The sequence below is a fragment of the Terasakiella sediminum genome, assembly GCF_033100395.1.
Taxonomy (GTDB): domain Bacteria; phylum Pseudomonadota; class Alphaproteobacteria; order Rhodospirillales; family Terasakiellaceae; genus Terasakiella.
The window spans coordinates 56,608-100,933 of record NZ_JAWLVJ010000017.1 but is presented as its reverse complement, the minus strand read 5'-3'; the positions used below and the strand labels follow the sequence as shown (position 1 = coordinate 100,933).

Annotated in this window: 32 protein-coding genes (1 of these 32 cut by a window edge); 14 read left to right on the top strand and 18 right to left on the bottom strand. The window is 49.5% G+C overall.

The window, feature by feature from the left end:
* Window positions 1-160: 160 nt before the first annotated feature.
* On the bottom strand, window positions 161-454 hold the full coding sequence (gene rpmB / locus RYZ26_RS13940) for a 50S ribosomal protein L28 (RefSeq protein ID WP_317683837.1): 294 nt from the start codon (window positions 452-454) through the stop codon (window positions 161-163).
* Between the two features lie 787 nt (window positions 455-1,241).
* On the opposite strand from rpmB, the gene RYZ26_RS13935 reads away from it, so the two are divergent.
* Complete coding sequence (locus RYZ26_RS13935; protein ID WP_317683836.1) at window positions 1,242-3,005, top strand: alpha/beta fold hydrolase; 1,764 nt, start codon at window positions 1,242-1,244, stop codon at window positions 3,003-3,005.
* Between the two features lie 74 nt (window positions 3,006-3,079).
* On the opposite strand, the gene RYZ26_RS13930 is transcribed toward RYZ26_RS13935, so the two are convergent.
* A complete protein-coding gene (locus RYZ26_RS13930; protein WP_317683835.1) occupies window positions 3,080-3,946 on the bottom strand; it encodes a DMT family transporter in 867 nt (288 codons plus the stop codon).
* A 36-nt stretch (window positions 3,947-3,982) separates the two neighbouring features.
* A complete protein-coding gene (locus RYZ26_RS13925) occupies window positions 3,983-4,852 on the bottom strand; it encodes an NmrA family NAD(P)-binding protein (RefSeq protein ID WP_317683834.1) in 870 nt (289 codons plus the stop codon).
* A 107-nt stretch (window positions 4,853-4,959) separates the two neighbouring features.
* Here RYZ26_RS13925 and RYZ26_RS13920 point away from each other — a divergent pair, with 107 nt between their 5' ends.
* Together RYZ26_RS13920 and RYZ26_RS13915 are read left to right on the top strand one after the other, a co-directional pair.
* Window positions 4,960-5,868, top strand: coding sequence for a LysR family transcriptional regulator (locus tag RYZ26_RS13920; RefSeq protein ID WP_317683833.1), 909 nt, complete (start codon window positions 4,960-4,962; stop codon window positions 5,866-5,868).
* A 90-nt stretch (window positions 5,869-5,958) separates the two neighbouring features.
* Entirely contained in the window at window positions 5,959-6,201 is a 243-nt protein-coding gene (locus RYZ26_RS13915; RefSeq protein WP_317683832.1) for a hypothetical protein, read from the top strand.
* A 59-nt stretch (window positions 6,202-6,260) separates the two neighbouring features.
* Here RYZ26_RS13915 and RYZ26_RS13910 read toward each other — a convergent pair whose 3' ends face one another.
* The gene (locus RYZ26_RS13910; RefSeq protein WP_317683831.1) at window positions 6,261-6,713 is read right to left on the bottom strand and encodes a winged helix-turn-helix transcriptional regulator; all 453 of its coding nucleotides are present in this window, start codon (window positions 6,711-6,713) and stop codon (window positions 6,261-6,263) included.
* A gap of 72 nt (window positions 6,714-6,785) precedes the next feature.
* Between RYZ26_RS13910 and RYZ26_RS13905 the strand changes: the two genes are divergently transcribed.
* The 6 genes from RYZ26_RS13905 to RYZ26_RS13880 all read left to right on the top strand — a co-directional run bounded on the left by RYZ26_RS13905 (window position 6,786) and on the right by RYZ26_RS13880 (window position 19,628).
* The gene (locus RYZ26_RS13905) at window positions 6,786-7,184 is read left to right on the top strand and encodes a hypothetical protein (protein WP_317683830.1); all 399 of its coding nucleotides are present in this window, start codon (window positions 6,786-6,788) and stop codon (window positions 7,182-7,184) included.
* Entirely contained in the window at window positions 7,181-7,483 is a 303-nt protein-coding gene (locus RYZ26_RS13900) for a hypothetical protein (protein WP_317683829.1), read from the top strand. Before RYZ26_RS13905 ends, RYZ26_RS13900 begins: the two co-directional genes overlap by 4 nt.
* 183 nt (window positions 7,484-7,666) lie before the next feature.
* Window positions 7,667-10,603 (top strand): FecR domain-containing protein, encoded by a 2,937-nt coding sequence (locus RYZ26_RS13895; RefSeq protein ID WP_317683828.1) that lies wholly within the window; start codon window positions 7,667-7,669, stop codon window positions 10,601-10,603.
* A 319-nt stretch (window positions 10,604-10,922) separates the two neighbouring features.
* A complete protein-coding gene (locus RYZ26_RS13890) occupies window positions 10,923-13,112 on the top strand; it encodes an NADP-dependent isocitrate dehydrogenase (RefSeq protein ID WP_317683827.1) in 2,190 nt (729 codons plus the stop codon).
* A 357-nt stretch (window positions 13,113-13,469) separates the two neighbouring features.
* Window positions 13,470-17,108 (top strand): cadherin-like domain-containing protein, encoded by a 3,639-nt coding sequence (locus RYZ26_RS13885; protein ID WP_317683826.1) that lies wholly within the window; start codon window positions 13,470-13,472, stop codon window positions 17,106-17,108.
* Between the two features lie 222 nt (window positions 17,109-17,330).
* The gene (locus RYZ26_RS13880; RefSeq protein WP_317683825.1) at window positions 17,331-19,628 is read left to right on the top strand and encodes a tetratricopeptide repeat protein; all 2,298 of its coding nucleotides are present in this window, start codon (window positions 17,331-17,333) and stop codon (window positions 19,626-19,628) included.
* 345 nt (window positions 19,629-19,973) lie between these two features.
* On the opposite strand, the gene RYZ26_RS13875 is transcribed toward RYZ26_RS13880, so the two are convergent.
* From RYZ26_RS13875 to RYZ26_RS13855, 5 genes are all read right to left on the bottom strand, one after another.
* Entirely contained in the window at window positions 19,974-20,753 is a 780-nt protein-coding gene (locus RYZ26_RS13875; RefSeq protein ID WP_317683824.1) for an ABC transporter ATP-binding protein, read from the bottom strand.
* On the bottom strand, window positions 20,750-21,526 hold the full coding sequence (locus tag RYZ26_RS13870; protein WP_317683823.1) for an ABC transporter ATP-binding protein: 777 nt from the start codon (window positions 21,524-21,526) through the stop codon (window positions 20,750-20,752). The genes RYZ26_RS13875 and RYZ26_RS13870 overlap by 4 nt, the downstream gene beginning before the upstream one ends.
* Window positions 21,526-22,635 carry a branched-chain amino acid ABC transporter permease gene (locus tag RYZ26_RS13865; RefSeq protein ID WP_317683822.1) on the bottom strand — a complete coding sequence of 370 codons (1,110 nt, stop codon included), beginning with the start codon at window positions 22,633-22,635 and terminating at the stop codon, window positions 21,526-21,528. The genes RYZ26_RS13870 and RYZ26_RS13865 overlap by 1 nt, the downstream gene beginning before the upstream one ends.
* A gap of 10 nt (window positions 22,636-22,645) precedes the next feature.
* Window positions 22,646-23,662 carry a branched-chain amino acid ABC transporter permease gene (locus tag RYZ26_RS13860; RefSeq protein ID WP_317683821.1) on the bottom strand — a complete coding sequence of 339 codons (1,017 nt, stop codon included), beginning with the start codon at window positions 23,660-23,662 and terminating at the stop codon, window positions 22,646-22,648.
* Between the two features lie 87 nt (window positions 23,663-23,749).
* The gene (locus tag RYZ26_RS13855; RefSeq protein ID WP_317683820.1) at window positions 23,750-25,078 is read right to left on the bottom strand and encodes a substrate-binding protein; all 1,329 of its coding nucleotides are present in this window, start codon (window positions 25,076-25,078) and stop codon (window positions 23,750-23,752) included.
* Between the two features lie 271 nt (window positions 25,079-25,349).
* On the opposite strand from RYZ26_RS13855, the gene RYZ26_RS13850 reads away from it, so the two are divergent.
* Complete coding sequence (locus RYZ26_RS13850) at window positions 25,350-26,921, top strand: helix-turn-helix domain-containing protein (protein WP_317683819.1); 1,572 nt, start codon at window positions 25,350-25,352, stop codon at window positions 26,919-26,921.
* Window positions 26,922-26,996: 75 nt separating this feature from the next.
* On the top strand, window positions 26,997-27,548 hold the full coding sequence (locus RYZ26_RS13845) for an SLOG family protein (RefSeq protein ID WP_317683818.1): 552 nt from the start codon (window positions 26,997-26,999) through the stop codon (window positions 27,546-27,548).
* A gap of 93 nt (window positions 27,549-27,641) precedes the next feature.
* Here RYZ26_RS13845 and RYZ26_RS13840 read toward each other — a convergent pair whose 3' ends face one another.
* From RYZ26_RS13840 to RYZ26_RS13805, 8 genes are all read right to left on the bottom strand, one after another.
* Window positions 27,642-29,783, bottom strand: a complete 2,142-nt coding sequence (locus RYZ26_RS13840; RefSeq protein WP_317683817.1) for a methyl-accepting chemotaxis protein — start codon at window positions 29,781-29,783, stop codon at window positions 27,642-27,644.
* Window positions 29,780-30,352, bottom strand: a complete 573-nt coding sequence (locus RYZ26_RS13835; protein WP_317683816.1) for a PAS domain-containing protein — start codon at window positions 30,350-30,352, stop codon at window positions 29,780-29,782. Before RYZ26_RS13835 ends, RYZ26_RS13840 begins: the two co-directional genes overlap by 4 nt.
* Before the next feature lie 114 nt (window positions 30,353-30,466).
* A complete protein-coding gene (locus tag RYZ26_RS13830; RefSeq protein WP_317683815.1) occupies window positions 30,467-31,003 on the bottom strand; it encodes a PhnA domain-containing protein in 537 nt (178 codons plus the stop codon).
* A gap of 69 nt (window positions 31,004-31,072) precedes the next feature.
* A complete protein-coding gene (locus tag RYZ26_RS13825; protein ID WP_317683814.1) occupies window positions 31,073-36,451 on the bottom strand; it encodes a beta strand repeat-containing protein in 5,379 nt (1,792 codons plus the stop codon).
* 22 nt (window positions 36,452-36,473) lie between these two features.
* Complete coding sequence (locus RYZ26_RS13820; RefSeq protein WP_317683813.1) at window positions 36,474-38,021, bottom strand: FecR family protein; 1,548 nt, start codon at window positions 38,019-38,021, stop codon at window positions 36,474-36,476.
* 213 nt (window positions 38,022-38,234) lie between these two features.
* Complete coding sequence (locus RYZ26_RS13815) at window positions 38,235-39,257, bottom strand: amino acid ABC transporter substrate-binding protein (protein ID WP_317683812.1); 1,023 nt, start codon at window positions 39,255-39,257, stop codon at window positions 38,235-38,237.
* A 51-nt stretch (window positions 39,258-39,308) separates the two neighbouring features.
* Window positions 39,309-40,241, bottom strand: a complete 933-nt coding sequence (gene ctlX, locus RYZ26_RS13810) for a citrulline utilization hydrolase CtlX (RefSeq protein ID WP_317683811.1) — start codon at window positions 40,239-40,241, stop codon at window positions 39,309-39,311.
* Window positions 40,231-41,298, bottom strand: a complete 1,068-nt coding sequence (locus tag RYZ26_RS13805) for an ornithine cyclodeaminase (RefSeq protein WP_317683810.1) — start codon at window positions 41,296-41,298, stop codon at window positions 40,231-40,233. Before RYZ26_RS13805 ends, ctlX begins: the two co-directional genes overlap by 11 nt.
* Before the next feature lie 178 nt (window positions 41,299-41,476).
* On the opposite strand from RYZ26_RS13805, the gene RYZ26_RS13800 reads away from it, so the two are divergent.
* From RYZ26_RS13800 to RYZ26_RS13790, 3 genes are all read left to right on the top strand, one after another.
* Window positions 41,477-41,914 (top strand): Lrp/AsnC family transcriptional regulator, encoded by a 438-nt coding sequence (locus RYZ26_RS13800; RefSeq protein WP_317683809.1) that lies wholly within the window; start codon window positions 41,477-41,479, stop codon window positions 41,912-41,914.
* Between the two features lie 101 nt (window positions 41,915-42,015).
* Window positions 42,016-43,662, top strand: a complete 1,647-nt coding sequence (locus tag RYZ26_RS13795) for a sensor domain-containing phosphodiesterase (protein ID WP_317683808.1) — start codon at window positions 42,016-42,018, stop codon at window positions 43,660-43,662.
* 26 nt (window positions 43,663-43,688) lie between these two features.
* Window positions 43,689-44,123, top strand: a complete 435-nt coding sequence (locus tag RYZ26_RS13790) for a Crp/Fnr family transcriptional regulator (protein ID WP_317683807.1) — start codon at window positions 43,689-43,691, stop codon at window positions 44,121-44,123.
* On the opposite strand, the gene RYZ26_RS13785 is transcribed toward RYZ26_RS13790, so the two are convergent.
* Window positions 44,107-44,326, bottom strand: partial view of a CobW family GTP-binding protein gene (locus RYZ26_RS13785; RefSeq protein WP_317683806.1) — the final stretch only. It continues 812 nt past the right edge of the window; the window shows 220 of its 1,032 coding nt (coding positions 813-1,032); the start codon falls outside the window, past its right edge — the gene reads right to left on this strand; its stop codon occupies window positions 44,107-44,109. The genes RYZ26_RS13790 and RYZ26_RS13785 overlap by 17 nt on opposite strands.

Here is a 44,326-nt window from a genome sequence, read left to right as displayed (position 1 = left end):
GGATAATCACGCTGTGTGCGCTTAACCCGCTTGTTTTCTTTGTTTCCCATAATAAGTCTCCAATCTGTCAACTTATTTCAGGACGGGTCAGCACAAATAAAAAAGCCCACTCTAAACAAGAGCAGGCTTTCTTAATCTTTAAAGCGGTTAAAAAGGCTGATTAAGCAGCTTTCTTAGCTTGAGCTTTTTTAACGCGGCTTTTCAAACGGCGTGCTTCGCGTGGCAGTTTGTCAGCTGCTGTATCCAAAAGATACGCATCCAGACCACCTTTATGTTCAATGGTGCGAAGTGCAGAAGTGCTAACGCGCAGGCTAACAGAAACGCCCAGAGCGTCGCTTACCAAAGTTACATCTTGCAGGTTCGGCAAGAAACGACGACGAGTGCGGTTTTTAGCGTGGCTTACATTGTTGCCAGTTTGAACGCCTTTACCAGTAAGTGAGCAGCGACGTGCCATAATACAAATCCTTAATCTCATAAACACTGAAGGTGGGGCCAGACATAGTCCCGCCCTCAAGAGAGACCCGCCTTTTACGGAAAAGGTTTACCCGCGTCAAGGTGAATCTGACTCTTTTATGAATAAAATTGAGTTTTCTATATATGTGTCACTTTTTTCATCCTCTCATGGTCATGTTGCAGGCGCGAATACGTCTTTGGGATGCTACTTAAACTTTAGAAGTATTCATATAGTATAGTATAAGTAATTTTTGGCGGTTTTATGTATTCATATGCCATATTTGCGTGATTTTTCACATTTTTGTAAAAAAAATCCCGATTCTCATTCTAAATACCGCGACAAATGGTTGTTTTGAAAACAGAAAGTCTACCCTAAGGGAAAAACTGCACACCTTTACACGCATCAAATACAATCTTTGCATGCTTAAGTGAGTCTGTTTGTGCAATATAATTGAAGTATAAACTATTAAGTGTTATATCCGGGCACAACTTTTGGAAATCAATTGTAAGTTTTGTTTCAAAATCAACCAAAGCGAGATTTTTGTTTTGGGGTGGGAGATTTCAACCTAATTTTCAGTTGTGACAAAAGATTAGCGGGAGAGTTCATAAAGGCTCTTCGAATTATGTAAAGTAAAAAATATAACAATAACAATATCTTGAAGGATAAACCAATGTGGAACTACCGACCTCTTAAGGCTGAATCTAAAGATCGTGCTTTTCTGTCCCCTTTCTTTTCTATGAACAATGCAAATGTATTATCACCGTATCTGGATACGATGAAACATATTGTGTCAGCATCAAAAGTTGCATCAAATGCATCTGAAGATGTTCAGGAAAACACTGTTTCAACCCCTGACGGTAAGTGTGATATTAAATCTCAGGTTGAGAAAAGGCTGCCAAAATCAGAAGAAAAAATTAAACTTTCGTCACCTTTTGTCGGTGGTGCAACGCCGAAAGAAATGTTTACAGTATTCGGTAAGGTTGGAGAGCAAGTAATAAGTAAACCTAATGTTGTTTTGGAAGAAACGGCAGAGTTGGCAAAGAATTTAAGTGCCGTTGTTACCCGCAAGGAAGAAATTGCACCAGAAAAAGGCGATCGCCGCTTCAAGGACAGTGCCTGGCATCGCAGCCCCATGCACCAGATGGCCATGCACGGCTATCTCGCCTGGTCAAAATCCGTAAACAACATTATCGAAAATGTTGGCCTGGATGCGAAAGATAAAGAGCGCATGCGCTACATCGCTTCATTGATGACAGACGCCATGTCGCCTTCTAACAACCTGATGACCAATCCGGCTGCTTTGAAAGAAGCGCAGGAAACGGGTGGCAAAAGCCTGGTTGAAGGGTTCCAGAATCTGCTGGACGATATGGCAAGTAACAATGGCATGCCGTCGCAGGTTGATAAATCCGCCTTTGAAGTGGGTGGCAACCTGGCCGCGACTTCTGGTGCGGTTGTATACAAGAACGAACTGTTCGAGCTGATCCAGTACACCCCCAAAACAGACATGGTTCACGAACGTCCAATGATGTTCATCCCCCCTGTTGTGAACAAATATTATTTGCTGGACCTGGCACCGGGCAAAAGTGCGGTTGAATATCTGGTAGAGCAAGGTTTCCAGACATATATGGTCAGCTGGCGCAACCCAAGCCGTGAACATGCGCACTGGGGGCTGGATGAATATGTTGCAGCTATGGTTGAAGGCATTGAAGCCATTCGCGAAATTACTGGTTCCGATCAAATCAACCTCTATGCCGCCTGCACAGGTGCGATCCCAATGAGCGCGCTTTTGGGGTACATGGCTGCCAAAGGTAAGAACTATGTTAAGTCTGCTTCCATGGTTGTGGCTGTTCTGGACAGCAACGACAACAAGTCGCTCGGTTTGTTTGCCAATGAAGAAACTATCGCCCAAGCCAAGATGAAGTCCAAATCCAAAGGTGTGCTGGATGGTAAGGAAATCGGTCAGGTCTTTACCTGGATGCGTCCAAACGATCTGGTCTGGAACTATTGGGTCAATAACTACCTGATGGGCAAAAAGCCACCAGCATTCGACATCCTGTACTGGAACAACGATGCAACACGTGTGACAGCCAAATTGCATGAAGAACTGTTGGATGTATTTTCACTGGATTTGCTGCGTAAACCGGGTGGCCTGACCATCATGGGGGAACCGATTGATCTGTCTAAAGTTGACTGTGACATCTATATGGTTGGTGGTGAAACAGATCACATCAGCATGTGGAAAGGCTGTTTCAATTCTTCCAAATTCTTCGGTGGCGAGTCAGAATTCGTCTTGTTTAACTCTGGTCACGTACAGTCAATTATTTGTCCGACAACCAACCCAAAAGCCAAGTACCACCATAATTCCAAAGGCGCGCAAACGGCAGAAGAATGGTATGAAGGTGCAACAGAAGCATCCGGTTCCTGGTGGGAACACTGGAAAATGTGGCTGGCACAACGTTCTGGCAAAAACAAAATTGCCCCGAAAGCATTTGGTAGCGAAACGCACCGCCCAATCATTGCCGCACCCGGCATCTATGTGATGGAAAAATAATCCAGCCACAGAAATAAAAAGAATCCTTCACTTGGGTCAGACATTATTGTTTTGAGCCTGGGCCGCAATCTAGACTAGGTTGCGGCCTTTTTTTTGAGGGCGGCTTCGCGTCTGACAATATAAAGAGTAGAGCTGAAAATGATGCCTGCCCCGATCCAGGTATAAAGATCGATGGATTCTGCAAAGAAGAAGTAAGCGATGGCCGATGCAAAAATCATATGGGTAAAGCTAAAGGGCATGGAAACAGAGGCATCCGCGCAAGACATTGCTTTTGCCATGGCAAAATGACCAACAGCCGCACTAAAACCCATGCCGATCAGCCAGACATAATGGCTTGGTTCCGGCCAGACCCAGACGGGCGCGGCTCCAACCAGAGACATGGGCGTCATAAAAAGTCCCATATAGAAGACAATGGTTGCCGGATGATCCGTGCTGGACAGACGCTTCACGGTCAAAAATGTGCAGGACATAAAGATGGAAGAAGCGAGGATCAGAATCGTGCCCAGCTGAACTTCCTGCATGCCCGGTCGTACGATAACCAATGTCCCCGCAAATCCGATGCAAAGGGCAATCCAGCGATGGGATTTGACTTTCTCCCCCAAAAACAAAGCTGCCCCCAATGTGGTAAACAGCGGCACAGTAAAATTAAGTGCAGTTGCTTCGGAAATCGGGATCAGGGTCAGCCCCATAAACCAGCAAGACATGGCCAATGTACCGAAAATTGCGCGCAGGATATGGGCTTTGGTGCGGGTGGTCTTTAAGGTTTTCCAACCTGCATGGGCGACCATGGGCATCATGAAAAACCAGCTGAACAGATTTCGAAAGAAGACCATTTCCAATGCCGGGATGACACCGGACATGTAGCGGATCATGCCCGACAGACATGCGATCGAGGCACAAAAAAACACCATCCAAAGGGCGGCACGGGTCGTATTTGACATGCTTTCCATGGATGGTGTTTAGCGTCTTAAGGCGATTTAGGCAACAAACCGTTTGATGAAATCATCCAGTTCGGTCTGGCCTTTCGCCGCATTTTCCTGTGTAAAGTCGATGAAACCGGAATTGATGTTTTGGTACATCTCAACAAACAGGTCAGCGGTTGATTGCGGGAAACCGGCCTGCACCAGACCCGGTGCCCAGCCTTCTTCCGGCACTTCGATGGGGGTGATGTCTTTGTTCAACGCTTTTGAGAAAGCCTGCGCCACATCACGCGGGGAATACTGCGCAGCGCCTTTCAGTTCCTGAACGCGGTGAGCATCATCACCTGGATTTAACAGGCTGTCTGCGATTTTCTTGCCGATATCCTGTGTGGCGATCATATCGATCTTCATATCCAGTGGCTGTAGGAAGCTTGGCAGCACACCATCGTTCAAGACAGGTTGCAGAACTGCGCCCCAGTTTTCAAGGAAGTAGCCGGGACGAATGGCGGTGGTTTTGATCGGGCTTTTTTCAAAGAGGCGTTCGAAATAGGCAAGTGTGCGGATGGGGCCTGTTTTATCGTCGTGGGAGTGTTGCGCTCCGACGGAAGACAGGAAGACCACATGTGGAACGTTTGCATCTTCTGCTGCCTTGACCAGAATTTCGGCAAGTTCCATACGGCTGCCGAGGAAATCTGTGCTGGCGTAATCCGGTGGCAGCATCAGATAGGTGGCCTCTGCACCTTCAAGGGCTTTGGTTACAGCGGCGCCGTCGAAAAGATCAGCCACCACAACCTCGGCACCTTTGTCTTTCCAGACGAGGCCTTTTTCTTCGGAACGCACAATGACGCGTACGTCCTTGCCTGCATCCAAAAGGGCTTGTGCGGTGGCGGAACCAGTATTGCCTGTAACACCTGTAATAACGAACATGGGGGGATACTCCTGATAAACTTTGTTTGTGTGTTTGAACTGAAGACAGAATATCCGGATCATTTGCATAACTCTAATGCATGGTTTATATAAAATACATGCATGAAGTGAATATTAGAAATCTTGATCTGAATTTGCTGGTTCAGCTGGAAGCTTTGCTAAATGAAGCGAGCGTGACGAAAGCTGCAGCTTCCATTAACCTCAGTCAACCCGCGATGAGCCGGGCACTGGATCGTTTGCGTCATATGTTAAAAGACCCGCTGTTGGTTCGTTCGGGTCGCGGGATGGTGCTGACACCACGGGCAGAAGCCTTGCGCAGCCCTTTGCAGAATGCGCTGGAACGGGTGCGTACCGTGCTTGCACCTAACGAATTTAATCCAGCCACATCCCAAGCGCATTTTCGGATCATCGGGGTGGATTATTTCAGCCATGTGATGATGCCTGCGGTGCTGGAACGATTGTACCGTGAGGCCCCCAATATTCAGGTCTCCATCGAAAATATGTCTGCTGGCGGGATTGAAGCCTTGAAAGCCGGGGAGATTGATCTGGGCATCGGTGTGATCGGGGATGGGCCGAAGTTGGAGACCAGCTATCATCAGAAACTGTTTGATGATGACTTTATCTGTGTGATGCGCAAAGGCCATGTATTGGCGAATGCGCCTTTGGATCTAAACGGATATTGTGCTGCGGATCATGCTTTGCTGAGTGTGACGGGCAAAGGCGGTGGGGCGATTGACGGTCTGCTTGAGAATATTGGCCGTACCCGTAAAATCTCTTTGCGCTTGCCACACTTCCTCGCCATTCCTTCTGTCGTTTCCAGAACCGACCTGATCACGACTATCCCCAGAAAACTCGCCATGCTGTTTCAAGGTCAGGGCGTGGCGATGTGTGAACTTCCAGGAGAGCTGGAAAATCCCGGTTTCACCATTTCCCAAATCTGGCATGAACGGTTCCATCATGATCCAGCCCGAAAATGGCTTCGCTCCATTGTGAAAGAGCTTAGTCGAAGAATTTGACAAAAAACTCTCAGTTGACCGACGTCATTTAATGACACGCATCTGATTTGATAGAAATGTCTTCAGCAACACAAATCAGGAGCATCACTTATGACGACTTTTCGCCTTTCCGTTTCAGCTGATAATAAAATCTCAGGCATTGCGTCTGATATTGAGTTAGGCCCACAGCCGGATGGAAGTGCTGTTCATGAGATTTTCAATTGTCCCCCCGAAGCACAATTGGAAGATGCGACCTACCTGCTTGCCAAAGGTCCGTTAAAAACTGACAGCTATCGACATAGCTTTGCAGACTTGGCATCTGGTGGTTCTTCCTGCTGTGGTGCTTGTAGTTAAACTCCTTTTCGAAATGATCAACCTCCCTCCTTAAACCCCGCAAATTAGCCCTTGCGGGGTTATTTTTGTCGATCAGGCAGATTTTCGTCTTCCCAAACTTTAAGATTATCCAGCGTTACGCGCTTGAAACCGTCCGGGTCTGCTTCCAGCAGCTTTTGTTTTTCGGGTGGTATATCCAGATAGTCGCTGAGGTGTGTCTGCGCCCACAGGACCATATCTGTCATCATATCGATCAAATCCTTGCCCATGGGCAAAAGGTAATAAAGCTTTCTGCGCTTGCTGTCGGGATGGGGGATAGCGGCGATCAAACCAGCTTCTTCCAGCTTTTTAAGGCGAATCGTCAGGATGTTGCTGGAGATTTGTTCTTCGGCTTCCAGCATATCTTTGAATTCTCGGCGGCCAATGAACATCAGGTTTCTGATAACTAGCAAAGTCCAGTGATCCCCAATGATATCAAGGGAACAGGCGATGGGGCATCCGGTGCGATTGCGGTGTTGAATTTTGGCGACCATAAATATTACTTGCATAATAGAAGTGAAAGTGACTTAATAATTCTATTATAGAAGTGTTATTGGAGTCGGTAAATGAAAAAGCTTATCCTGTTTGTCACAGCCTTCTTTGTTTTGACCATGTCCTGGGCGTACCCGTGGCATGTGATCTGGTTTCATGATCTCTATCAAAGCTGGGGTGCGATGGGCCGGGAGCATCCGCTGATGGAATTTGGTATGCTGGCTATACTGATCCAAGGCACAGTGATCGGCATTCTTTATCCCTATTATTATCAGGGCGTTGGGCATCCGATTGTGAAAGGGGTCAAGTTTAGTTTGATGATGGGGTTGATGGTTTATTCTGTCATGGGATTTGCTAATGTGGCCAAGCTGAATATTAATCCCGTTGGCGATTATCTGATCTATCATACCGTCTTTCAGACCATTCAGTTTGCTGTCGTCGGTGTGGCCCTTGGATGGATTTATCGAAAATGAGTGCATATGAAAAAGCCGTTGAAGCCTTGTTGAAAGAAGATGGCGTTGAACTTTCCACCATGATGAAAACCCCCTGCCTGCGTTATCGAGGGAATTTTCTGGGGATGATGTTCGATAAGGAAGACGCGCTCATCATTAAAGTGTCGCCCGAACGGGTCCTGGAATTGATGGATCAGGGTGTGGGGCGGGAATTTAATTTCACAAAAAAAAGGTTCAAGGAATGGGTCCTGATTGGGGCTGAATTTCAGGAAGATTATGAGGGTTATTTACGCGAAGCGCTGGCATATTCACGTCTTTAATGTGATTTTTTTATATGCGCGTTTTCTTAAGGAATGTTGTATAACCCTTTGATAAACTTAAGTTATATAACTAAGGTTTATCGGAATATATCCAAGGTTTATGGACGCAATTCACTAAGTCCGATACTCCAATGTTCATCACAACCGCATTTGTGCCCCTTGCATTGAATCTTGGAATTGAACATGGTTTTTTCTGCCCATTCCCAGCCTTCATTTTCTGACTTTGATATGGTCCTGAAATCCGTTTTCGGGGAAGCCGTATCCCTGCCTGCAAATTTTTCGATTGCTAAAGGCGGATACGAAAATCTGGGCAATGACCTGTTGCTGACAAGTGAGAGCGGCGAAACAATTCTGATTGAGAATTATTTCGCCATCTCCCCCACAGGGATCGAAGCCGGGCAGGGTTTTATCCCGTTTGATCTGACACAGAAATTGGCGGGCAGTCAGACACCCTTGCAATATGCACAAGTAGGCGCGACGGACAGCTTGGGTGCGATCGGTCAGATTGAAACGGCAGAAGGAACAGTGACTGTCCTGCGTGCAGATGGGTCCAGTGCAACGTTGGAACTGGGTGACGCTTTGTATCAAGGTGATGTGATCCGCACAGCAAAGGGGGCCAGCGTCGGGATCACTTTTGAAGATGAAACCACTTTTTCTCTGGGCGAAGAGGGCGAGATGGTTCTGGATGAGATGGTCTATGACCCAGATACTTCCAGCGGGTCCATTTCAGCGTCCTTGACCAGCGGGGTCTTTTCCTTTGTTTCCGGTCAAATCGCCAAAACAAATCCAGATGCCATGGTGTTGAGCACCCCGGTTGCGACCATCGGTATTCGCGGCACCCAAGGGGTGATCAAACAGGAAAATTCTGGCCCCATGCAGGCAGTGCTGATGGAAGAACCAGGTGGGTTCACGGGGGAATTGATCCTGACCAACGCGGCGGGCACGGTGACGCTTAACCAGGCAAATGCTTTTTCCTCTGTCTCTTCTTTCAATGCAAGCCCGGTTCAGCCGATTACCATCAATTCGGTTCAGCTGGTCAGTGCTTTTGGCGGACGGACCTTGCAGGTGTTGAACAGCACACGCAGTGCCGCAACCCAACGCCGTGCCCAGCAAAAACAACAGGAAGCCGAAGCCGAACAACAAGCCGCCCAAGAAGCCGAAGCTCAGTTAAATGAAGCGCAGGCAGAAGCGGAAGCTGCCCAGTTGGCAGCCGAAGAAGCGCAGGCCGCTGCCGCTTTGGCCGAAGGCGCCGAAGCAGAGGCCCTGTTGGCTGAAGCAGAAGCTTTGTTGGCAGAGGCAGCCGCTGCAGAAGCCGCATTGCTGGAAGCCCAGGCACAGGCGGAATTACTGTCTTTGCAAGCAGCACAGTCCGCAGAACTCGCCACCCTCATTTCACAAGAAGCAGCACTTCTGGCGTCCGTAGAGGCTGATTTTGATTCGCAACTGACGCAGATTGAGGCGGATATCAACAACCTGATTGATCAGGGGATCAACCCGATTGCTGGGTTGATCGGGGGTCCCGGTGGTGATTTTGGCCCTGCACCCTTTGATGTTTTCATCGATCCGGGTGCGGAAGTGACGCTGGATAGCGCAGACGCAGATTTCGCTTTTTTCCAGGAGATTTTGGAAGAGATTGCAGCAGAGGAAGCTTTCTTTGAAGAAGCCTTTTTGGCATTTGAGCCTCCGGTTGATCTGCCGCCAGAAGAGTTGGTCTTTGTCCCAACTGTTGCAAATGATCCTGAATTTGCGGATTTTGAAGATAACCCGAATACCGAGGCGACCTATACCGCAGGGGACGAACCGGTTGATTTCTTCCTGAGTGATGATGCGAATTATGATACCTTTATCGGCAGTGCAAACGGTGCGGATTATATCTATCTCACCAAATTCCCGACCACTGCAATCACGATCAATCTGACGTCTGCAACTGGCGGAACGGTCAACTATACAAACGGCTTTTATGATACCTACAGCAGTGTTGAAAAAATCTTCCTGAGCAACGTCAGTAATGTGGTCAACGTCCATGACATGAATGCCTTGGATGGATTTTTTGGGACACATCTGCAAGGGGGGGCAAATGCTTCAAACAACACGTTGGCTATTAAAGCAACGGGGAATGTCAGCCTCGATCTTTCCTATAATACGACTGAATTGACCCAGTTCTCTCAATTGGATGTGTCCGATACGGCTTCTAATGTCTCACTTACGCTGGATGAGTCGGGTGTGAACCAGTTTACCAGCGGGAACACCCTGACAGTTGATGGCGATGCTGCAGATAGCATTCAGTTGCATGGCTATGATTTTATCGGGTCCTATGATGCCACTTATAACCAGTATGTTGGCTCGACGAACGGTCATGTTATGCATATCAACAAAGCTGTGACCAATTTTTCTGGCAGCCTGAGTTTCCGCGATACGACGAACTCAGCAGATACCTTTACGGGCTCCAGTTCAGCCTATAATAACACGTTCAAGGCAACGGCAGATGTGGGCTTTAGTGATACGTTCAACGGTGTTTCCGGTGGGTCGGATACATTGGATTTAAATACATATATTTCATCAGACCTGATTGTTGATATCACGCAATCCGGTGGCGGCACAGTCGCTTATGCGGGTGGTGGGCAGTCAGACAGCTTTACAGCGATGGAAACCCTGCAACTCAGCAACCAGACAAATACGGTCAATGTGTCTGATGCCAATTTCTTCTCCGCCCTGACGATTGGGACCAGCGGATCATCCGGCACCACCAATGTGTATTTGAAAAATACGGCTGCCCAGACGATCAATGCCAGTAATACCGTGCAGGGCCATATGGCATCCTTTGATATTACGGGCAATGCGGCAGGCATTGATAATATCCTACAGATCACATCACTGGATGTGAATAACCTGGCGAGTGCGTCGGTCTATGATAATTCGACAGGGAAAACAGCGTCATCTCTGATTATAGGTGGGGACAGTGGGGATGTTTTGCAGTTGAATAAAAATGAAGCCTGGGTTCAACAGCCTGTAAATCTAGGGGACACACATGTGAATTGGACTTTTGATGACGGTTTTGACAGCTATACAGTTTCTGTAGCAAATGCGGTTCAGGTCGATCACACCCAATATGCGGTTTAAGTCTGTAAAGTTTTATGACAATGGTATGACCAAAGGCGCAGATTTCCTGACCTTGAGGGGGATTTGAGAGAATCGGAAACGGTTTTTTGCACGGTGCGGCCCGAAATTATACTTTAGGAGGTGTTATTACCCCTAAAAAACGAAGGGGCCTTGGGGCTCTAGCTCTATGTTTTATAAGCTAGAAACGGGCTAAGTGATTGGTAATACCGAAAAAATTCCTAAATGTCGTTGCCTGAAAGCGGTCCAAAGACTACAAATACGCCCAGAAAATTTTGTAGTCGCCTTATCAAATTTAAGGCATTTGGGAGTTTTGAAACAAATGACTGATATCATTTATACAATCGTTGATGAAGCACCGGAACTGGCAAGCGGCTCTTTCCTGCCGATCATCCAGAAGTTTGCTGGCGCTGCTGGTATCGAAGTTGGCACCAAGGATATCTCGGTTGCCGCACGTATCCTTGCGTTGTTCGATCTGCATTCTGACGATTTGGCTGAGTTGGGCGATCTGGTGAAAACACCGGAAGCCAACGTAATTAAACTTCCTAACGTTTCTGCGTCTGTACCGCAGCTGGTTGCGGCGATCAAAGAACTGCAGGATCACGGTTTTGACATTCCTGATTATGTTGAAAACCCACAAACGGATGCTGAAAAAGAAGCCCGTGCGAAATACGACACGGTTAAAGGTTCTGCTGTAAACCCTGTGCTGCGTGAAGGTAACTCTGATCGTCGCGCGCCATTTGCGGTTAAAGAATTTGCCAAGAAAAACCCGCACCGTATGGGTAAATGGACAAAAGACAGCAAGACACACGTTTCCACGATGGGCAAAGATGACTTCTTCTCAAATGAAAAGTCCACAACACTGGCGGCTGCAACAACTGCGAAAATCGAATTCGTTGGTAAATACGGTTCCAAGCAGACCTTGAAAGACAGCCTGCCCCTGCAAGCTGGCGAAGTTCTGGATGCGACATTTATGTCTGTTAAAGCGCTGCGCACTTTCCTGGCTGAACAAATCGCCGAGACAAAAGAGCAAGGCATCCTGTTCTCGCTGCACATGAAAGCGACAATGATGAAGGTCTCTGACCCGATCATCTTCGGTCACTGTGTTGAAGTCTTCTATAAAGACCTGTTCGAAAAGCACGCAGATACTTTCGCTGAACTGGGCGTGGACGTAAACAACGGTTTTGGTGACGTTGAAGCTAAAATCGCTTCTCTGCCAGCTGACAAAAAGGCAGAGATCGAAGCGGACATCAAAGCTGTTTATGAAGCACAGCCTGACATGTATATGGTGAATTCCGACAAAGGCATCACCAACCTGCACGTCCCATCTGACGTGATCATCGATGCATCCATGCCTGCTGTTATTAAAGCTGGTGGTATCGGTTGGGGCCCTGATGGCAACGAAGGCGACACAAAATGTGTGATCCCTGACAGCTCTTACGCTGGAGTTTACGACGCGGTTATCGAATTCTGTAAAGAAAACGGCGAATTCAACCCGGCAACAATGGGTTCCGTTCCAAACGTTGGTCTGATGGCGCAGAAAGCGGAAGAATACGGTTCTCACCCACAAACATTTACAGCACCTGCTGACGGTACAATCCAGATCGTTGATGCAGACGGTAATGTTCTGCTGTCACACGACGTTGAAGGTGGTGACATCTGGCGTGCATGTATGGCCAAAGACGCCCCAATTCAAGACTGGGTGAAACTGGCTGTATCTCGCGCACGTGCAACAGGTTCTACAGCAATCTTCTGGCTGAACGAAAACCGTGCACACGATGCAGAGCTGATCAAAAAGGTAAATACTTACCTGCCAAACCACGACACCTCTGGTCTGGACATCAAGATTATGGCACCTGCTGATGCAGCGAAACTGTCTTGTGAAATGATTGCTCGTGGCGAAGATGCGATCTCTGTAACCGGTAACGTACTGCGTGATTACAACACTGACCTCTTCCCGATCCTGGAAGTTGGTACATCTGCGAAAATGCTGTCTATCGTTCCTCTGATGAACGGTGGCGGTCTGTTTGAAACAGGCGCTGGTGGTTCTGCACCAAAGCACGTTCAGCAAATGGTTGAAGAAGGTCACCTGCGTTGGGACTCTCTTGGTGAGTTCTGTGCATTGGGTGCGTCTTTCGAACACCTTGCAAATGTGAAGAACAACCCATCTGCGGCCCTGCTGGGTAAGACACTGGATGAAGCAACGGCGAAACTGCTGGACAAAAACGAGTCTCCTTCTCGTAAAGTAAACGAGCATGACAACCGTGGTTCTCACTTCTGTATTGCGCTTTACTGGGCAGAAGCTCTGGCGGCACAGGACGAAGATGCGAAACTGAAAGAGTTCTTTGCCCCAATCGCGAAAGCGCTGGCTGAAAACGAAGACAAGATCCGTGCTGAGCTGATCGAATGTCAGGGTTCACCCGTTGATCTGGGCGGTTACTACCACCAGGATCAGGCAAAACGCATTGCGGCCATGCGCCCATCTGCGACCCTGAACGCGATCATCGACTAATCTTTTTTAGTCACTGATCTATATTCAAAGAAAGGCCTGTCCCTTAACAGGGGCGGGCCATTTTTGTTGTTCAAAAGTTTCCTCAATTATAGATAACAGATTGAAAAAATACCTGATACCTCAATATCCCTGTATTGCTTGTGGATACTTGGGTTGCGCGCTTGAGAATTGCTGTCAGCGTGTAATCTTTTGGTTGATATAGCGTATAGCGGGAAATCTATCCCTTGAACGCCATCTGAAAATATGAGAACAATTTTGCAACTGGCGTCTCGGGAGCAGGTTTCTGGGGCGCGGTTGCATTTCATAAAAATAAAAATCATCACATTTTTATATCGGTTTTTCTAATGGGGATAGATCATGCCTACGAATAATGCGCCAACAATTAATTCAACTTCAGCAGTAAGTAATACACAGGAAGATACAAACATAACGATTACATCTGCTGCTCTGATCGCAACGGGCACAGATGCGGATGGCGATACACTGAACCTTGCCTACGTCTCAAGTGCTCAAAACGGACATGTTGCCATCGTTGATGGGGATGTTGTTTTTACCCCGGATGAAGATTTTCATGGGGAAGCAACATTTGAATATACCTTGGATGACGGCAATGGCGGGTCTGTAACCGGGGTCTATACGATCCATGTCGCATCCGTTAATGACGCACCGACCATTGATCCCTACACTGCGAATGGCACGGTTGATGAAGATACGGATTTGGTTCTCAACGCTGCGGACTTGGTCCAGACCGGCGAAGACGAAGATGATGACCCGCTGACCCTGACAGGTGTCAGCAATCCCAGTAATGGCACGGTTAGCTTTGTTGATGGCGTCGTGACCTTCACGCCTGATGCGAATTTCCATGGCCCGGCAAGTTTTGAATATACATTGGACGACGGAAACGGCGGTACGGTCACGGGTATTTATACGGTCAATGTTGCCCCGGTGAATGATGCCCCCACCATTGATCAAAGTCTGGCCAATGGCAGCGTGAATGAAGGGACAGATCTGATCCTGTCTGCCGCAGATCTTGTTCAGACTGGTGATGATGTAGATGGCGATCAATTAAGTGTCATTCATGTGACCAATCCTCATCATGGCACTGTCAGTTTGGTTGATGGTGTTGTTACTTTCAGCCCGGATGAGAATTATTTTGGTCCGGCAAGTTTTGAATATACGCTCAGTGACGGCAATGGCGCGACGGTGAAGGGCACCTATAATGTTGGTGTAAACCAGATGAATGATGCCCCTGTCGCGATGGATGATGTAGATGTTGATCGATTGGTCGATGTGCAGGAAATTCCATTGATGGATGAAACAACAGCCTTTAATTATTTCACTGACAAAATTGTTGGCACAGCAGGAAGCGACACTCTTTATGGGGATGCGTCTGCCAATGCAATTTTTGGATTAGGTGGTGATGATTATCTGCGCGGCGGCAATGGGGCTGATTTCCTCTATGGTGGGGCTGGCAATGATGATTTGCGTGTAGGCAATAATGATGCGGCCTTGTTTGATGGCGGCACCGGGGTTGATAAGTTAAATGCCTCAACGTCACAGAGCGATACCTTTATTGATCTGAACCATGCCCGCTATCGCAGCATCGAAGTGATACAGGGCAGTGAATTCAACGATATTCTGATCGCAGATGATTTCGGCACGACCATCTTTGGCGGTGCAGGTGCTGATACCATGATCGGTGGCGCAGGTGACGACTTCCTGTCCGGATCCGGCGGGGGAACGGATAATTTCTACGGCCTTGGCGGGAATGACATTATTGACGGGCAATGGTCCGGTGGTGAAATCTGGGGCGGTGATGGTAATGATACGATTTCGTCAGCCAAGCTCAGTGCTGCCTTCATTGATGGCGGGGCTGGCCAGGATACCTTTACCACCAGCAAGGCATCCTGGAACTTTGACTGGACGCAACATACACAGGATGGCTATTCCGGCATTCTGCTGACCAATCGATATGTGGCAGGCGAAGAAGTCTTCTTGACCGGGGTTGAAAAATTATATTTCGATGATGACAATGTCACGGTTGATCTGACCCAGAGTTTCGGCGCACAAGTTGAACGCACCCAACCAACGGATTTTCCTGTGATTGAAGAACCAGCACCGCCATCGGTTAAAATTTTGACGGTTCAGGTTGCGGACCTTCTGGCCAATGACTATGACCCGGATGGGGATGCGATTGCGCTGACAGGTATCAGCAATGTTGTGGGCGGCACGGCTGTTCTTTCCCCAAATAACGACTTTATCGAAATTACGGTTGAGCCGGGATTCGAAGGCAATGTGACCTTTGAATATGAAATCAGCGATGGAGAGTATACCGATACGGCTTCTGCCTCAGTCTTTGCCGGAAATAAACCTCCGCTCGCTCATGGTGACTTTTATCTGCCACGCACGGTTGAACTTCGTGATATTCCATTGATGGATGAGACTACGGCCTTTGATTACTTTGATGGCAAAACTGTAGGGACCAACGGAGACGATACCCTGCAAGGGGATGAGAAGGTGAATATCCTGTTTGGTCTGGACGGGAATGATCACCTGCGTGGCGGAAATGGTGCAGATTTCTTTTATGGTGGGGCAGGCAACGACAACCTGCAGGTCGGGAATAATGATGCTGCCCTGTTTGACGGGGGATCAGGAACGGATACTTTGAATGCCGCAACCTCAGAAAATGACACCTTTATTGACTTAAACCATGTACGCTATCGCAGTATTGAGATTGTGCAGGGCAGTGAATTCAACGATATTCTCATTGCTGATGACAATGGCACGACTATATTTGGTGGTGCTGGCGTGGACACGATGATCGGTGGGGCAGGTGACGACTTCCTGTCCGGATCCGGCGGGGGAGCGGATAATTTCTACGGCCTTGGCGGGAATGACATTATTGACGGGCAATGGTCCGATGGTGAAATCTGGGGCGGTGATGGTAATGATACGATCTCGTCAGCCAAGCTCAGTGCTGCCTTCATTGATGGCGGGGCTGGCCAGGATACTTTTACCACCAGTAAGGCATCCTGGAACTTTGACTGGACGCAACATACACAGGATGGGTATTCCGGCATTTTGCTGACCAACCGATATGTGGCTGGCGAAGCAGTCTTTATGACCGGGGTGGAAACGCTATATTTCGATGATGACAATGTTACGGTTGACCTGACGCAGGTGTTCGGTAGCCAGACAGAACGCGCGCAACCCACTGACTTGCCTGTGATCCCGGAACCGGAGGGACCGAAAGAAAAAGTCCTGACGGTACAGACGGCTGATTTACTGGCCAATGACTTTGATCCGGATGGTGATTTGATTGTGTTTGACAGCATCAGCAATGTGGTCGGGGCGGACTGGCTTGTCTCCGCAGATAAGAGCTTCATTGAATTTTTCGTGCCTGTCGATTTTGACGGGGATGTGACCTTTGATTACACCATTACGGACAGTCAGGGCGCCAGTTCAACCGCATCCGCTCATGTCTATTCAGGCGAGGTTCAGGAGATTTATGGCACTGAGCTTGATGACACGCTGATTGGCGGTAATGGTCGCGACATCCTGTTTGGCCGGGAAGGTGATGATGTGCTGACAGGCGGGGCAGAGGCTGATGTCTTTGTCTTTGCCACCGAAGAAGAAGCCTCAACAGCACTCAGCCATCTGGAACGTGTTTCCACGCTGGGGACAGATACCATCACCGACTTTACGGGCGGTGAAGACATAATCGGCCTGTCTGGTGCTGATTTCGGCTTCAGTCTGGGTGGATTGGAAGAAGGGGTGAATTACTTCGAAGCGTCTTACCTGCAAGGGTTTGAAACCCCATATGCCGGACCATCCATCATCGTTGTCGGGGAAGAAACAGGTTCTGCTGGTGTTGATGTCTGGTATGTGGACCCGGCAGAAACCAACGCTGGGGGCACGGAAGGGTCCTATCAGATTGCATCCCTTGACGGGGTGAATACATCACAGATTTCGGCGGAGGATTTTAAGGTTGGGTAGTGTTATTTTGACGTGGAACCTTCGTCATCCCCGCGAAGGCGGGGACCCAGCTTTTCTGTTTCTCTAGGTTCCCGCGTTCGCGGGAATGACATCTTTTTTTGTTTAATGTGCCCGCCCCAGTTGACTGGTGGCGGGCTTTTCTGCATCGCATGGCTTGCGTAAAAGTTGAAATATGCATACATTTTAGATTGTACGGATTGGGTGAGACTGCAGGGGAATGATATGGGGTATAATCAGGATATCTTCGTCAACCGCGACGGACCAAAGGCGCTTTTTCAGGAAGATGTTGAAAACATCTCGACGGATGGCACGTCCATTCGTGTCTTCCATGGTATTGGCGGACAGGGGAAATCGGCACTTTGTCGTGACCTCTATCGCTCCAATGATCCGATTTATGGTCATCTGAAACGTGCCCATCTTGATCTGCGAAATGAATGGTCAACTGATGCGGTGGTTCTGCTGATACGCATTCGCAACAGCTTTGTTAAAAGCAACCTCTCTTTCGCTATGTTCGATCTGGCGCTGGCGGTCTATTGGGATCTGGCGCGCAATGAACAGGCCCTGCCGACTCTGACTGATCCGTGGCTCGGCAAACGAGATGGTAATTTGTCCGACCTCGCCCCGGATACGGTGCAAACGGTACGAGAGGCCTTCGACGATGTGGTTAAAATGATCCCAGGCCTTGGCGCCGTTGCACGCAGGCTGACCCGCTGGGGTGTCGATAAAGCAAAGCTGGCCCGGCTGAAACATATCCAGCCCGAAGCGGTTGATCGCCTGTTTGCCCATGATGATTTCAAACAGCCGCATGAGCTGGAAAAACTGCTGCCTTGGTTCATGGCGCAGGATTTGGCTTATCACCGACAAAAGAATTCAGGCAATCGCTTCGTGCTGTTTCTGGATGAATATGAAGGACTATTCCTGCAGAACAAACGCTGGCAGGACAGTCCGATTGATACGCATGTGCGCACTTTGATCAATGAATGCCACGCGCTCCTCTGCGTCTTCTTCTCTCGCGAAATACTGCCGTGGAGTGAAGATCGACGCTGGCAGAAAAAGTTGGAAGATGTTCACCATGAACTCAAAGGCCTTACCGAAGACTACGCCGATGAATGGCTCTGCAAGGTGCCGATTGAGGAAGCCGATATCCGAAAGACGATGATTGAAGGGGCGCGTGAAGAACGAAAAGAAGATGCCACCATCCTGCCGTTCCTGCTCGAACTGCAGATCAGCCACTGGATGGAATTGAAAGAGAAGGGGAAAGAGACTGAGATCACCCCGGATATCTTTGATGTGGAAGCCGAACATTTCGATGATCGTTGCTACGAACTGGTCGACCGCCTGCTGCGCAACTTTGACGAGCCCCTTTGTAACACTCTGAGACGCCTCTCCGTCACCAACCGTTTCGACAAAGCTGCTTTTGAATGCGTGATCCAGGAAACAGGTATGGCGAAGGATGGGTTTAAAAAACTGGTTGGCTTGTCCTTTATTAAGGAGGCTGATGAAGGTTTCCATACGATGCATCGCGCGACATCTGAAGCGATTGTGCGCACGATGGGTGAGGATATGCGGGAAAATTCCATTGACCTGTTGCTTACCCATTATACGGATCGTGCGGTGAATACAGCGATTAGAGATGTCGATGAAGCTACTCTTATAGCGCTATCTGAAGGATCAGGATTATATTTAAGAAGGGGTGTTGAGGGGTATGTTGATTGGTTGAATGGAACCGATCACGTGATTTCAGAATCAGGGTTGAAAACACAACTGGAACAGGTTTGGCGTGATGCCCTCTCCCTCTGTCAAGAAAGGTTCGGGGAAGATCATGGGAATACGCAAACTTGTTATAATAATTTGGGTTTTATTTTAAGTGCACAAGGACGTTTTGGGGAAACAGAAGACCTATATCGAAAAGGTCTTGAGGTAAGCTTGAAAATTTATGAGGAAGATCATCCGAGTACTGCGACGAGTTATAATAATCTGGGCTCTGTTTTAGACGATCAGGGGCGATATGAGGAGGCGGCACCTTATTATCAAAAGGGTCTTGAGGTTTGTCAGAAAATTCTGGCGGATGATCATCCGGATACGGCAACGAGTTACAATAATGTGGGCTTCAATTTAAATGCGCAGGGACGGTATGAGGAGGCGGAACAGTATTTTCAAAAGGGTCTTGAGCTTCGCCAGAAAATTCTGGGGGATGATCATCCGGATATAGCGGTGAGTTATAATAATGTGGGCTCTAACTTAGCTGCTCAGGAACGTTATAAAGAGGCAGAACCCTTTTATCGTAAGGGTTTAGAAATTAGGCAAAGGCTATTGGGGGAAGATCATCCCTCTTTGGCGACCAGTTATAATAATGTAGGGACGAATTTGTTTAAGCAAGAGCATTTGAGAGATGCGGAGCCTTTTATCGGAAAGGCTTATGATATTCTCACACGGGTTTTGGGAGCGGAGCATCCGACTACGGTGAAGGCAAAAGCGAACTGGGAGGCCGTGAAGCAAGCGCTTGCTGAACGGGAGTGACCTCTCACTCATCGTCATCCCGCACGTGTTGCGGGAAAATGGGGAAGGGCGGGAGAACGGTATCTGTCCATTATGCCGTAACGGGTACGGCATGACGGATTTGGTTAGTTGTCAGGTGATGGTTTTAGGCTATCTCGTTTTTTCCTTTCCCGTCATCTCAGCGAAGGCGGGGATCCAGTTTTTCAGTTTCTCTAGGTTCCCGCTTTCGCGGGAATGACATGTGCTTGCATCCGTTCGTTCGCAAGGTGAGGACAGAAAACCAAAAAGAAAAAAGCCCGCCCCAGTTGACTGGTGGCGGGCTTTTCGCAAAGTGTTCCCTCGTGCTAGCAATGGGAACACCCCTCCCTAGATCGCAAGATATTCCTGGCGTAACTCTTCGTTATCCAGAACTTCTTGTGCAGTCCCATCAAACACGATTTGACCGGAGTCCATGATGATGGCGCGGTCAGCCAGATGCAGGGCCGCGATGGCATTTTGTTCAACGATGATCGTTGTGATGCCGAGCTTCTTGATATCCTCAAGCGTTTTCTCGATCTCATGTACGATAACCGGGGCAAGACCTTCGTAAGGCTCATCCAGCAGCAACAGTTTGATGTCTTTGGCGAGCGCTCGGGCTACCGCCAGCATCTGCTGTTCCCCACCGGACATGGTCACGCCGATCTGGTCTTTCCGTTCCCCAAGACGGGGGAAAAGTTCGTAAAGACGTTCGATAGACCAGCCGGGCTTACCTTCGATCTGGGCCAGTTCAAGGTTTTCCTGAACAGTCAGACCGGGAATAATACGACGATCTTCCGGCACCAGGGCCAGACCACAGCGGGATGCCTGAAACGACTTCATGTCATGAAGTGGTTCGTGGTCGAGCCAGATCTCCCCATGGGTGACCTGTGGATCATCTGTGCGGGCAATTGCACGCAGGGTGGAGGTTTTCCCCGCGCCGTTACGGCCCAACAGTGCCACAATCTCACCTTCATGAATGTCAAAGCTGACGCCTTGAACGATATAGCTTTCGCCGTAGTAGGCGTGGATGTCCCAGGCAGAGAAGAAAGCCGGGGCGGAGCCGTGAGATTTCACCGGGTCCAGGGTCTTTTTAAGAGGACCACTATAATTGACGATTTTATCACTCATAGATGTGCGCCTCCGAGGTAAGCTTCTTGTACGCGGGCATCGCCCTTCATTTCTTCAGGTGCACCTTCGGCGATCACGTGACCGCGCGCCAGTACACTGACTTTTGTGGCAAGCGAGAAGACAACATGCATGTCGTGTTCGATGATGACTTTCGTGATATTACGTTCTTCACCAATTTTCTTAAGAAGATCAATGGTGTTGTTCGTATCAGCACGGGCCATCCCCGCTGTCGGTTCATCCAAAAGCAGAAGTTCAGGATCCTGGGCCAGACACATGGCCAGTTCCAAACGACGCTTGTCGCCCCGGGATAGAGAGCCAGAGTGAACGTCGCGTTTATCAATGAGCCCAACATCTTCGAGAATATGTTCGGCATGATCGACGACTTCACCGCGCGACACAACGCCGCCCCAGGAGTTGAACTTGTAAGATCCATCTTTGTGAGCCATAACCGGGATCATGGCGTTTTCAAAAATGCTTAGGTCTTCAAAAACTTCCGGTGTCTGGAACACCCGTGAGATACCTTTCTGGTTAATCTCATGAGGTGGCAGACCAAAGAGGGTCTCACCTTCCGGCTTTTTACCGTAGTAAAGAACCGTCCCTGTATCCGGCACCAGGCGGCCAACCAGACAGTTCAGGAAAGTAGATTTCCCTGCACCGTTTGGGCCGATGATGGCATGAACCGAACCTTTTTCAACGCTCAGGTTCACATCATCAAGTGCTTTGAGACCGGAGAAGTTCTTGTTGACGCCTTCAACTGTAAGAATAGCTGACATTATTCTGCTCCTCCTTCATTTGAGGCTGCCTTTTTACCAGCAAATTTTTCTTTGATGAGACGGAAACCTTCCATCGCACCACCAGGCAGGAAGATCACGACAAGCATGAACAGCACACCCAGTGTCAGGTGCCAACCTTTACCAACGAAGAGGCTGGCAAAGGGGACCCAGATGCCCTGGATGAAATCTGGCAGGAAGGCGAAGATTTCGTTCAGGACTGCATCGTTAAATGCAGAGAAGATGTTTTCGAAATATTTGATGGTCACCGCACCGATGAATGGGCCAAGCAATGTGCCGACACCACCCAGGATGGTCATCAAGACGACCTCACCCGATGCCGTCCATTGCATACGTTCTGCACCAGCCAGCGGATCGATCACAACCATCAACGCACCAGCCAGACCGGCATACATGCCAGAGATGATAAAGGCCGTGAGCAGGTATGGTTTGGTGTTCAGGCCTGTGTAGTTCATGCGGTTCTGGTTGGATTTCACCGCCAGCAGCATCAGACCGAAGCTTGAACGATAAAGGCGAACCGAAATGTAGAACCCGATGATCAGGATTACAGCAGCAAAGTAGAAACCGTTGTAACCAGACAGGCTTAGGCCGAAGAATTCAGGCAATGGCAACGCGCCACCAGCTTCTGCAGCAGAACTGTCAAAGACACGCGGGTCATCAGCAGCCAGGGTCAGACCGGTTTCACCCATGGTCACAGGTGTCAGTACCGAATAAGCCAGATTGTAGCACATCTGTGCAAAAGCCAGTGTCAGGATCGAGAAGTAAATCCCGGAACGACGCAAGGCTACAAAACCGATGGCTGCGGCAAACACACCGGATAACAGGGTTGCGAGGATCACAGCAGGAAATGCATTCATGCTGAGCAGCTTAAATGACCACATCGCAGTGTAAGACCCAATCCCCAGGAAGGCTGCGTGACCGAACGACAGGTAACCGGTAAAGCCGAACAGGATGTTAAACCCGATGGCGAACAGACCGAAGATGGCAAATTTTTGCAGCAGGTCAGGATAACCCGCACCCACAATCCCGGCCCAGATGGGCATGGTGAGGATGATAGCTGCGAAAATTGCAACGAGTATATTATCTTTCATTTGCATGTTCTTAGTCCTCCATCACACCTTCGCGGCCCATCAGACCACGTGGGCGAACCAGGAGGATCACCACGGCAACAAGATAAATAATGATTTGGTCAATGCCGGGCAGGATGGCTTTAATTTCAGTCATGGAAGCGAAGGATTGCAGGATCCCGAGAAGGAAACCAGCCGCAACCGCACCACGCAGAGAGCCCATACCACCGACAACCACCACAACGAAGGACAGCACCAGGAAGTCCATCCCGATATGATAATCAGGAGGCAGAACCGGTGTATACATCACCCCTGCAAGGCCTGTTACGACAGCCGCCAGTGCAAAGACGATGGTGAATTTCTTGTCGATATCAATACCGATCAGACCAACGGTTTCACGATCCGCCATACCTGCACGCACGACCATACCGAAGGTGGTCAGGTTCAGGAAGGCAAAGACGGCACCGATGATGACAGCGGCAAACATGAAGTAGATCAGACGCCACCATGGATAGACGATCGCATCAGACATACCAATCCACGCCCCAACGTGGGCCGAGCCGGAAACGATGTCCGGGGCAGGTGTCGGGATCGGGTTTGCGCCGAAATATGCTTTTACAAGTTCCTGCAGAACGATTGCCAGGCCGAAGGTCACAAGGATCTGTTCTGCGTGTGTGCGCTTATAGAAGCGTTGAATCAGGCCCCGTTCCATCACATAGCCGAATAAAAGCATTATGGGGATGGAGAATAAAAGGGCGAGGGGAACGGTCCAGTCAATCAGGGCTTTGCCTGTTTCACCAAACCAGATTTCCAAATAAGGGACTTCTTTATAGGCCTCAAAGAAAGTTACGCTTTCGTCGCGGACTTTCTGGGACATGGACAGGATCTTCTGCAGCGTCACCGCACAGAAAGAACCGATCATAAATGTCGCACCGTGGGCGAAGTTAACAACGCCCAGTGTACCGAAGATAAGTGTCAGCCCAAGTGCAATCAATGCATAGGCGCCACCTTTATCCAGGCCGTTCAGAAGTTGTAAGAAAACAGCTTCCATAGCTCTCAATTCCAATAAAAGGATTAAATTTATTCAAAAGAATAGCCGCCCCCGATAAAGAGGGCGACTATCTCAAAAGACGATTGCTTAAGCTTTGTATGGGCCGAGTTCGCCGCCAAAGATTTTCGCATCATAAGTAACCTCAGCAGCAGGTACTTCTTTAACGATTTCAAGCAAGTCGAATTGGCTGGATGGGTTTTTGTTACCACGTACAACCAGCACGTCTTTGAAACACTGGTGGTCTTCAGCACGGTACAGTGTCTTACCGTTACCCATACCGTCAAATTCAAAGCCTTCAAGTGCTTTAATCATTTCTGGTGGGTAGAAAGTACCAGCCACTTCACAAGCGTTCGCATAGAGCAGAGCCTGTACGTAACACGTGTGTGCCGCCTGTGATGGTGGGAAACCGTATTCCTGACCGAAGGACTTCACAAATGCTTGTGAACCAGCATCTTGCAGTGCCCAGTTCCAGTTTGTGGAACCCAGGATCCCTTTGATGTTGTCGCCTGCACCTTGTGCCATCAGACGAGAGAACAGTGGTACGATGATTTCAAACTGCTTGCCGTTGACTTGCTTGTCGCGCAGGCCAAACTGTACAGCCTGTGTCAGCGAGTTGATCATGTCTTTACCGTAGTGGTTCAGGATCAGTACGTCAGCGCCAGAGTTCAGTACAGGTGTGATGTACTGAGAGAAGTCACCCGCACCAACTGGTGTCTTAACAGTGTTAACTGTTTGCCAGCCAAGTGCTTCAGTTGTGTTTTTGATAGATTCTTCTTGCGTCCAGCCCCAAGTGTAGTCAGCTGTGAGGTGGTAAGCGCGACGGTCCGTACCCATTTCTTCTTTCAGTACTGGGCCAAGTGCCGCACCGGACATGTAAGCGTTGAAGAAGTGGCGGAAGCCATAACGCTTTTTGTCTTTACCAGTCGTGTCGTTAGAGTGTGTCAGACCAGCCATGAAGATCACGCCCGCTTCCTGACACAGGTTTTGTACGGCAATCGCCACCCCGGAAGAAGAACCACCAGTGATCATCAGTGCGCCGTCTTTTTCGATCATACGCTTGGCAGAAGAACGTGCCGCGTCAGATTTTGTCTGTGTATCGCCTGTTACAAACTCAACTTTCTTGCCCAGGACGCCGTTTCCTTTAAGGGAAAGTGGCTTCATGGTGTTGAGCATGCCGCCGTCGCCTTCACCGTTCAGGTGCTTGACCGCAAGTTTGTAAGCGCGCAGTTCGTCCGCGCCTTCGTCCGCATATGCGCCAGTTTGTGGTACGTTGAAACCAAGTGTGATGGATTTTTTATCACCTGGGTTGTTAACGAAATCAGCGCCCCATGCGTTGCGTGTAAAGAAAGAAGGTGCAGCAACACCAGCAGCAGCGATCGCAGTGCCCTTCATAAACGAACGACGATTAACTTTCATATCTCCCAAAGTCTTAACTCCCTGTTTGGTTGACATTTTAAAGACGAGAATTGGTTCCCCTACAGCTTCTCAGAAACCTCAATCTCACGTGAAAATTACCTGTATTGGTATTTTTTAATTGTTCAATAGTGGTAACGGTAATTTTTGACACGTTCAATAAGTCATTGACGCAATGTTGTTTTTTTGTCAATTTTCAGTTATTGTAAATTGTTAATTTGTAAATAATTGACATTGCAACGCAAAAACGCACTTGCGAGAGACGGAGGCCACCATGGCACGTGCACCAATTGGTTTGAAGATTAAAAAGCGCCGCAAGGCATTGGGGCTGACGCAAGCCAAACTTGCTGAAAAACTTGGCATATCTGCATCCTATCTTAATCTGATTGAAAATAACAAACGCGCCATCGGCGGCAAATTGCTGCAACGCATTTCAACCGAGCTTGAAATGGAAACGGGCGCGCTGGACGGAGAAAGCGACCGCCGCCTGATTTTGGAACTGCACGAACTGACAACAGATGCACTTTTTCAAAATATGGATCTTTCGCACCAGACGGCGGCGAATCTGGTGGGACAGCACCCAAGATGGGCGCGGGCCATTCAGGCGCTTTATCGCGCTTACCTGAACCAGGGGCAAACCATCAATGCATTGTCGGATCGTTTGAACTATGCGCCCTTCATTGATGATGCGGTTTTTCGTATGCTGACGAATGCGACGGCTATTCAGACCTCTTCTGAAATTCTGGGCGGTGAGCAGGAAATGAGCGAGGAAGCACGCAAACGGTTTCATAACATCCTGACAGAGGAAAGCCAGAAACTGGCTGAAGTAGCAGGTGGCCTGAATTCTTTTCTGGATAACGCCAAATTCCAGACACGGTCATTAACGCCTGCGGAAGATGTGGATGATTTTATTGTCGGGCGTGGTGGGTATTTTCAGGAACTGGAAGATGCCGCCCAAAATCTTTTGGCAGAGATCGGCTTTCATGGCGGAGATACGGAAAGTATGTTGCAGGATTTCCTGGAACGTAAATTTGACGTCCATGTCCGTATCGGGGTGGAAGGCAGGGGGGCGTCGGGCAGCAACCAACATCAATGTACTTTTAATCAGGTGACCCGCACGCTGGAGGTACCGAACTATGCCTCCAGTCAGGTGCGGCGTTTTGAAATGGCCTGCCTGCTGGTGGAACTGGCTCTGGCTGATGCGGTTTCTGAAGTGATCAATAAATCAGATGCATTGATTACGGCGGCGGCGCAAGAATGGGCGGCCAGTGAACTGATTGACTATCTCGCGCGTGCCTTGTTGATGCCTTACGATGAATTTTTGGAAGATGCCATCCTGGAACGTTATGATGTGGATGTGCTGTCACGTAAATATACCGTGACCTTCCAGCTGGCGGCCAGTCGTCTGGCGAGCCTGCGCAAAAGTGGGTCGGAAGGGATACCGTTTGGTTTGATGCATACCAATCCGGCAGGGCATGTTTTAAAAAGGATCGCTTTGGCCGGATTGCCCATCCCGCGTTACGGGAGCGCGTGTCCTTTGTGGGATATCTACAGCTCGTTCCAGACGCCGGGGCGGATTGTGCGGCAATTGGCGCAATTTCATAATAAAGACAAGTTCCTGTTTGTGGCCAAAGCCGAAGCACCGGACCAGACGGGTTTTTCCCAGCCACGGGTTCTTAAAGCGACCATGCTGGCGTGTGAAGCCGTCCATGCAGAACAGACGGTTTATGCTGACGGGTTGGATTTAACGTCGCAGAAAACGATGACCAATGTGGGACTGAACTGTCGTCTGTGCAGCTGGAACGATTGTGCGCACCGAGAAGAAGATCCGATCCTGACCCAGTGATTTGATTCAGGTCAGGTGCAGATCACCTGTATTTATGATATAGAAATCCATCTGCATTTAGTCATAGAGGGGACGATGAAGACGATTATCGCGGGTTCGCGCACCATTGAAGATAAAGAAGCGCTTGAAAAAACCATCGCAGACTCCGGCTGGGATATCAGTGAAGTGGTATCCGGCACCTGTCGCGGTGTGGACGTTATGGGGGAAGAATGGGGCCGTGCAAACGGTGTGGATGTCAAACCTTTCCCCGCTGACTGGCTGACCCATGGCCGGATTGCTGGCGAACTTCGTAACCGGGATATGGCAAATTACGCCGATGGTCTGATCCTGTTGTGGGATGGCAAAAGCCCGGGTGCCAGTTGCATGTTACGCGAAGCCAACAAGGCGGGCATCAAGGTCTATAACCAGATCTATGGCGTCGATATGCATGAACTGGAAGATACCGAACAGAAGATCATGGAATATTACCATGCAGGGAAAGGCCGCCTGATCAACGACCACGGTCACTGGCGCTGGGAAAATGCGGATGAAAACGCCCCGCATGTCTCGCAAGAAGCTGTGGCGGAACTGATCCGCCAGGAGCTCGTCCAGCCTATGACTATTGAAGTGCTGGCTGTTACGGCTTGAGTTTAATGTGCCCCGGCGAAGGCCGGGGCCTCTTAAAGTCTGAGCTCGCCATTTCAACAAAGGTCCCGGCCTGCGCCGGGATACGTTTTTTTGTTACACCAACTTACTCAAATCCGTTTCCTTGGTCACAGCTTTCAGGAATTCATCCAAAGCCGTGTTCAGGCCAACTGCGCGTTCCTGCAGGTCGCTGGAGGCTGCGGTGATTTGTTCGGAAGCGGCAGATGTTGAATTGGCACCCTCGGCCACATCGGTGATGATTTCAGCGACCGTACTGACCCCACGTACACCTTCTTGCACACTGGCGCTGATTTCAGTTACCGCAGAACGTTGTTGTTCTACCGCATCAGCGATTACGCCGCCTGCTTCTTCCACTTCGCTGATGGTGTTGCTGACTTCGTTAATTGCATCAACCGCATCGTTGGTGGCAGATTGCATGGCTTTAATCTGTGTGACGATTTCTTCTGTTGCCTGTGCGGTCTGGTTTGACAGTGATTTTACTTCACCAGCCACAACTGCAAAGCCTTTCCCGGCTTCGCCCGCACGTGCGGCTTCAATCGTTGCGTTCAGGGCCAGAAGGTTGGTCTGATCAGCAATATCATTGATCAGGCTGACCACCTGGTTGATGCGCCCGGCGGCTTCGGACAAAGTATGGATCGTTTGATCTGCCGTCTTGGCACGTTCCACCGCAACCTGGCTGAGTTCTGCAGAACGACGTACCTGTTCGGTTACTTCCCCGATGGAGGCTGAGAATTCTTCGGTTGCAGCTGCCACATTTTCCACGTTATGGGCAGAAGTTTGGGCTGCATCGGCAACGTTGTTAGATTGTTGCGATGTGTTTTGCGCAGTTGCTGACATGCTTTCGGCGGACGCCTGCATTTCTGTTACGGTAGACAGAACAGTCTGCACAACTTCGCGAATATTGCCCCCCATGGAAGAGGCATTTTCTTCAAAGGTCGTGGTTTTTTCATCCATGGCACGCAGGCCATCGTTGATGATTTTTGCATGCGTGGCAAAGGAGCCGACCATACCTTCGGGCAGGATGGTACGGAAGAATTCATCGCGAGAAGCATATTGCAAGGCAGCGCCTGCTTCACGGGTGAAAGCTTCGGTACGGTCAAGCATGCGGTTTGTTGCCCCGGCCATGGTTCCGATCTCGTCTTCGCGATCAATACCGAGGACGCGTTCGTTCAGGTTACCTGCCGCTGCGTTTTCCATAACTGAAGAGATATGAAGGATAGGCGTGGCAAAATGATTGCCGCCCTTGATCGCAAGGAAGACAGCAACAGCCAGACCAACCGCTGAAATCACGATCATGGTGTAAATGGCATTGGTTTCCTGTTTTTCCAGCTCGGCGATTGCCTGATCAATATCTGCATTGATCAATTTTTCAGCTTCTTCTGATTCAGTCACAAACTTGTCGAAGTTTTCGTCAAAAGCAATTTCGGAGGCAGAACCTGCCGCATTGCTGTTTGCAAGGGTGGCGAAACGAGATTTAGCCAGGCTTTTAAGCTCGTCAATTTCACCGATTGATGCCGTTAGTCGTTCATCTGCAGCACTCTTGATCAAGTCTTGTGCCTTGGAGAAATCATTGAGAACACCATCAAAAGACTCTTCGCCGTCCCCCCCCAGAATTTCAGCAAGGTAGAGGTGACCGTTGGCCAGATGGTACTTGGCAAGCCCCAGTGCTTTGATGCTGTCTGTATCTTGCGCTGAGGAAGGGGTATCTAACGATTTGCTCAGTTTTGCTTGCACATCTTCATAAAGGCCATCGAACCTGTCATCTGCGTCACTGCCAACGCCCTGACTGCCTGCATGACCTTCATAACGTACTCTACCCGCTTGAATGAAGGCTTTGACCTGTCCGACGACGCTTTCAATTTTAGTGCGAACTTCAGCAGATTGGCTTGGATAGAAGGTGCCTTCATCATTGGAACCGCCTTCAAGGATCGCATTGGCGTACCAAAGGGTATCATCCAGCAGCGTCCAAACTTCATTAATATCTTCGGTCTCGTCGCCCGCCATGATTTCTTCAAAGAGGAGGTGGGCTTCTGTCGCGCTGATTTTCAATTCCATTGCGGCGTTTGCAAGTGGTGCAAGTTCTTTCCCTGCGCGAATGCCTTCATCACCGACTTTTTTAACAAAGAAAACACCGCTGCCCCCGGCAATGGCTGTAATCAACGCCAGGCTCGCAAACAGGAGAAGGAGTTTTTGGCGCATGCCTTTTCCAATAATCATGACAGTTCCCCTGTTTTCAAGTTGAAATCTTCCGCAGATTTTAGCTGCTGTAATTTATACATGAACATGTCGTAGCGCATTTCCTGTTCTTCCATCAATTGGATCAGCATGTTGAAGGATTGTTCGAGCCCTTCTTTGGAACTGGATTGCGCATCTTCGATTTGTTTCAGGTGGCGATAGAGCGGTTGAATGATCTTGATGGCTTCAGGATTTGGTGCACGCCGGTTGGAATGAAAGCCAATGATGTTGTTATCGGTATCCAATGTTGGGGTAACGTGGGCCAACACCCAATAGTAATCGCCGTATTTGGTTTGATTTAAGACATAGGCAAAAAGCTCTTCCCCTGCTGTAATCGTATCCCATAAAAGTTTGAAGATGCAGCGCGGCATTTCAGGATGGCGGATCAGCTTGTGGGGTTTGCCGATGACTTCATGTTCTTTGTAATCTGCAATTTTCAGGAACACATCATTGGCGTAAGTGATGATGCCTTTGGTGTCTGTTTTGCTGACGATAATGTCATCGACAGGGAAGGTTCTTTCGTTCCCTGAAAGCTGATAAAGTTCTGACATAGTTCCACCTGTATTTTTAATCACATATACTATATTGTAATTAAAATAATTTAATCTGCAATATGCGATAATACGTAATAACTCAGATGACGCTACGTAAATCGGATAAGCGTATTAGCTTTTCTTGACGAACTTGGTCAGGATCACAATCTGTTGGCCATTTACACGACCTTCGATATGTGCTGCGTTCGTGGGGTCAAGGGAAATATTGCGTACAGCCGTGCCACGTTTGGCGGTAAATCCGGCCCCTTTGACATTCAAGTCCTTGATCAGCACAACCGTGTCACCTGCGGCCAGAACAGCGCCGTTGCTGTCGATATGTTTAAGCGTGTCTTCATCATCGCTGCCTGCTGCGGCCTGTGCTTTGACTAGCACGTCTTCTTCCAGATAGAGGCTATCAAGCGCATCCTGTGCCCAGTTTTCCCCCTGAAGACTTAGGCGGTTCAGCATCTGCCAGGCCATGATCTGTACAGCTTCATCAGGGGTCCACATGCTGTCGTTCAGGCAACGCCAGTGGTGTACGTCCAGATTATCTGTGCTGTTGATCTGATCTTTGCAGATCGAACAGATTTCAACGGAACAATTTTCCACACCAGCCACATCAAATGATGCGACATTTTCACTGCTTCCACATAACTGACAAACTGACATGACACGCCTCCCTTTAAAACAACTGCGATGGTTCTAGCAGGAGAGAGGACGGATGTTAACCTTTATTCCTTATGCCGGGGCCTGACTGGCGGTGTCATTGGTTTCTGTCTGTTGTTGGGTGGATGTGTATGAGGCTTGATCCGCTGTTTCAAAGGCGACTTCCGACCAGCTGGTTGTGGTGCCATCCACATTGACGGTGTTGCCTTCTTTTGAAACAGTATTGCCAGAAATCAGTTTGGAAACGATGTCGTAATCCACACTGAATTGCGTGACGCCTAAATCATGCAGGCTGATCAGTTCCCCGTTATCAACGGTGCCGCTGCTGTCTTTATCCTGCCAGACCTGAAGGCTGTCATAAATATCATCATCTGCTGTAATCAGCCCGTCGTTATTGTCATCATAACGTGCCAGTGTTTCAACGGAGGATGTCAGGTCCGTGTTATCTTCCCCGTCAATACTCAGGTAAGGGGAGACAACTTCGCTCATATCATTGATCTCGCCATCACCATTGACGTCAACAACCAGCAGGCCATCATCCGGGCCGACCCAGCCCGTGGCTTCGTTGTCGCCGTCATTGTCAATGTCAAATTCAACGCCTTCTTCTGCGCTTAGTAGTTCGACACCATCCCCATCCAGATCAAGCACAATCGGGTCGGTATTGACGAAGTTTACGCTTGCAGAGATTGAACTGTTCGCGCCTGAATCGTCTGTCAGGGTCAGTTTCAGGCTACGCGTGCCTGCCGCATCGATACTGCTTGTAAATGTCGTGCTTTGAAGGGCTGTCTGGAAAGCCGCAATCGTATCTGTACCCGCGATATAAAGTTTACCTGTTGCGGAATCAAAGGCCGTTGTCAGGCTACCCGGTGTGCCAACGCTCAAGACATCGCCCGACTGGTAGCCGACGATTTCAATCACAACCGCCTTCATATTTGTGGAATCTGCATCTGTAATGGTCAAATTGCCAAAAGGCGTAATGGACGCATCGGTAAGATAGCAATATTCTGTTTCATGGCTGGTATTTAGCAATACGCCACTGTTGTTGCTGACGTTTGCCATGAAGATATCGTTCAGGCCATCGTTGTTCAGATCACCAATGGCGGACCCCTGACCGTGCTGGGTCGCAACGGTATATGTTGCCCCGGAATTGACATCGGTGAAATTGCCAGACCCATCATTGATCCAGATTTCATCTACGCCGTCCCAGCGGTTGGTGATGACATCAATATCGCCATCGCCATCCAGATCACCACTGCTGGACCCTTCGCGGTCATTGGCGGTGTCGGGGCCTCCGCTATTTGAGGCTGGACCAAAAGTACCTGCATTGGTAAAGGTCAGGTTTCCGACCCCGTCATTGGTTAGCAAAATATTGCCGCCATAACGGTTTGTGGTCCAGACATCCAAATGGCCATCTCCGTTGAAGTCAGCGATTTCGACCTTATAAGCCTGCATCCCAGTGTTGTTATAGGCATCGGTCATGGAAATGGTGGCGGAGAGCGCGTAAGCGCCTGTACCGTCATTGGACCAAATCTCGTTTTGGCCGCTACCGCCACCGATAAACATATCCAGATCGCCATCACCATCAAAATCGCCAAAGCCAATGCCTTGATCTGCGGTGCCCAGCGTTTGTCCGGTATCAGTGAAATTGCCTGCGCCGTCGTTTTTGTAAATCTTATCTGTGGTCCCCCCGACAATGACGATATCCATATCGCCATCATTGTCGATATCGGCGGTGCCGACGTTCGTCCCGGTGATCGGCACAAATCCGGCAGTGAATGTGCCATTACCATTGCTGATATGAACACCGCCTGAAGCACTGACAAAATCTGCATCACCATCGCCGTCGAAATCAGCTGCGGCAGTATGCCCCTGACTTGCAAAAATGACGTTTTCGGACCCCAATGTCCCTGTGCCGTCATTCAGGCGTACAACCGTCTGATTGATATTGTTTTGCGACAGGATTGCGTCAAGGTCACCATCGTTATCCACGTCTGCAAGTTGAACGGAGCGATAGTTGGGCGTGCTGGCAAATTGCTGGTGGAAGGTGAAGTTCAAGCTGGTTCCGGTGATATCCAGAACGGGTGCCGCGTTCAGGGCGGCTGTTGTGGTATCAACACTGCCATCTGAATTAAAACGCTTCATAAAGACGCCGGATTTATTGCCATCCCCGCTGTTGGCATTTTCCCAGGAAACAACGAAATCGCCATCGCTCAGCGCGGTGACATCCGGTGTTTTCTGATCGCCTACCACATCTGTGTTGATTTTGAATTCTGAATTGACCTTGTTGCCTGTTGCATCAAACACCTGTCCCCAGATGCCATAGTCACTGGTATCAGAACTGTTATCGCCCTGACCTTGCCAGACAACGACGAAGCCCCCGGTGCTGAGTGCGGTGACGTCGCTATAGGACTGATAGCCTGTGGTGGTGGTGTTGACATCAAAGGATGATCCGGACAGGGTACCGTCTGCATTCAGGATTTGTCCTTTTACGCCAGTGTCGCTGCCATCAACACCGGTTGCATGCCAGGTGACGATAAATTTGCCGTTGCTCAAGGTTTCGATCCTGGCATTGCGTTCGGAATTCCCAACAGAAATGGCGTAGTCACTTTCCCAGGTAGAGGTCCCGGTATTATAAACCCGGCCATAAATGCCGTTTGTGATATTGCCGGACGTTTCCGACCAGATGACGATCATCTTCGTGCCGGAAAGGGCGAGGTCCTGTTCGGTCTGGTGCTGCAAATAGTTGTTGGTATTGACAACTGTTTGCGTGTTACCGGAATTATTGGCATCAAATTCACGATAGAAGACGTCTGAATAATCCGTGTTGGCCACACCGCTTTGTTCAAGTCGATAGGCAACCGCGAAACTGCCTGATCCCAGATCAACAATTTCCGGCTGGCCGGGATAGTTGATATTGGTCTCGTTGATCTTAAACTCTGTCCCCTTTGGGGTCATATCTGCGTTATAGCGCTGGGCATAAGCACCGCTGTTGCTACCGTTACTTACCCCATAAACGATAATGATCTCACCGTTGCTGAGTTCCAAAGACGCAGGTTCATATTGATCGTTGGAAGTCTGGGTGTTGACCTGGAATTCAGGTCCGTTGACGGAACCGTCCGAATTATAGCGTTGGGCATAGGTGGCATAGCCGGATCCATCCTGATACAGCGATCCCCAGGTAACAAGCCATCCACCATCTGACAGGGCAGATACATCAGGCTGGAACTGGATGTTGGAGGTGTAGGAATTGACCAGAACGTCCGGCGTGACGACGTTTACGCTGACGTTATATGTCTGTGCGCTGACGGTGCCGCCATTGCCGTCGCTGACATCATAAGTGAAACTGTCCGCAGACGTGGAACTACCATCATGAACATATGTGACATTATTGGCCGCAATATCAGCAGAGGTAAAGGACTGTCCGCTGGTTAGCGGTGTGCCGTTTAACTGAATTGTCCCATTTGCAGGAAGACCTGTAAGGGTATAGGTCAGGGTATCACCGTCCCCGTCTGTGAAGTTCAGTTGGGCTGCTGTGATGATTTCGGTACTGCCCGTGGACGCAGTGCCTGCGCTGGTATTCAGGACAGGCACATCATTGACCGGGGTGACTGTGAGGCTAAACGTCTGAGAGGAAACGACACCGCCATTGCCGTCATCAATTGTAAAATTGAAGCTGTCAGCGGTGGTCTCGCCACCATTATGAACGTAAGTGACATAACCGGACGACAGATCGGCCGATGTAAAGGTCCCGCCGTTTGACAGGCTGGTCCCGTTCAGTTTCAAGGCACCATTGGCGGGGATTGAATTTACTGTGTAGGTTAGCAAATCGCCTTCCGCGTCCGTGACATTCAGGTCCGTTGTTGTCAGGGTGTGAGTTGCGCCTTCGGCCAAGGTCGCAGTTGCATTACTTAGAACAGGCACATCATTGACAGGCGTTACTGAAATAGCAAAGGATTGGGATGATACTGTCCCGCCATTTCCATCGCTGACGGTATAGTTAAATGTGTCACTTGTTGTCTCCCCACCATCATGATCGTAAGTGACGAGGTTTGATGTCAAATCAGCCGATGTGAATGTTTGCCCATTGCTTAAGGGGGTGCCATTTAGTTTCAGCGTTCCGTTTGCAGGAATGGAATTGACCGTGTAGGTCAGCGTATCATTTTCAGCATCGGTTACATTCAATGCTGCCGTAGTGATGATGGTATTGGATGCCCCTTCAGCCACGCTAAGGGCTGCATTATTGATAACGGGAATGTCATTGACGGGGGTGACTGTGAGACTAAACGTTTGTGAGGAAACGACACCGCCATTACCGTCATTGATGGTAAAATTGAAGCTGTCCGCAGTGGTCTCGCTACCATTATGAACGTAAGTGACATAGCCGGATGACAGATCGGCCGATGTAAAGGTTCCGCCGTTTGACAGGCTGGTCCCGTTCAGTTTCAAGGCACCATTGGCGGGGATTGAATTTACTGTGTAGGTTAGCAAATTGCCTTCTGCGTCTGTGACATTGAGTTTCGCAGAGGTGATAATTTCTGTCGCACCTTCTAAAACGATGGCAGAAGAATTACTGAGGACCGGGACGTCGTTGACAGGTGTTACGGTGAGGGCAAAAGATTGGGACGAAACAGTGGCAGTTCCATCTGAGATGTCGAAGTTGAAGCTGTCACTGGTGGTTTCCCCACCGTTATGCACATAGGTAATATAGCCCGCTGCCAGATCAGTAGAGGTAAAGGTCTGCCCGTTGGCAATGGTGATGCCGCTTTTCTTTAGCTCACCATTTGCCGGGATGCTATTGACCGTATAGGTCAACGCATCGCCATCTCCATCCGTGACATTTAAATCCGTTGTTGTCAGGGTATGGGTTGCGCCTTCCGCCAATGTGGCTGTTGCATTGTTGACAACAGGGGTGTCATTGGTTGGGGTGACGGTAATGGCAAAGGATTGGGAAGAAAGTGTGCCGCCATTGCCGTCTGTCACGGTGAAATTGAAGCTGTCACTGGTGGTGTTGCTGCCATCATGAACATAGGTGACATATCCGGCGGCCAGGTCGGCAGAGGTAAAGCTCTGTCCATTTGACAGCGTGGTGCCATTCAATTTTACGGCACCATTGGATGTCGTGGTATTGATTGTGTAAGTCAGCGCGTCATTTTCTACATCTGTCACGTTCAGCATGGCTGTGGTGATGACCTGGGTTGCACTTTCCAGCAGGGTCATGGCACTGGTGTTTAAAACGGGTACATCATTGACGGCAGTTATTGCGACGTCACCTAAAGAGTCAGTTACGATATAACCGGCCCCCCTAAAAGTAATGTCAATTTCCAAGTTTCCGTTGAAATCGGTAATCGGTGTAATTACCCAATAGCGCCCTGAAGAATCTGACCCTTGTGAGACAGATGCGTTAACGCTACTGACCGTCAGAGCAGTAATTTCTGCTGTATTTGCGCTCATGTGTGAGGTCAAAATTGCACTCTCATAAAGCGTAAGTGTGCTGTCTTCCATTGTTGACGCTGAAAGAGGTGTAACCACGCTCGGAGGATCGGGGGGGGGGCGGCGGTGGCGGTGGCGGCGGTGGCGGCGGTGGAGGGGGAGGAGGTGGTGGCGGGGGTGGAGGAGGTGGCGGCGCCACAATAATTTCGCCGTTATTACCGTCGCCATCCGTGTTACCCGTGCCATCGTCGCCATCATCTAAAATGACTCTTTGGTTGCCGTCACCATCTTGGTTATTGCCATTTCCTGTATCAAGGGGGTCAAGATCTGCACCTGTTAAGCTATCCGTCGTATCCAGGCCTGTGACTCCAAGTTCTTCACCCAGTTGGTTTGTAAGTTCGCCAACTTCAGCCGCAGCGCCTTGCAAATCAAGGGCGGCTTCTTCCGCTTGGCCTTCTGCTGCGGCCAGTTCGCCTTCCAGTTCGGCTGTATCTTCGCCAGCGGCTTGTTTTTCTGCGATTTCTTTTTGCAGTTTTTCTGCTTCTTTTTTCGCGTCATTGACGCGCTTTTCCGCATCCATCTGCACCAGTACTTTTTCTACGGCCTGACGCAGGGTGGTGGGGACACTTCCTTTGTTGGGGTTTGCGCTAACCACTGAACCAAAGACACGTCCGACTTCCATCAGGGAAACGGTTTGCGGGGCAGATGGTGTTTGGCTTGGGCTGGAAATAGCTGTCCCCTGAAAGCCGCCAGAGATCACTTGTGATCCTGCGCTGGTGGAAATAACCGCTTCACCCGTAAAGACGGATCCATCACTGTTGGCTTCTGGCAGCATGACGACGGATACTTGTGGCCCGTCGTTCCCGCCCGCAGCCTGATCAGGGGTGACGTCTGCATTTTTGGCAGAAACCAGAACGGAGGTTCCACGGATACCGATGGTGGCAATGGGGGTGTCGATGCTCATGGCATCCGGGTTGGCTTTGGCGATACTGCCGGAAACAAAGCTCATGGCGCCTTGCAGGACAAACATGGTGGCAGATCCATCCTGGGTGCCGGGGTCATAGACCATTTCGTCAATGACCATACGCGCATCACCATCCAGTGACAGGGTGCTTTCATCGGCAAAGGTCAGACCGACAATGCCATCCTCGCCCGTTTCAATGGTGTCGCCCTGAAAGACGTCATCGCCCTGTTTTAGGGCAACACGGGTGCCATCCACACGCACGGCAAAGACCGTACCATCTGCCGTTTCAACTTGACCAATGGGTTCGGCCCCCGCCGCATTCCCGACTTGGGCATATTGACCGGGTGTTTGTGATCCATCCAGTACATCAACAATATGGGCCGGGATTTTACTGCCGCCCATGCCCACCAGATCCATGGGGGCTTCTGTTTCATAATAGCCAATAAGGAAGACGCGTTCGCCTGTCTCACTCTCTAAAACGAGGTCAGGTCCGAAACGTGTGTATGAGGCTTCTGTAAGCCAGGCAACATCAGTCATATCCACGCTTGTGTTATCACTTGCGCGTACGTCAATTACCGTTGCGTTGTCACTGATCTGGTCTTCTACCAGCGTGCGACTTTGTGCCATGTGTTATACCGCCAATAAACAATCTTCTACTGTTTATCCATCAAGACGTAGCTTTAGTGCTACTTATGGATGATCTTAGTCTTTTTTGACCAATTCGTCAAAAAAATCATGAGGAGATGGTTATTAGGATCAGTCTAATCATCTAATTTTTCGTTAAGGCACAAAAAAGGGTGGCACCGGAGTGCACACCCTTTTCATTAGGTCATGTTCAGATTAGCGAACGGGTGGGGCGTATTGCAGACCGCCTTTGGACCAGAGCGCATTCAGACCGCGTGCGATTTGCAGCGGGGTTTTTGGACCCACATTACGGTCAAACATCTCACCATAGTTCCCGACCTGTTTGATGGCTTTATAGGCCCAGTCATTGGTGAGGCCCAGCTTGACACCTGCATCACCGGAGGTGCCGAGCAGGCGCTGAACGTTTGGATTTGCGCTTTTCAGCTGATCATCCACATTGGCCTGGGTGACGTTCAGTTCTTCCGCGTTGATGACAGCAAACAATGTCCATTTGATTATGTTGAACCATTGATCATCGCCCTGGCGCACAACTGGACCCAATGGTTCTTTGGAAATCACTTCCGGCAGGATCATGGCCTGATCCGGGTTATCCAGTTTGGAACGAAGGGCATAAAGCTGGGACTGATCCGATGTCAGGATATCACAACGACCCGCTGCAAACCCTTGAATGGTCTGTTCGGCGGTATCATAAACAACCGGGTTAAACTGCATTTTGTTGAGGCGGAAATAATCAGCCAGGTTCAGTTCTGTTGTTGTACCTGATTGAATACAAACAGAGGCACCATCCAGTTCAAGCGCCGAGTTAACGCCCAGTTCTTTTTGAACCATAAACCCCTGACCGTCGTAATAATTAACGCCTGTAAAGTTCAGACCCAGGGATGTATCACGAGTATGTGTCCAGGTGGTAACGCGTGACAGGATATCAACCTCGCCTGACTGCAGGGCAGTGAACCGTTCTTTGGCAGTCAATGGGACAAATTTTACTTTTTGTGCGTCTCCCACAACGGCAGCAGCCACAGCGCGGCATACATCCACGTCCAGCCCGCGCCAAACACCGTTTTCATCAGCCAGCGAAAAGCCGGGCACACCAATAGTTACACCACAAGTCAGTGTTCCACGGTTCTGCACGGTTTCCAGCGTGCTGGCGGCCATGGCGGCGGATGTTGCGATGGTGGAAGCCACAAGGCCGCTAAAAAGAAGGGAAAGTGTTTTCTTCATGTATTTTTCTCCGTTTGAAAGATCACCCTGTTGAGGTAGAAAAGCCTGTCTTTAGTGACGGGCAGATAAATGAATGCCGGCAATGGTGCAGCGAACGGACCCGCCTGCCATTTCAATGGTTGGGATGTTCAGTGGCACCAGTTTGGTGCTTTCGCGCATGATGGCTTTTTGATCGTCCGTTAAAGCGTCGTATGCTGTCTGGGACAGGGCCAGAATGCGCCCGCTTTTGCCCTGCAGTTCAATGGCATTTCCGGCAAATTTCCCGATCTGATCTTCGCTGAGATCAATCACGCGGCGACCGGAATGTTCCAGACGCTGAATGATTTCATTTCGGCGATCCGGGTTTTTGATCATGGACAGGCCGATCAGCGCATAGTCTGTGGCGATACACATCAAAACATTGGTGTGATAGATCGGCACGCCCTTGCTATCGACAGCAGAAAAGGCCATGGGTTCGAAGTTAAAATGGGTACAGAACCTCTCCAGTACGATCTGGCTGGTGCGATCTGATTTGGCGGCGTAAGCCACGCGATCAATATGATCCAGCACCATGGCCCCTGTGCCTTCCAAAAACAGATTGTCTTCTTCCAGCCCGGAATAGTCGATGATGTCCTGCACGCGATAATTTTTCTTGAGCATTTCAAGAATATCCTGACGGCGTTCAAGGCGTCGGTTTTCTGCCTTCATGGGGTAGACAGCAACATGGCCCCCGCTGTGGGTGGAAAACCAGTTGTTGGGGAAGACTGAATCCGGCGTGATGGTGTTGGTGTCATCAAAGAGATGAACCTGAATGCCCTGGTCTTCCAGATGGATGGCGGCCAGTGAAATCTCTTCAAAGGCTTGTGATGAATGGGCATCATCAGGTTGCACGGCAACCTGAAAGGCATTGTCCACCGATGTTTCCGGGTTGACCTTGAACTGGTGCGGGCGGATCATGATGATGGACGGTGGGGCCTGTACTGAGTTTCGTTCTTTACGCAGCATCCTGCACCCCCATGCCGCGTTGGACCATGCCAAAGAGATCACGGGTATCATCCGGGTCAGCCAGCAGGTCAAGTTCCACATAATTGCCTGTACGTTCAAGCTGTTCCTTGATGTAACGAAGGGCAGAGAAATCTTCTGTTGCAAAACCCACACCGTCAAAGAGCGTGATCTGCCCGGCGCTTGTGCGTCCCTCTTTCTTACCTGTCATGACTTCCCAGATCTCGGTCACTTCATGGTCGTCATCCAGTTGTTGGATCTCGCCTTCAATGCGGGTTTGGGGTGGGTATTCCACGAAAATGTCGGATCGCAGCAGGATGTCTTTATGCAGTTCCGTCTTGCCTGGGCAGTCCCCACCTATAGCGTTAATATGCAGACCTGCGCCGACCATATTGTCCGTCAGGATGGTTGCGTATTTTTTATCAGCGGTGCAGGTGGTGATGATTTCTGCACCTTCGATGGCCTCTTCAGCTGTTTTACACGGAATAACGTTCAGCCCCTGATTTTGCAGGTTCAGCGTTGCCTTGGCAGTGGCGGCTGGGTCGATGTCATAAAGCTTGACCGTCTCAATGCCGCAAATGGTTTTAAAGGCCAAAGCCTGGAATTCACATTGCGCGCCATTGCCGATCAGGCACATGGTCTTGGCATTTTCAGGGGCCAGATGTTTTGCAACAACGGCAGAGGTTGCAGCGGTGCGAAGCGCCGTCAGAATGGTCATTTCTGTCAGCAAAACCGGATAGCCGTTGGATACATTGGATAACACACCAAAGGCCGTGACGGTCTGAAACCCTTCGGCCTGATTTTTCGGGTGACCATTGACGTATTTAAAACCGTATGTTTCCCCATCCGAGGTTGGCATCAGTTCAATCACGCCTTCGCTGGAATGGGCGGCGACGCGGGGTGTTTTGTCAAACTGTTCCCAGCGTTTGAAATCTTCTTCGATATAACCGGCAAGTTCAGAGAGCAGAGTTTCAAGGCCGATAGTCTTGATGATCTGCATCATGTTATCAACGCTGACAAAAGGCACCATGGCCAGTTGTGAGGGGGCTAGTTTGTTCATGTCATGCTCCTTATCAGAGGTCGAATAGTCAAAAGGGTGTAGAAGAAAGGAACGCGCGTTTTCCTGCTTTCGGATTTAACCGTTACAAAAATGGTATCTGCACAGGCTGTTGACTAAAACATCATTTTTGTAGAAAATTGGTGAATAATTGACTTTTTAGTCAGTAGTTTTGACTTTAATGAAAGTAGTGGTGCGTAAAATGGATGATCTGGATCGAAAACTGATTGCCGAACTTCGGGTGAATGGCCGGGCATCGACCCCCAAGCTTGCGCAAATTTTAGGGGTGGCACGCGGCACGGTGCAGACCCGGCTGGACAAACTGATTTCATCCGGGGTGATTAAAAGCTTCACCATCCGCCTGCGTGATGCGGAAGCCACCGACATGATCCGTGCCATCATGTTGGTGGAACTGGGCGAACATCACTACGCCAAAACCATGAGCACCATTAAGAAAATCCCGGGCTTTAAGGCGGTCCATACCACCAACGGGCGCTGGGACCTGGTGGCGGAGCTGGAAGTCTCTTCCATGGCAGAGATGAACTTGCTGGTTTCCAAAGTGCGTGGGATGGATGGGGTCAGAAAAAGTGAAACTTCTATTTTATTGGGTCCAGCTTAGAGAAAGTAGTTTGATCAAAGACTTACATATATAGACAGTAGATTTTTTGATCGATTATGCCTAAGCTACACTATCCTTAATTGATTTGGTTGCTGTTTGCGATGGCTGAACTGGATGCCCTGAGACTGGAACGAAACAGGTTCGTAAAACTGGCTTTCTGCCGGGCCGATCTGCTGTTTGAACTGGATGAAGAGATGAAGGTGGTCTTTGTCGCAGGCGCATCAGAAGCCTTGTTGGGCAAAACACCCGAACAGCTGGAAGGCGCAACCTTCACTGATTATGTCGCAGACTCGCTGGTCGAACTGTTCAAGGCTCTGATGCAGGGAAATGCCGATCAACGCATTGATGATGCGCCACTGTCTTTAAAAGGGATCAAGGGGATGGAACTGCCGACATTGGTTGCGGGCTATCGTGCCCCGGAATTTGAAAACCATACGTTTCTCGCGATCAAGATCATCACAGCCGTGCCGGAAAATACGTCGAACGCTGAACCCGGTAAAATCTTAAATCAGGAAGAATTTTCACAGGAAGCCGCACGCCAGCTGGAAATGCTGACAGCCCAGGGGATTGAAGGCCAGGTCACGCTGGTTCGGATCAAGAAGCTGAAGGACCTGTTCAAACATATCGGGGCAAGCGATAAGAAGGCACTGACCACGTCTATCTGTGATGCGCTGAAAAAATATTCATTGGGCGGCAATACGGCTGGTCAGATGAATGAAGACAGTTTCGGCTTTGCCCATACCAATGATGTGGATACCGATCAGGTGAATGCGGACATTGAAGATGCGGCCAAACCGTACCTGCCGGAAGGTGAAAATCTGGAAAGTAAATCTCTGACGCTGGATGCGGATAACGCGGGGATGACCGAAGGCCAGGTGGCAAAAGCACTGATCCATTCTATGTCCCAATTCTGCACCGACGGGCAAAAGGTTAGTACGGGCAAGCTGTCGGACGCGCTGGATGAGATGATGAGCGACACGGTTGAAACCGTGAAATACATCAAACATGTCACCGAAGAAAAAGACTTCGATATCGCCTTTATGCCCATCTGTGATCTGCGTGTCGGGCGTGTCCATCACTTTGAAGCTTTGTCACGGTTCAAGGATCAGGACAAAGCGCGCAATACTTTCCAGATCATCACCATGGCGGAAAATCTCGGGCTCATTCAGGATTTTGACTATGCAGTCTTTTTAAAGACGGTGCGGTTTATTGAAGATTATAAAGCGCGTGGCACCACCATTCCGCCTGTTGCGATCAATATGTCGGGTTCGTCTTTGCTGAACCAGCAGTTTGTGGGACGCGTCCTGCAATTACTTGCGGGTTCGCCTGACTTAAACAAGCGTTTGATGTTTGAATTGACAGAGTCAGCCGAAGTTTCCCAACTGGATGAGGCCAACAAGATCATTCAGGCCTTCCGGCAAAAAGGTATCAAATTCTGCCTTGATGATTTTGGGGCAGGGGCGGCCAGTTTTGATTATCTCAATGCGCTGGAAGTCGATGTGGTCAAGTTTGATGGCCCTGTAATCAAACGGGCTTGCGCCAATAAACGCGGGCATGACATGCTCAGCAACATGGCGACCATGTGTTCAAGCGCGGGCGTGCATACGGTTGCGGAGATGGTTGAAGACAAGAATATCGCCAATCAGGTGTTTTATTGCGGCATTGATTACGGGCAGGGATGGTATTTCGGGAAACCCGATTTCGACCCCATGTCCTTTGCCGATAATTTCGCCGGAAAAGAATTATAATATAGGGATCAGGGAGCTTATCAAGGATGTCAAAAATTGCCTTTCAGCGTGCGTTTCAGGAACTGACTGAAACAGAAGTGCAAAAGCTGCTCGAAAAATCACGTGACCTGATTTATCAGGATGGGGCAGTGATGATGCGCGAAGGCGATGATCAGGGCCAGATCATGGTCATTCTGGCAGGCGAAGTCCGCGTGGTCCGCTTGGCAAAAGGCGGCAAGGAAGTTGACCTCACCACCCCTTTAACAGCGGGTGACACAGTGGGCGAGATGTCCTTCATCGACCATATGGGCGCGAGTGCCACCCTGATCGCCAAAGGCGATGTTGTCGTCAAATCTGTTGATCATGAACTCGTCCAGGAAATGGCGAATGGCGAACCGACGTTTTTACAGCGGTTTTATCATTCTCTGTTGTACACCGTCATCCGCCGCTTAAGGGTGGTGGATTTCAAGATGACGTATTAGACAGCCAACCCTCAAAATATTTCTCAACCATCTCTCTTTGCAAATGCCTTGTGATAAACACAAGCTTGGTGCGTTTGTCTTCTGTCGGCCAGTTGCTGAGTTCAAACGGTTCGTGGAAGATGTGTTGGACGCCGTGGAGGATGTAGGGTTTGTGGGGGCGATCTTGTAAGTTGACGATGCCTTTGATCCGCAGCAGGTTCTGT

Excerpts from the sequence above, each read along its gene's own strand:
- rpmB (WP_317683837.1), bottom strand. The coding sequence starts at position 454 with ATGGCACGTCGCTGCTCACTTACTGGTAAAGGCGTTCAAACTGGCAAC.
- RYZ26_RS13930 (WP_317683835.1), bottom strand. The coding sequence starts at position 3,946 with ATGTCAAATACGACCCGTGCCGCCCTTTGGATGGTGTTTTTTTGTGCC.
- RYZ26_RS13925 (WP_317683834.1), bottom strand. The coding sequence starts at position 4,852 with ATGTTCGTTATTACAGGTGTTACAGGCAATACTGGTTCCGCCACCGCA.
- RYZ26_RS13915 (WP_317683832.1), top strand. The coding sequence starts at position 5,959 with ATGACGACTTTTCGCCTTTCCGTTTCAGCTGATAATAAAATCTCAGGC.
- RYZ26_RS13910 (WP_317683831.1), bottom strand. The coding sequence starts at position 6,713 with ATGGTCGCCAAAATTCAACACCGCAATCGCACCGGATGCCCCATCGCC.
- RYZ26_RS13905 (WP_317683830.1), top strand. The coding sequence starts at position 6,786 with ATGAAAAAGCTTATCCTGTTTGTCACAGCCTTCTTTGTTTTGACCATG.
- RYZ26_RS13900 (WP_317683829.1), top strand. The coding sequence starts at position 7,181 with ATGAGTGCATATGAAAAAGCCGTTGAAGCCTTGTTGAAAGAAGATGGC.
- RYZ26_RS13895 (WP_317683828.1), top strand. The coding sequence starts at position 7,667 with ATGGTTTTTTCTGCCCATTCCCAGCCTTCATTTTCTGACTTTGATATG.
- RYZ26_RS13890 (WP_317683827.1), top strand. The coding sequence starts at position 10,923 with ATGACTGATATCATTTATACAATCGTTGATGAAGCACCGGAACTGGCA.
- RYZ26_RS13885 (WP_317683826.1), top strand. The coding sequence starts at position 13,470 with ATGCCTACGAATAATGCGCCAACAATTAATTCAACTTCAGCAGTAAGT.
- RYZ26_RS13880 (WP_317683825.1), top strand. The coding sequence starts at position 17,331 with ATGGGGTATAATCAGGATATCTTCGTCAACCGCGACGGACCAAAGGCG.
- RYZ26_RS13875 (WP_317683824.1), bottom strand. The coding sequence starts at position 20,753 with ATGAGTGATAAAATCGTCAATTATAGTGGTCCTCTTAAAAAGACCCTG.
- RYZ26_RS13870 (WP_317683823.1), bottom strand. The coding sequence starts at position 21,526 with ATGTCAGCTATTCTTACAGTTGAAGGCGTCAACAAGAACTTCTCCGGT.
- RYZ26_RS13865 (WP_317683822.1), bottom strand. The coding sequence starts at position 22,635 with ATGAAAGATAATATACTCGTTGCAATTTTCGCAGCTATCATCCTCACC.
- RYZ26_RS13860 (WP_317683821.1), bottom strand. The coding sequence starts at position 23,662 with ATGGAAGCTGTTTTCTTACAACTTCTGAACGGCCTGGATAAAGGTGGC.
- RYZ26_RS13855 (WP_317683820.1), bottom strand. The coding sequence starts at position 25,078 with ATGAAAGTTAATCGTCGTTCGTTTATGAAGGGCACTGCGATCGCTGCT.
- RYZ26_RS13850 (WP_317683819.1), top strand. The coding sequence starts at position 25,350 with ATGGCACGTGCACCAATTGGTTTGAAGATTAAAAAGCGCCGCAAGGCA.
- RYZ26_RS13845 (WP_317683818.1), top strand. The coding sequence starts at position 26,997 with ATGAAGACGATTATCGCGGGTTCGCGCACCATTGAAGATAAAGAAGCG.
- RYZ26_RS13840 (WP_317683817.1), bottom strand. The coding sequence starts at position 29,783 with ATGATTATTGGAAAAGGCATGCGCCAAAAACTCCTTCTCCTGTTTGCG.
- RYZ26_RS13835 (WP_317683816.1), bottom strand. The coding sequence starts at position 30,352 with ATGTCAGAACTTTATCAGCTTTCAGGGAACGAAAGAACCTTCCCTGTC.
- RYZ26_RS13830 (WP_317683815.1), bottom strand. The coding sequence starts at position 31,003 with ATGTCAGTTTGTCAGTTATGTGGAAGCAGTGAAAATGTCGCATCATTT.
- RYZ26_RS13825 (WP_317683814.1), bottom strand. The coding sequence starts at position 36,451 with ATGAGCGCAAATACAGCAGAAATTACTGCTCTGACGGTCAGTAGCGTT.
- RYZ26_RS13820 (WP_317683813.1), bottom strand. The coding sequence starts at position 38,021 with ATGGCACAAAGTCGCACGCTGGTAGAAGACCAGATCAGTGACAACGCA.
- RYZ26_RS13815 (WP_317683812.1), bottom strand. The coding sequence starts at position 39,257 with ATGAAGAAAACACTTTCCCTTCTTTTTAGCGGCCTTGTGGCTTCCACC.
- ctlX (WP_317683811.1), bottom strand. The coding sequence starts at position 40,241 with ATGCTGCGTAAAGAACGAAACTCAGTACAGGCCCCACCGTCCATCATC.
- RYZ26_RS13805 (WP_317683810.1), bottom strand. The coding sequence starts at position 41,298 with ATGAACAAACTAGCCCCCTCACAACTGGCCATGGTGCCTTTTGTCAGC.
- RYZ26_RS13800 (WP_317683809.1), top strand. The coding sequence starts at position 41,477 with ATGAAAGTAGTGGTGCGTAAAATGGATGATCTGGATCGAAAACTGATT.
- RYZ26_RS13795 (WP_317683808.1), top strand. The coding sequence starts at position 42,016 with ATGGCTGAACTGGATGCCCTGAGACTGGAACGAAACAGGTTCGTAAAA.
- RYZ26_RS13790 (WP_317683807.1), top strand. The coding sequence starts at position 43,689 with ATGTCAAAAATTGCCTTTCAGCGTGCGTTTCAGGAACTGACTGAAACA.